This is a genomic window from Vibrio sp. MM46, from assembly GCF_027587135.1.
In the GTDB taxonomy this organism is placed as follows: domain Bacteria; phylum Pseudomonadota; class Gammaproteobacteria; order Enterobacterales; family Vibrionaceae; genus Vibrio; species Vibrio harveyi.
Genome location: NZ_JAPPTO010000014.1, coordinates 115,344 through 173,014, shown reverse-complemented (window position 1 = coordinate 173,014; position 57,671 = coordinate 115,344). Strand labels below are relative to the sequence as shown.

General features: G+C 45.6%; 47 protein-coding genes (2 of these 47 cut by a window edge). 28 read left to right on the top strand and 19 right to left on the bottom strand.

Annotated features, from left to right (window positions below; genetic code table 11):
• On the bottom strand, positions 1–317 hold the 5' end (the start) of the coding sequence (gene queC / locus OH459_RS16960) for a 7-cyano-7-deazaguanine synthase QueC (RefSeq protein ID WP_029789726.1). The gene continues 382 nt to the left of window position 1, outside the view; only the first 317 of its 699 coding nucleotides appear in the window; the start codon lies at positions 315–317; the stop codon falls past the left edge of the window.
• A 14-nt stretch (positions 318–331) separates the two neighbouring features.
• The gene (gene queE, locus OH459_RS16955; protein WP_029789727.1) at positions 332–982 is read right to left on the bottom strand and encodes a 7-carboxy-7-deazaguanine synthase QueE; all 651 of its coding nucleotides are present in this window, start codon (positions 980–982) and stop codon (positions 332–334) included.
• A 164-nt stretch (positions 983–1,146) separates the two neighbouring features.
• Here queE and OH459_RS16950 point away from each other — a divergent pair, with 164 nt between their 5' ends.
• Complete coding sequence (locus tag OH459_RS16950) at positions 1,147–1,956, top strand: Cof-type HAD-IIB family hydrolase (protein ID WP_269987776.1); 810 nt, start codon at positions 1,147–1,149, stop codon at positions 1,954–1,956.
• Positions 1,957–2,009: 53 nt separating this feature from the next.
• On the opposite strand, the gene OH459_RS16945 is transcribed toward OH459_RS16950, so the two are convergent.
• From OH459_RS16945 to OH459_RS16900, 10 genes are all read right to left on the bottom strand, one after another.
• Complete coding sequence (locus OH459_RS16945) at positions 2,010–3,443, bottom strand: bifunctional NUDIX hydrolase/phosphatase PAP2 family protein (protein WP_050937475.1); 1,434 nt, start codon at positions 3,441–3,443, stop codon at positions 2,010–2,012.
• 295 nt (positions 3,444–3,738) lie between these two features.
• Positions 3,739–5,283: a trypsin-like serine protease gene (locus OH459_RS16940; protein ID WP_269987775.1), complete on the bottom strand. Its 1,545-nt coding sequence runs from the start codon at positions 5,281–5,283 to the stop codon at positions 3,739–3,741.
• A 200-nt stretch (positions 5,284–5,483) separates the two neighbouring features.
• A complete protein-coding gene (locus OH459_RS16935; RefSeq protein ID WP_050936495.1) occupies positions 5,484–5,966 on the bottom strand; it encodes a GNAT family N-acetyltransferase in 483 nt (160 codons plus the stop codon).
• A gap of 160 nt (positions 5,967–6,126) precedes the next feature.
• Positions 6,127–8,007, bottom strand: coding sequence for a propionyl-CoA synthetase (locus OH459_RS16930; protein WP_172458628.1), 1,881 nt, complete (start codon positions 8,005–8,007; stop codon positions 6,127–6,129).
• Between the two features lie 240 nt (positions 8,008–8,247).
• Positions 8,248–9,435 (bottom strand): 2-methylaconitate cis-trans isomerase PrpF, encoded by a 1,188-nt coding sequence (gene prpF / locus OH459_RS16925; protein WP_269987774.1) that lies wholly within the window; start codon positions 9,433–9,435, stop codon positions 8,248–8,250.
• A 23-nt stretch (positions 9,436–9,458) separates the two neighbouring features.
• Positions 9,459–12,068: a Fe/S-dependent 2-methylisocitrate dehydratase AcnD gene (acnD, locus tag OH459_RS16920; protein ID WP_269987773.1), complete on the bottom strand. Its 2,610-nt coding sequence runs from the start codon at positions 12,066–12,068 to the stop codon at positions 9,459–9,461.
• Between the two features lie 132 nt (positions 12,069–12,200).
• A complete protein-coding gene (prpC, locus tag OH459_RS16915; RefSeq protein WP_269987772.1) occupies positions 12,201–13,343 on the bottom strand; it encodes a bifunctional 2-methylcitrate synthase/citrate synthase in 1,143 nt (380 codons plus the stop codon).
• Positions 13,344–13,475: 132 nt separating this feature from the next.
• A complete protein-coding gene (gene prpB / locus OH459_RS16910; protein WP_269987771.1) occupies positions 13,476–14,372 on the bottom strand; it encodes a methylisocitrate lyase in 897 nt (298 codons plus the stop codon).
• Positions 14,373–14,384: 12 nt separating this feature from the next.
• Positions 14,385–15,104, bottom strand: a complete 720-nt coding sequence (locus OH459_RS16905; RefSeq protein WP_009696948.1) for a GntR family transcriptional regulator — start codon at positions 15,102–15,104, stop codon at positions 14,385–14,387.
• A gap of 277 nt (positions 15,105–15,381) precedes the next feature.
• Positions 15,382–16,272, bottom strand: a complete 891-nt coding sequence (locus tag OH459_RS16900) for a hypothetical protein (RefSeq protein ID WP_005426534.1) — start codon at positions 16,270–16,272, stop codon at positions 15,382–15,384.
• Positions 16,273–16,406: 134 nt separating this feature from the next.
• Here OH459_RS16900 and OH459_RS16895 point away from each other — a divergent pair, with 134 nt between their 5' ends.
• The 19 genes from OH459_RS16895 to OH459_RS16805 all read left to right on the top strand — a co-directional run bounded on the left by OH459_RS16895 (position 16,407) and on the right by OH459_RS16805 (position 39,908).
• The gene (locus OH459_RS16895) at positions 16,407–18,389 is read left to right on the top strand and encodes a type VI secretion system Vgr family protein (protein ID WP_269987769.1); all 1,983 of its coding nucleotides are present in this window, start codon (positions 16,407–16,409) and stop codon (positions 18,387–18,389) included.
• Positions 18,389–18,997, top strand: coding sequence for a DUF6931 family protein (locus tag OH459_RS16890; RefSeq protein ID WP_212581405.1), 609 nt, complete (start codon positions 18,389–18,391; stop codon positions 18,995–18,997). The genes OH459_RS16895 and OH459_RS16890 overlap by 1 nt, the downstream gene beginning before the upstream one ends.
• A complete protein-coding gene (locus OH459_RS16885; protein ID WP_005426629.1) occupies positions 18,994–19,296 on the top strand; it encodes a PAAR domain-containing protein in 303 nt (100 codons plus the stop codon). Before OH459_RS16890 ends, OH459_RS16885 begins: the two co-directional genes overlap by 4 nt.
• Before the next feature lie 201 nt (positions 19,297–19,497).
• Positions 19,498–20,967, top strand: coding sequence for a type VI secretion system protein TssA (locus tag OH459_RS16880; protein ID WP_269987766.1), 1,470 nt, complete (start codon positions 19,498–19,500; stop codon positions 20,965–20,967).
• A 33-nt stretch (positions 20,968–21,000) separates the two neighbouring features.
• Complete coding sequence (locus tag OH459_RS16875) at positions 21,001–21,522, top strand: type VI secretion system tube protein Hcp (RefSeq protein WP_005426582.1); 522 nt, start codon at positions 21,001–21,003, stop codon at positions 21,520–21,522.
• A 20-nt stretch (positions 21,523–21,542) separates the two neighbouring features.
• Positions 21,543–22,046: a type VI secretion system contractile sheath small subunit gene (gene tssB / locus OH459_RS16870; RefSeq protein ID WP_005443648.1), complete on the top strand. Its 504-nt coding sequence runs from the start codon at positions 21,543–21,545 to the stop codon at positions 22,044–22,046.
• On the top strand, positions 22,046–23,524 hold the full coding sequence (gene tssC, locus OH459_RS16865) for a type VI secretion system contractile sheath large subunit (RefSeq protein WP_269987765.1): 1,479 nt from the start codon (positions 22,046–22,048) through the stop codon (positions 23,522–23,524). Before tssB ends, tssC begins: the two co-directional genes overlap by 1 nt.
• Positions 23,525–23,754: 230 nt before the next feature.
• Complete coding sequence (locus OH459_RS16860) at positions 23,755–25,149, top strand: type VI secretion system contractile sheath domain-containing protein (protein WP_269987764.1); 1,395 nt, start codon at positions 23,755–23,757, stop codon at positions 25,147–25,149.
• Entirely contained in the window at positions 25,149–25,571 is a 423-nt protein-coding gene (tssE, locus tag OH459_RS16855) for a type VI secretion system baseplate subunit TssE (RefSeq protein ID WP_005451929.1), read from the top strand. Before OH459_RS16860 ends, tssE begins: the two co-directional genes overlap by 1 nt.
• The gene (tssF, locus tag OH459_RS16850; RefSeq protein WP_269987762.1) at positions 25,564–27,315 is read left to right on the top strand and encodes a type VI secretion system baseplate subunit TssF; all 1,752 of its coding nucleotides are present in this window, start codon (positions 25,564–25,566) and stop codon (positions 27,313–27,315) included. The genes tssE and tssF overlap by 8 nt, the downstream gene beginning before the upstream one ends.
• Positions 27,316–27,327: 12 nt before the next feature.
• Positions 27,328–28,266, top strand: coding sequence for a type VI secretion system baseplate subunit TssG (locus OH459_RS16845; protein ID WP_269987761.1), 939 nt, complete (start codon positions 27,328–27,330; stop codon positions 28,264–28,266).
• Between the two features lie 57 nt (positions 28,267–28,323).
• The gene (gene tssH / locus OH459_RS16840; protein WP_269987760.1) at positions 28,324–30,930 is read left to right on the top strand and encodes a type VI secretion system ATPase TssH; all 2,607 of its coding nucleotides are present in this window, start codon (positions 28,324–28,326) and stop codon (positions 30,928–30,930) included.
• Positions 30,931–30,942: 12 nt separating this feature from the next.
• On the top strand, positions 30,943–31,746 hold the full coding sequence (locus OH459_RS16835) for an ABC transporter substrate-binding protein (RefSeq protein ID WP_269987782.1): 804 nt from the start codon (positions 30,943–30,945) through the stop codon (positions 31,744–31,746).
• 3 nt (positions 31,747–31,749) lie between these two features.
• Positions 31,750–32,688, top strand: a complete 939-nt coding sequence (locus OH459_RS16830) for a type VI secretion system-associated FHA domain protein (protein WP_269987759.1) — start codon at positions 31,750–31,752, stop codon at positions 32,686–32,688.
• The gene (gene tssJ, locus OH459_RS16825; protein ID WP_005451918.1) at positions 32,688–33,170 is read left to right on the top strand and encodes a type VI secretion system lipoprotein TssJ; all 483 of its coding nucleotides are present in this window, start codon (positions 32,688–32,690) and stop codon (positions 33,168–33,170) included. The genes OH459_RS16830 and tssJ overlap by 1 nt, the downstream gene beginning before the upstream one ends.
• A gap of 26 nt (positions 33,171–33,196) precedes the next feature.
• Positions 33,197–34,528 carry a type VI secretion system baseplate subunit TssK gene (gene tssK, locus OH459_RS16820; RefSeq protein WP_269987757.1) on the top strand — a complete coding sequence of 444 codons (1,332 nt, stop codon included), beginning with the start codon at positions 33,197–33,199 and terminating at the stop codon, positions 34,526–34,528.
• Between the two features lie 6 nt (positions 34,529–34,534).
• On the top strand, positions 34,535–35,788 hold the full coding sequence (gene icmH / locus OH459_RS16815) for a type IVB secretion system protein IcmH/DotU (RefSeq protein ID WP_269987755.1): 1,254 nt from the start codon (positions 34,535–34,537) through the stop codon (positions 35,786–35,788).
• Positions 35,785–39,174 (top strand): type VI secretion system membrane subunit TssM, encoded by a 3,390-nt coding sequence (gene tssM, locus OH459_RS16810; protein WP_269987753.1) that lies wholly within the window; start codon positions 35,785–35,787, stop codon positions 39,172–39,174. The genes icmH and tssM overlap by 4 nt, the downstream gene beginning before the upstream one ends.
• A gap of 2 nt (positions 39,175–39,176) precedes the next feature.
• Positions 39,177–39,908, top strand: a complete 732-nt coding sequence (locus tag OH459_RS16805; RefSeq protein ID WP_269987780.1) for a protein kinase domain-containing protein — start codon at positions 39,177–39,179, stop codon at positions 39,906–39,908.
• Positions 39,909–39,918: 10 nt separating this feature from the next.
• On the opposite strand, the gene OH459_RS16800 is transcribed toward OH459_RS16805, so the two are convergent.
• Complete coding sequence (locus tag OH459_RS16800) at positions 39,919–43,065, bottom strand: HD domain-containing phosphohydrolase (protein WP_269987751.1); 3,147 nt, start codon at positions 43,063–43,065, stop codon at positions 39,919–39,921.
• Between the two features lie 281 nt (positions 43,066–43,346).
• Between OH459_RS16800 and OH459_RS16795 the strand changes: the two genes are divergently transcribed.
• Entirely contained in the window at positions 43,347–43,832 is a 486-nt protein-coding gene (locus OH459_RS16795; protein WP_114320886.1) for a type II secretion system protein, read from the top strand.
• Positions 43,833–43,924: 92 nt separating this feature from the next.
• A complete protein-coding gene (locus tag OH459_RS16790; RefSeq protein WP_005451904.1) occupies positions 43,925–44,374 on the top strand; it encodes a GNAT family N-acetyltransferase in 450 nt (149 codons plus the stop codon).
• A gap of 158 nt (positions 44,375–44,532) precedes the next feature.
• Here the strand turns inward: OH459_RS16790 and OH459_RS16785 are convergent, their stop codons facing one another.
• Entirely contained in the window at positions 44,533–44,931 is a 399-nt protein-coding gene (locus OH459_RS16785; RefSeq protein WP_005451902.1) for a GFA family protein, read from the bottom strand.
• A 284-nt stretch (positions 44,932–45,215) separates the two neighbouring features.
• Here OH459_RS16785 and OH459_RS16780 point away from each other — a divergent pair, with 284 nt between their 5' ends.
• The 4 genes from OH459_RS16780 (at position 45,216) to OH459_RS16765 (ending at position 49,386) form a co-directional block, all read left to right on the top strand.
• On the top strand, positions 45,216–46,190 hold the full coding sequence (locus tag OH459_RS16780) for a tripartite tricarboxylate transporter substrate binding protein (protein WP_061065852.1): 975 nt from the start codon (positions 45,216–45,218) through the stop codon (positions 46,188–46,190).
• Between the two features lie 230 nt (positions 46,191–46,420).
• On the top strand, positions 46,421–46,915 hold the full coding sequence (locus OH459_RS16775; protein WP_005451900.1) for a tripartite tricarboxylate transporter TctB family protein: 495 nt from the start codon (positions 46,421–46,423) through the stop codon (positions 46,913–46,915).
• A gap of 20 nt (positions 46,916–46,935) precedes the next feature.
• Positions 46,936–48,462, top strand: coding sequence for a tripartite tricarboxylate transporter permease (locus OH459_RS16770; RefSeq protein ID WP_269987745.1), 1,527 nt, complete (start codon positions 46,936–46,938; stop codon positions 48,460–48,462).
• Between the two features lie 153 nt (positions 48,463–48,615).
• Positions 48,616–49,386, top strand: coding sequence for a sulfite exporter TauE/SafE family protein (locus OH459_RS16765; protein WP_061065851.1), 771 nt, complete (start codon positions 48,616–48,618; stop codon positions 49,384–49,386).
• Positions 49,387–49,484: 98 nt separating this feature from the next.
• Here OH459_RS16765 and OH459_RS16760 read toward each other — a convergent pair whose 3' ends face one another.
• From OH459_RS16760 to OH459_RS16740, 5 genes are all read right to left on the bottom strand, one after another.
• Positions 49,485–50,456, bottom strand: a complete 972-nt coding sequence (locus OH459_RS16760; protein ID WP_005451897.1) for a TAXI family TRAP transporter solute-binding subunit — start codon at positions 50,454–50,456, stop codon at positions 49,485–49,487.
• A gap of 212 nt (positions 50,457–50,668) precedes the next feature.
• A complete protein-coding gene (locus tag OH459_RS16755) occupies positions 50,669–53,716 on the bottom strand; it encodes an efflux RND transporter permease subunit (RefSeq protein WP_269987742.1) in 3,048 nt (1,015 codons plus the stop codon).
• Positions 53,713–54,483 carry an efflux RND transporter periplasmic adaptor subunit gene (locus OH459_RS16750; protein WP_269987740.1) on the bottom strand — a complete coding sequence of 257 codons (771 nt, stop codon included), beginning with the start codon at positions 54,481–54,483 and terminating at the stop codon, positions 53,713–53,715. Before OH459_RS16750 ends, OH459_RS16755 begins: the two co-directional genes overlap by 4 nt.
• 691 nt (positions 54,484–55,174) lie before the next feature.
• Positions 55,175–55,741 (bottom strand): hypothetical protein, encoded by a 567-nt coding sequence (locus OH459_RS16745; protein ID WP_005451891.1) that lies wholly within the window; start codon positions 55,739–55,741, stop codon positions 55,175–55,177.
• A complete protein-coding gene (locus OH459_RS16740; protein ID WP_009696973.1) occupies positions 55,741–56,376 on the bottom strand; it encodes a LysE family translocator in 636 nt (211 codons plus the stop codon). The genes OH459_RS16745 and OH459_RS16740 overlap by 1 nt, the downstream gene beginning before the upstream one ends.
• A gap of 403 nt (positions 56,377–56,779) precedes the next feature.
• Here OH459_RS16740 and OH459_RS16735 point away from each other — a divergent pair, with 403 nt between their 5' ends.
• Together OH459_RS16735 and OH459_RS16730 are read left to right on the top strand one after the other, a co-directional pair.
• Entirely contained in the window at positions 56,780–57,283 is a 504-nt protein-coding gene (locus tag OH459_RS16735) for a hypothetical protein (RefSeq protein WP_223295806.1), read from the top strand.
• Between the two features lie 88 nt (positions 57,284–57,371).
• Positions 57,372–57,671 carry the 5' portion of a hypothetical protein gene (locus tag OH459_RS16730; protein ID WP_005451888.1) on the top strand. The gene runs 195 nt beyond the window's last position, so only the first 300 of its 495 coding nucleotides appear in the window; its start codon is at positions 57,372–57,374; the stop codon falls past the right edge of the window.

Genomic DNA, 57,671 nt, shown 5'->3' with positions numbered 1-57,671 from the left:
GCTAGCGTTAGGAACAAAATATTACGACCCGGAACGAATGAATTCGGCAAACCGTTCTCTTGAAGTTCATGAGAAACTGGAATGTCATCGCGAGTCAAAGAGCTGATTGCTAGTTCGTTCAGAAGACCTACATCCATGACTTTATGAGCAGCAACACCAAGATCTTTTGCTACTTTTTCCGCAACTTCGATCTCTAACTTATGACGTTGACCATAATCAAATGTGATTGCATGTACTTCATCAAACTCTTTTAACGCTTGAACCAGACATGTTGTAGAGTCCTGTCCACCACTGAAAACAACAACTGCTTTTTTCATCTTTTTCTCCGAGCTTAAGCAATACTTAAGTATTTATGAGTTTGAACTGACAAGCGCCAGTTACGTGCCACGCAAGTATCAATACAAAGCTGTGTTGCTCTTGGCTTTTGGCTAATTGGTTGCAGAGCGATGATGGTTTTTGAGTCTATATCGGCCATCGTAAGCAAGTCATCAAGATGATCGATATCTTTTTGTGTGCCAACAGGATGCTTAATTTCATTTGCGCGCTCCAACGCACTTTTAAGTACAGGCAATTTACCTTTCATCGCGACTTTAGGTGACACGGTCACCCAAGTATTTTCTGAAGTAACGACTTCTGAAGTGCCGCTGGTTTCAATTTGGCACTGGCAACCCATATCTTCAAATGCTGCGGTTAAATCACGCAAATCATAAATGCAGGGTTCACCGCCAGTGATCACAATGTGCTGAGCATTGAAGCCTTGCTTTTTGTATTCTGCTACGATGTCTTGTGCAGATGCGAAACACCATGTTGGGGAGTCCTCTGTTTTCACCAAGATATCGCCAATCTGGCGTTGGTCTTTCTCTTCTGCGTACCAAGTTTGCTTTGTATCGCACCAAGAGCATCCTACCGGACATTCTTGCAAACGCACGAAAACTGCTGGCACACCAGTGAAAACCCCTTCCCCTTGGATGGTTTCAAACATCTCATTTAGCTTATACAACGTAGAACTCACTCAACTCATAATACTTCGAGGCGAAGACCTTAATGGAGAGGCGCACTCAGGTCAATTTAAACCAAAAATAAATTGTTAAAATAGGTCTTTTTGTAGTTTCATACACGAGTTCCCAATTTTTAAGGTAAGTAAAGATGTACAAACTGATCGCCCTAGATATGGACGGTACGTTGCTAAACAGCGACAAAGTAATTTCAGAAGAGAACAAGCAAGCCATCACTAAGGCTCGTGAAGCAGGTGTGACCGTTGTACTTGCATCAGGTCGCCCTCTTGAGGGTATGCAAGACAAATTGGATGAGTTGAACATCAACTCTGATAAAGACTTTGTACTGTATTACAACGGTTCTATGGTGAAGAACATTGGCACCAATGAAATCATCCACCAGCAAATCATCGATGGCAAAGCAGCAAAGAAAATCGCTCGCAAAGCAAAAGAACTTGGGGCGTACGTTCATGCATTCAGTCAAGAGCACGGTTTAATTACTGAAGAAAACAACCCATACACTGATATCGAGGCAAAAATTAATGGTCTTGATGTCACTGAAATGAACTTCGAGTCACTTTCTGATGATCACGCCATCATCAAAGCGATGATGGTTGCAGAGCCAAACAAACTTACCGAAGTGATAGCAGCGCTACCATCAGCTCTAAGAGAAGAATTCACCGTAGTACAAAGCGCACCGTTCTTCTTAGAGTTTTTGAATCCATCAAGTAATAAAGGCATCGGTGTTTCAGCAATCGCAGAATACTTAGGCATCAAAGCTGAAGAAGTGATTTGTATGGGCGATGCCGAGAACGACCATCACATGCTTCAATATGCGGGTCTTGGTATTGCAATGGCGAACGCGATGGAAGAGACAAAAGAAATCGCAGACTACATCGCTGAGAGCAACGATGAACACGGCGTAGCAAAGTCTATTGAGAAATTCGTTTTGAACGCTTAACAAATCTGAAGTAAACGCCAATTAAAAACCTCGCTATTAAGCGAGGTTTTTTATTACTCTGCGTGCTTGTTTTTACACGTTAGTTTTCTCGCTAACACAATAAATGTCAGCATCAATAGAGGATAATGGAAGGTGCTAAACACCAAAGACCAAAATCCGCTAAATGAAACCGTTGTGCTCAAGTAAAGATACAATTGCTCAACCAGCAATAACGCCAGAATCACAAACAACATCTGTTGACGGTCAAAACGTATTTCTGACTCTTTGAAGGTCATCACCAGCGCTGACGCAGTAATCAGAATCGCTAACCAGCTAGTAAATACGGGCAACGGCCAAATGACAGAAATCACTGCGGTAATCGCAGTCATCGTAAACCAAACACTTTTTGAACTCAGTAACTTGTCTACGTCCACATCGGGGTTGCCTTCGAGTCGGAGCACATGCCATGCAACCAAAGAACCCAACAAAGCACCAATCAACATATCTAGGATAAATGCAGTACCAAGGAAGAACTTACAAGCCAGTACGGTCAAAGTCACAAGGGCAACAAGCAACGTGATTCGGTTTAGACCAAAGGTATTTGTTCTTTGGAACATAAACGTCATCACACAAAACCACACCGCTACCGGCAAACTTGGAAAACTAAAGCCAAAGCTTTGAGTTAACTCTGCCATTGGTACATATACATGCGGTCTTGGTAGTGAGAACCCCTGTTGAGCAACGAGAGTCATCAACGAAGTTGCGGTAACAGCAAAGAACAGCCGATATACAAAACGACTATCGAAACGCATCATCACGAATGGAAACAAGAACAACAAAAATGTTGGATTGCTCAAACTCGTAATTAGGTCTGCGATTTCACACGCCGTATTACGACTACTCGATGAAAACGAACCTACCCAACTCTGTAGATCCATCATCCAAGACAACTCCAGTTGACGGAAATTGGGCGCTGACTCAATTAACTGTTCAACATAAACGACAGGTTGTTCAGTCGCTCTAGTGTAGAACTCGCCTACATCTTTCCACTGCTCAGGATAACGGTACAAAGAGGCTGACATGTTACTCGGGCTCACTAGCATCGCAGAAGCGACTTCAACGCCATAATGAGGAGCAAACCAGATAGGTAACTCATTACCATCAATTTTATTGGTCATCGAAAACGCAATTACGTCTGAATCCGATACACAATCAAAGAAAACAGCAGTATCTGTTCTACCTAACTCTTCACCAACAGTAACAACTAAACCGGTTTCTTCCCACGTTTCTCTCTGCGCAGCAAGTTTAGGCGATTCACCTTGAATAATGGTGCCACCAGGAAGGGAAATTTTATTCGTTAATATCTCGTGGATTAATACTAATTTGTTATCTGCGCGAACAACACAAAGCGCCCCTTTCACATCTTCTGGAAGAGGATTCGCGGCAGACAAAGGAGAAACAAACAGTGAAATGGAATACAGGATGAGAAAAAACAACTGTCTCAGCACAAAATACAACCTTTAAAAGAGAGAAGAATCACACCGTCATGATGGCAGGGTTGCCAATATTTTTCGACATAAATTAAGTAACCAGTTGTACATTTGGCGAACATGTCAAAAAAGACTTAATGATACTTTTCAAAATAATTCTGACAGAAATCAGACATAACTCGAAACATTGGCTGCAATTTTGCCAGTTATATTAATTTAACGTCAGGGTAATTTATGTGGATTTTACGCGTTCTCAGAATTGAAACAATAGAAGAGAGTTTATTCTCAGTGAGAAATAAACTCTCTTAAACGATTACAGCTTCAACCATGCATCTGTCCATGCATAGCCTATTCCCGGCTCATAAGCACTTGGAGTTGAGCCACACCATAAACTGTTCGGCCATGGCTTACATTGGTAACTTGCACCACGATTTGTCACCACATCACCCGCTGTGTAATTAGTCCCAGCTTGATAGGCACCACCAGAAGACGGAGGTGTTGGTTTAGTCGGTGGCTCTACCGGAGGTGTTGTTCCTGAACAATCTGACGCCCCTACAGCCTGCCACACTCCCCAAAGACCAGATTCTGAAGGGTTATCACCTTGCGTCCACCATTGGGCTTGCCATATTTGACCAGCCCACGACACGGTTTCTCCAGTGTTGTAAACCGCACTAACTTGCCATTCATTTTCACAACTACCAGATGGCGGTGTTGTTGAACTCACTGCCGATGCTATTACGACTGCTTGATATGAGGTGCTGGTTTTATCAATACCAAAGTTCAGCGTAACGCTCGCGTCACCTGCTTGAGAAGCGCCAAACTCAACGTCAACAACACATGAGCTTCTTGCACTAAGGGTCGATTGTGCACATTGGTCTCTGGTGATCATCGCAGATTTCGTGACACCAGAACTTTGCAGTTCCACACTTTCGACAGTAAACGCAACATTACCGATATTTTGAATACTGAAACTGTGTTGCTTCAGCTCGCCCACTTTAAAAGAACTCAAAGTCTGATTTGCGGTGTAACCAACAGAAACATTATCTGTCGGAGGCATTGTCGTACCTACAACGCCATCAACAAAACTGCGCAACGCCGCAATGTCACTATACACACCGTACTTACCCGGTCGGGCACAACCTATGCCCCAACTTACGATACCAAGTTGAGTCACAACGCCGTTATTATTCACAACGATGGGACCACCACTGTCTCCCTGACAAGAATCAATGCCACCTTGAGGTACTCCCGCACAAAACGAAACAGCCCCAACTGTTGTGTAGTTCCCACCAGCTTGACGGCACATTGCATCAGACACCAGAGGCACATCCACTTCTTGTAGAGCGGCTGGTGAACTGCCCCCCTCCGAAGTTCGGCCTAGTCCAGCGACAGTTAACCAATCACCGACGCCTGCATATTGCGAGACACTGCCTGATGCGATATCCACTTTCGTAACACCTTGAGGCTTTGAAGAGAGTTTTAACAGAGCGATATCATGAGACAAAGTAGAACGATTATAGGAAGGATGTACGTAGATTTGGCTGACATTAGAGCGAACACCATCAGTACCATTATAAATCACACCACCAATTTTGACGGCAATTTGATTAGGAGCATCACCATCAACACAGTGAGCAGCCGTGAGAACATAGCCATCCCCAATATAGCTTGCTCCACAGAAAGAGCGGTTACTATTACGGCTGACGATTTGTGTGTAAAACTTCCAGTCATTTGGGGTTGCGGTAATGCCACCAACAATATCCGGTTGAATTTCGTCGTATTGCGTCTGCGTGACTTGATCTGCACTTGCCAACATTGGCAATAACACCGTTGCAAGTAAGGTTTTTGATAGATTCAATGTTATTTTCCTCTTGTTTTATGAGGCACTATTCATGTGCCACTTACAAAACAAGCAAACAAAAGCAACATCACCAATTTGGATGAGAATGAGTCGCCGCACATTGCGACGAGACTAATAGTAAATACTGACCATTAGACTCAACTTTTGCACCATCAGATTACATAAGTCACTAAGTTACCGTCTTAGCTACGCATTAATTAACGTTCAGATAACGACTTTCTTAACCAATGAATATGATGCCCAAAACCTTGGTTCTCATAGAGAGAAATCGCTGTCTGGTTAAAGTCCCAAACCTCAACAAACATCTGTTTCACTCCATAATCAACAAATGTCGCCTCTATCTTTTCAATCAAAGCTTTCGCGGTACCTTGCTTACGATATTCGGGTAAGACGTATAGCTCATCAACGCTTCCCATCATGACAGGTTTACTAACCGTAGAAATAAGCTCGCAGAAATGCCCAGATACAAAGCCGACGATCTCACCCTCTACTCTAGCGACATACACCAAACATTCAGGATTATCGAGATAGCGAGCAATACTCTTTTCTTGTTCGATTTCTTCTGCGGTTTTAAACAGCTCTGGGGATTGGATATGGTGCTCATCATGCAGCTCGAACATCAAATCATTGAGTTGTTCAAGATCGTCAAAAAGCGCTGGTTTGATTACAAAAGTAGACATAGGAAAAGAAGCCAAAAACAGGAATCCATATAGTGTGTGTTTAAACACGAGATTAGGCAAGCAGGAATGCAAAAGCCTCTTGCCGACAAAGCAAGAGGCTTCGATATTTACGATTGGTCGCAGCTAATCTAAGATCGTGCTTAATTAAAATCGTACTTAACTAGCCACGTTTAAGCACTCGTTCGATTTCGCCTAAACTGGATGGGTCATCAATGGTTGATGGCACCACGTATTGCTCACCATCGGCTATTTGACGAATGGTTCTTCGCAAAATTTTGCCTGAGCGTGTCTTTGGTAAGCGATCGACAACCAGCGCATGTTTAAAGCAAGCCACAGCACCAATCTCGTTGCGCACTTTACCCACCAACTCACCCTCTAGCGTTAGATCATCAATCTTCACACCATCTTTAAGAACCACGAAGCCAAGTGGTAGCTGTCCTTTTAACTCATCATGGATACCGACTACCGCGCATTCCGCAATCGCTGGGTGACCACCAACGATTTCTTCCATCTCGCCAGTAGACAGACGGTGACCTGCGACGTTAATTACGTCATCAATACGCCCCATGATAAACAGGTAGCCATCTTCATCTAGGTAACCGCCATCTCCCGATACGTAGTAACCCGGAAATTGACTTAGATAACCAGTTTCAAAGCGGTCATGGTTGCGCCAGACAGTCGGTAAACAGCTTGGTGGTAATGGGCGCTTCAAAGCTACAAAACCTTGCTGATTTGCACCCACTGGCATACCCATTTCGTTGAGAATCTCGACCTGATAACCAGGTATCGGCTTGGTAGCAGACCCCGCTTTAACTGGCATTATCTCGATACCGGTCGGATTGCCCGCGATCGCCCATCCAGTCTCTGTTTGCCACCAGTGGTCAATGACCGGCTTATCCGCTTTGCTTTCTACCCATTCTAGTGTTGGTGGGTCAAGACGTTCACCTGCCATAAAGATAGAGTCGAGGTTGGACAAGTCGTATTGCTTAATGAACTCGCCTTCTGGGTCTTCTTTCTTAATTGCACGGAAAGCGGTTGGCGCGGAGAAAAGCACGTCTACTTTGTATTCGTCACAAACACGCCAGAATGCACCCGGGTCCGGTGTTCTCACTGGTTTGCCTTCAAATAGAATAGTGGTACAACCATGAATCAGCGGCGCGTACACAATATAGGAGTGACCAACAACCCAGCCCACATCCGATGCTGCCCAGAACACACCATCTTGAGGGATGTTATAAATTGACGTCATCGAATATTTCATCGCCACGGCATGACCACCATTGTCACGCACCACGCCTTTTGGTTTCCCTGTTGTGCCAGAGGTATACAGAATATAAAGAGGATCTGTCGCTAGCACAGGGACACACGCATGAGGCAAAGCTTGCGCGTATTCTTGCTGCCAATCTAAATCACGTTCAAGGTTAAGTTCGGCTTCGCACTGCGGGCGTTGAAGAACAAAGACTTTCTCAGGCTTCCAACGGCTGTCCATAATGGCTTTATCAACCATTGGTTTGTACGGGATCACCTTGTTAATTTCGATGCCACAAGACGCCGTCATGATGACTTTAGGTTCCGCATCTTCAATTCGAACAGCAAGCTCATTCGGGGCAAAACCGCCAAACACCACCGAATGAATCGCGCCCAATCGAGCACACGCTAACATCGCCATTGCTGCTTCTGGGATCATCGGCATGTAGATGACCACACGATCGCCTTTGGTTACGCCTTGGTTGGAAAGCATACCCGCGATTTTTGCTACTTGGTCGCGCAAAGCTTGATAACTGTAAGTTTGTTTTTGACCCGTCACTGGCGAATCATAAATCAGTGCGGTTTTATCCCCCCTTCCATGCTCGCAATGATAATCCAACGCGAGCCATGACGTGTTCATTACGCCATCAGGAAACCAACGTTCAATCCCATGTTCGTCAGCTTGTAAGATGGTATTTGGCGCTTCAAACCAATCGATGTTTTCAGCTTGAGCACGCCAAAAGTTTTCCGGTTCGTTCTGTGCCCAAAGGTATTCTTTTTGATATGCAGACATATTGCTTCCTCCAGTATGTCCTGACATTGCTTTTTAATACCAATCGCATTAATTAGATGTTCAGAAGATTGCGTAGGTAAAACCGCTTAGAACAAGGCAAAGATTGCAGCTAGCTAGTTGTTCTACCTACACCTTCTTTTACTAAGAAATAGGTTTAACGAAGTTATCAGCGGTTTTAACAAGCAAGAATCATCAAATAATTGATGTGGTTGGTATAAGTATCACTACCATGCAATTGTGTTATTCAAAGACATTGGAGGGAACACGCACAAAGCCCTCCATCAGTATTCTCGCGCTGCGGCTCATGATGGCTTTCTCAACCACCCAACCTTGTTCTGTTTGTTTGGCTTTTGCCCCCACCTTAAGCATTCCTGATGGATGCCCAAACGTCACAGATTCTTTCTCTCCGCCACCAGCCGCTAGGTTCACCAAAGTACCCGGGACGCATGCCGCCGAGGCAATAGCGACCGCTGCGGTTCCCATCATGGCGTGGTGAAGTTTGCCCATAGATAAAGCTCGGACGAGAATATCGACCTCACCTGCCTCTACGGCTTTACCACTCGACGATAAATAGGATTTAGGCTGAGAAGCAAACGCAACCTTAGGCGTGTGTTGACGTGTTTGAGCCTCTTCGAGCGAATTAATAAGACCCATTTTTAGCGCGCCATGAGCACGAATGGACTCAAACCTCGCAAGAGCAGATTCATCGTTATTGATGTCATCTTGAAGCTCAGTGCCTTGGTAGCCAAGTGCTTCTGCATCAATGAAGATCGTCGGTATGCCTGCGTTAATAAAGGTGGCGTTGAACGTCCCAACATCTGGTACGACCAAATCGTCTACTAAATTGCCGGTTGGAAACATGCTGCCTTCACCATCAGCAGGGTCGACGAAATCAACTTGGATTTCTGCCGCAGGGAACGTCACGCCATCAAGCTCAAACACCCCTATTTCTTGAACGAAACCATTTACGATTGGCACATGAATCAATATGGTTTTGCCAATATTTACCTGCCATACACGAACGGTAACGATGCCGTTTTGAGGAATTTGATCTTCGTCGATCAACCCTGCATGAATGGCGAAAGGTCCGACTGCAGCAGAAAGATTGCCACAGTTACCACTCCAATCAACAAATGGCTTATCTATCGATACTTGTCCGAATAGGTAATCAACGTCGTGATCGACTCGCTGACTGCGCGACACAATCACAGTTTTACTGGTGCTGGAAGTCGCGCCGCCCATGCCATCAATTTGTTTGGCATACGGGTCAGGGCTACCAATCACACGAAGTAGCAGTTTGTCTCTTGCATCCCCTGCAACTTGCGCTGGCTGTGGCAAATCTTCAAGGTTGAAGAACACCCCTTTGCTCGTACCGCCGCGCATGTAAGTCGCCGGGACTTTGATTTGGCTTTGCATCTTGCTATCCATATCTTGCTCCGTTATTGCGGTATCTATTGCGAGAGGAAATCTTGAGCAAAGCGCTGTAACACGCCACCCGCTTTGTACACGTGAACTTCATCTTCGGTATCGAGTCGACAAGTCACCGGCACATCAACCTTGTCGCCATTAGCACGGGTAATCACCAACGCCAAATCCGCACCAGGGGTGATATCGCCGATAACGTCATAAAGCTCAGTGCCATCCAGTCCGAGTGTCTTTCGGTTCACGCCATCTTTAAATTGCAGAGGAAGTACGCCCATTCCAACTAAGTTGGTACGGTGAATACGCTCAAACCCTTCAGCGACAATAGCTTCTACACCCGCCAAGCGAACGCCTTTCGCCGCCCAATCTCGCGACGATCCTTGACCATAATCCGCACCTGCGACCACGATAAGCGGCTGCTTGCGATTCATGTAAGTCTCAATCGCCTCCCACATGCGTGTCACTTTGCCTTCAGGTTCGACTCTCGCTAACGATCCTTGCACGACTTCGCCATTTTCCTTGACCATTTCGTTGAACAGTTTTGGATTAGCGAAAGTGGCGCGCTGCGCGGTTAAGTGATCGCCTCGGTGAGTCGCGTATGAGTTAAAGTCTTCTTCTGGCACGCCCATCTTCGCGAGGTATTCGCCTGCGGCGCTGCTTGCCAAAATCGCGTTCGATGGTGACAAATGGTCGGTCGTAATGTTATCGCCTAAAACGGCAAGAGGACGCATTGAAGACAGAGTTCGCTCACCAGCCAGTGCTCCCTCCCCCTCTTTTTGCCAGTAGGGAGGTCTTCGGATATACGTACTCATCGGACGCCAATCGTAGAGCGGATTCGGATTGCGAGCCTCATCATTCAGTTTAAACATTTGAATGTAGACTTGATTAAATTGCTCTGGCTTAACGTACTCACCCACCACCGCATCAATTTCTTCATCCGTTGGCCACAAGTCATTGAGATAAACCGGCTTGCCGTCTTTATCTGTACCCAAAGAATCACGTTCGATATCAAAACGAATCGTACCGGCTAACGCGTAAGCAACGACCAAAGGTGGCGATGCTAAAAATGCTTGTTTTGCATAAGGATGAATTCGACCATCAAAGTTTCGGTTCCCAGAAAGTACTGCCGTTGAATACAGATCTCGGTCGATGATTTCTTGTTGGATATTCGGGTCAAGTGCCCCGCTCATACCGTTACAGGTTGTACACGCATAAGCGACGATACCAAACCCAAGCTTCTCCAATTCAGGGAGTAAGCCGGATTCTTCAAGGTATAGTCGAGCAACTTTAGAACCCGGTGCAAATGAAGACTTCACCCAAGGTTTGCGCACCAATCCAAGCGCATTCGCTTTCTTAGCGACCAGACCCGCTGCGACAACGTTTCTTGGGTTACTGGTGTTGGTACAAGAAGTAATCGCTGCGATGATCACCGCGCCATCTGGAAGCTCGCCTTCTTTCTCTTGCCACTCACCAGAAACACCACGCTCAGCAAGCTCTGAGGTAGGTAAACGACGATGAGGATTAGATGGACCTGCCAAATTACGCCCGACTTGGGACAAATCGAACTCAAGTACGCGTTCGTAAACGGCAGTGTCTAAATCATCTGCCCACAGACCGGTTTGCTTGGCGTACTTCTCAACCAAGTCGACCTGTTGATCATCGCGACCTGTCAGTTTGAGGTAATTAATAGTCTGCTCATCAATGTAGAACATCCCAGCGGTTGCGCCGTATTCTGGCGTCATGTTTGAGATGGTTGCGCGGTCGCCAATGGTTAGGTCTCGCGCCCCTTCACCAAAGAATTCGAGATAAGATGAAACCACGCGTTCATTTCGCAGAAACTCGGTAATCGCTAGTACGATATCCGTGGCGGTAATACCCGGTTGACGCTTACCAGTAAGCTTCACGCCAACAATGTCTGGTAGACGCATCATCGACGGGCGACCAAGCATAACCGTCTCCGCCTCTAAACCGCCGACACCAATCGCAATAACGCCAAGTGAATCAACGTGAGGTGTATGACTGTCTGTGCCGACACAGGTATCGGGATAGGCAATTCCTTGCTTGGCTTGCACCACTGGGGACATCTTCTCCAAGTTGATTTGGTGCATGATGCCGTTACCCGCAGGAATAACACTGACGTTCTCAAACGCCGTCTTACACCACTCGATAAAGTGGAATCGGTCTTCGTTTCTGCGCTCTTCTATCGCGCGGTTTTTCTCAAACGCCTCTGGGTCAAAGCCTGCGTGTTCAACTGCCAGTGAATGGTCAACGATCAACTGCGTTTCAACCACAGGGTTTACTTTCGCTGGGTCACCGCCTTGTTCGGCAATCGCATCACGCAAACCAGCGAGGTCGACTAATGCAGTTTGTCCAAGGATGTCATGACAAACCACACGTGCCGGATACCAAGGAAAATCGAGGTCACGTTTGCGTTCAATCAACTGTTTTAGGCTATCAGTGAGCGAATTTGGGTCACAGCGACGAACCAACTGCTCGGCTAAAACGCGTGAGGTGTATGGGAGCTTTTCATAGGCTCCAGGAGAAATATCGTTAACTGCTTCTCGGGTATCAAAATAATCGAGTTGGGTTCCCGGGAGCGGCTTACGATATTGAGTATTTATATTTGTGGTGATGCTCATGGGCTTGCTTCCGCTTTAGTGTACATCTTGTGCCTGAACGCACCGCGATACTGTTTTTGAAATGGATTCGCGGTGAAAGAGACGCCCCTTGTGAATGCCATCAAGACAACACTCACAAAGAGGCGTCACACGCTAGCGTTGTTCGATTGGCACCCAGTCTTGATGATCCGGTCCGGTATAATCCGCACTTGGGCGAATAATTCGGTTGTTCGCGCGTTGTTCATACACGTGCGCCGCCCAACCTGTCAGTCGGCTCATCACAAAGATTGGTGTAAACAATTTGGTTGGAATATCCATGAAGTGGTAAGCCGAAGCATGGAAGAAATCGGCATTACAAAATAGACCTTTCTCGCGCTTCATGACGGATTCCACACGCTCAGAGACCGCATAAAGATGCGTGTCACCCACCTCTTTTGATAACGCTTCTGACCAACGCTTGATCAGTGCGTTACGAGGGTCACTTTCGCGATAAATCGCATGACCAAAGCCCATGATTTTGTCTTTGTTCTCTAGCATCTGCAGAATATTGGCTTCTGCTTCATCTGGCGTTTGCCAATCTTGAATCATCTCCATCGCTGCTTCGTTTGCACCGCCATGAAGTGGGCCACGCAGCGTGCCGATAGCAGCCGTGATGCAAGAATGAAGATCAGAAAGCGTAGAAGCACATACGCGCGCTGCAAATGTTGAGGCATTAAACTCATGCTCTGCGTAGAGTATCAGAGAACAATGCATCACCTTTTTGTGTGTTTCGCTTGGTGCTTTATCAGTAAGCAGTTTTAGGAAGTAGCCGCCAATGCAGTCTTCACTGTTATCGTGCGTTTTGATGCGCACGCCATCGTGGCTGAAGCGATACCAGTAACAGATTATGGCAGGGAAAAGCGCCAGCATTCGCTCAGTAGCATGGAGCTGTTGCTCAAAGTCCATTTCTTGCTCTAAGTTACCCAACATAGAGCAACCTGTGCGCATAACATCCATCGGGTGAGCATCAGCAGGGATCAGCTCTAACGCTTGCTTAAGCTCCGCTGGTAAGCCACGCAAGCTCAATAGATGTGTCTTGTAAGCGTCTAGCTCTTGTTGATTAGGTAAGTGACCGCGTAACAGCAAATGCGCGACTTCTTCAAATTGAGCATGATTTGCCAAGTCCGTAATATCGTAACCACGATACGTTAGACCCGTCCCCGATTTACCGACAGTGCATAAAGCTGTGCTTCCAGCGCTTTGACCGCGTAGACCTGCGCCACCTATCTCAGCTTTCTTTTCTACAGAATGAGGCATTGTTGAACTCCTTTTCTGTCTGACTTGGCTCTCTTAATGGGCTCTTTTGAATCAGACAATTTTCACGTTATTGGATTAGAGATTCGGTTTATCTATCTTTTTCTTGGGCTTCCGTTTGTTTCTTAGTTGACCTTATTTACCCTCCGAGAACAGCTTGTCTAACTTATTCTCGTAGTCGTGGTAATTAAGGTGCTCATACAGCTCTTTTCGTGTCTGCATTGAATCAAGTAACGCTTCTTGGTTGCCAACTTCTAGTAAGTGTTTGTAAACCATCTCAGCCGCTTTGTTCATCGCACGGAATGCGCTCAATGGGTACAAAACCATGTCCACTTTGGATTGGGCTAACTCTTCACAGCCGTATAGCGGCGTTTGTCCAAACTCAGTAATGTTGGCAAGAATTGGAACGTGCTTCCCTGTCGCGTCTTCAAGCGCTGCGGAGAACTGTTGATATTGGTCTAGCTGATTCATCGCTTCTGGGAAGATCATGTCTGCGCCCGCTTCCACACATGCAATCGCACGTTCAATTGCACTGTCCATGCCTTCAACCGCTAACGCATCAGTGCGAGCCATAATGACAAAGCTCTCATCATTACGTACATCCACCGCTGCTTTCACTCGATCGACCATTTCTTGTTGGCTAACAATCGCTTTGTTTGGGCGATGACCACAACGCTTCTGCGCCACTTGGTCTTCCATGTGCACTGCCGCCGCACCGGTTTTTTCCATCGCCTTGATAGTACGTGCGATGTTAAAAGCACCACCAAAGCCCGTATCGATATCAACCAATAAAGGCAAATCACACGCGTTGGTGATGCGGTCTACGTCCACCAAAACGTCGTTCAATGTCGTAATGCCAAGATCTGGCAAGCCGTAAGACGCGTTAGCGATGCCGCCACCCGACAAATAGATAGCTTGGTGACCCAAGTTTTTCGCCATCATGGCGCAGTATGGGTTAATGGTGCCGACGATCTGCAGCGGGTTGTTTTGCTCAATGGCGAGTCTGAACTTCGCCCCCGGAGATAAGCTCATGACAATTTCCTTCTAGTCTTGTTCTCTATCTTTACTTTCAGAATGTAGAATCTGTAATTCGATTAGTTTTCGGCTGCCTGAGATGTGCCTTCTCATCAGCATTTCTGCCAGTTCTTCATCACGGTTGCGAATCGCTTGCAGAATGAATTTGTGTTCGTTGAGTGCTTCGTTAGGACGAGATTGCGCTCGTGGTGATTGGTAACGATACATGCGCAACAAATGATACAGCTCGTCGCAAAGCAGAGAGATAAGCTTGCTGTTTCGGCTCGCTTGAATGATTCGATAGTGGAAGTCGAAGTCACCATGCTGGTGGAAGTAAGAAGATCCTTCGACTTCATCAATATGTTTGGAATGTGTCGACAATAGCATTTCCAAACTCAGTAATTCTTCTTGAGTGATATAGCGAGCCGCGAGCCTTGCCGCCATGCCCTCTAATGCTTCGCGGACGGAATACAATTCGATGAGTTTTTCTGGAGAGAAAGTGATCACACGAGCGCCAACATGCGGAATGCGCTCAATCAAACCAAGTCCTTCAAGGCGCATCATGGCTTCACGTAAAGGACCTCTACTCACTTGATATTTCTTGGCTAATTCAGGCTCTGAGATTTTACTGCCCGGTTCAATTTCACCACTCACAATCGCTTCCACTAACGATTCGGTCAGCGATTCAGATTTAGTGTGCTCTTTTTCAGAGACAATCACTTTATGACGAGTTTTCAATTCTGTATTCATATTCAAGGCACTCGTATTTAGAAATCAAAGTTTCAACAATTTGTTAACTTGAATATAAAATAGACGATCAGATTGTCGACAATCAAGCAAATTGTCGACAATTTAGACTAAGGTATAGTGCTATTGAGTGATTTATGAATGGATAAATAGGCAATTTAATGAGAACAATTCGAGATTGTCGACAATAAAAGTTAAATAAATTCAGTAAGTAAACAAAATTAGGGAGCACAACAGCTCCCTATTTGGGTTCAATTTGGTAGCTAGCGGTAAGTTTTGTCTAGTTGACCAGTTTGTAGGTTAAGTCTTTTTCATCCAACAACCCGGATTCAACGAGGTTTCTCTCCAACATCATGTCTTGCAGTTGTTTCAGCGAATTGATGTTACCGTAACTGCGGCGGATCTGGTCAAATGCTTCTTCCAGTTGCGGTAGGTTTTGTGCATTCATCTGGTCAGTAGTCGCTTCAGAAGCCGCTAAGAACCACTCTACATCCTTGGTGATCTCTTGCACTTGAATCAGGCTTTCACGCAATTTCGCTTGGTAATGCTCGACCTCTTTGATGGCAGAAAAGAACTCCGTCCATGCTTGCATGTTGTCGATAGCGGACGTGGAAGACATGGTGGTTTTGTTGAGCTTCACACGGGATTCATTGATCGCCTCTTTAAGCTTGAATAAACGCAAACTGAGCTCATCAGAACGCTTTGGTAACAACTTCACCTCGTACTTCACTAGCTTACGAATCGCATGAATGTGTTCATCACGCTTACGAGCAGAAAGCGCCAAGAACTCGTGATCGACTTTTCCTACCGAGTTAGTTTTAAGTTGCTTTCGAGCAGATTCAATTTTTTTGTTAAGAAGAGATTTAACCCCTTTCTTTGAGCCCTCTTCCCACGCTTTGCGAGAAGCGGCTTTTAACGCTGCCCCACCTGCGACTTCCAACAGGGCTGCCCCCTCTTTCGAGCCGGGAAATGGAATCATCCCGATACCAGTCCTTACCCCTTTTTGTGCAATATCCATCGCGACCATTTTCTTGTCACGTTTCACCCAGTTCTTTGCAGATTGGTATTTATTACCGAATTTTCTCGCCCAACTTTTGTGATATGACTTACTGTCCTTTTCTACATTTTGCAAAAATTCTTTCGCCATCTTTTTTGCATTTTGACTCGCCATAAAGAACTCCTTTTCTTTTAATAAATCGAATAGCGAATAAGATCTAATACTGCTATTTTTTGAGTAATTTGATTAATAATAGTATTTATATTTCAAATTTTTATTATTGAAAAGTTCAAGCATAAGGATATGCAATGGCTGATAAATACAGCAGTTCGGCTAGTTTAATGTCTGCAAAAGACTCAAGTAATCAAGAACATATCATAAGCAATGCAACAGTAAAGCAAGCCTTATCAGAGCCCTTTGAAATCAAAGCGATGCTGGTATCCAGTGGCTTTGACATGCAAGATCAGTTGGGGCAATTTCTTACAATAAACCGTTATTTCAACGAATCTGGCAGTAATACACTTAATCGTTCCTACAACGGAATTGTGACACTGATCCAACATTTAGGAATGGATTCAAATTTACAAAACCACCAATACGAAATAACGCTTAAACCGTGGTTTTGGTTATTAAAACACACACATTCCTTCCGGGTTTATCAAAATCAATCCACACAAGAAATCGTCAGTGATATTTTCGACAACGCTGGTTTCAAAGGAAACTATAAAATATCCAGCATGCCTTCAACCAAGCGTGAATATTGTTTGCAATATAACGAATCAGATTTTGATTTCGTTTCTCGCCTGCTCGCTGAGGAAGGTGTTCATTATTATTTCGAGCATACGAGTGGTTCACACACTATGATTTTGCAAGATGCTCAAACCCCATTTGATAAAGCCAGCACAGCAAAGTTCGACATGAAAGAAACACCGACTGGCTCACTCCCTCTGATTGAAGATTGGTGCCCGACCGTTGCCTTTCATGGCGCGAGCGTAGAGCTTTCAAGCTACGATTATTCGCAGACAAAACTCATCTCCAGCGGCAGTAAAACCTCCAGTAATACCATTGCCAACAACACTAAACTCGCCAACACGCATTACCCAACTTTGGGTATCAGCGGTGATATGACAGATCTCTCTAGCAATCTTGCCAAACGTCGAATCGAGTATGTTGAGCAGGATTACCAAAGTGTCATTGCCAGCGCAAAACATGATCTCTTCGAGCTCGGTACTTACTTCTCGCTCTCAAGCCATCTAGACAAAGAGCAACTTGGTGACTTTTCGGTCGTCAGTATGGAAGTGGAATACACCGAAAATGCAGAGAGCAGCACCAGACTGAAAGTGCTCCCAAAAGATACCCCTCACTACCCTCAACCTCGCTCAAAACAAGTAGTGCAGGGCTTACAGAGCGCAGTCGTTGCAGGCTCAACCGCGGGTGATATTAATCAGGATGAACAAGGTCGTGTGCGTATTCAGTTCCAATGGGATACAGACGCAAGCGGTGACAAAACCAGTTGCTATGTTCGTGTTGCACAGATGCTTGCGGGAAGTGGTTACGGTGCTCAATTTGTGCCGCGTGCCGGACAAGAAGTGCTGGTCTCTTTCATTGATGGCGATCCAGATAGACCAATCATCACAGGCAGCGTTTACAACAGCAAAAATGCCCCACCATACGCAGAAGCCAATACAACAAAGTCTGGCATCAAAACCCAGCTTTCCGGTGAAAGCAATGAGCTCTACTTCGATGACAAAAAAGACAGTGAATTGCTTTACCTTCACGCAGCCAAAGACCTGACACAAGAAGTTGAAAACAACCAAACCGAAACCATCAAGGGTGAATTAAGCCAAACAGTCACCAAAGCGGTATCCGTGTCGACAGAAGACAACTACTCGCTGAGCGTTACCAAAGCACTGAGCGAAAAAGCCAAGTCGATTTCGATTGAAGCTGACGATTCTATCGAGCTCAAAGTTGGCTCAAGCAAAATAACCCTGTCCTCATCATCCATTGCCATTGAAGCAACCAATATCGACGTCAAAGCCAGCAGCGCTCTGAATTTGGAAGGGACCAACGTCACCAGCAAAGCCACTTCAGCCAACAAAGTTTCTGGCACCACGACCGCGCTTGAAGCTACCAGTTCAAACAGCATTTCTGGCTTGAGTATTTCCATCAAAGCAGACACCACGCTCTCTGCAGAGGGCTCTTTGAGTGCCGAGTTTAAATCGGGGCTCAAAGCGACATTTGATGGCGGCGTAATGGGTGAAGTGAAAGGCGCAATTGTAAAGGTTAACTAATGAAATATAAGAAGATTCCATACCAAACGGCTGGGCAAATACTACCGAGATTTAAAGCCAGCGACGAAGCAAAGGCACTACTCGACGAGGAAACCAGCATCAGAGATGCAATTCAATCACTCACAGACAAAGAGCTCTACAACGATCTCGTGCAGTTTTTGACGCACGCTCTACCCGTACGTGAGGCAATTTGGTGGGGAGCGTTGTGTTTAAATCAACGCAATGAGGAATGGTCACCACTTCAAAAACAGAGTGTCGAAACTTGCATGGCTTGGGTGCGTTCACCCTCCGAAGAATTGCGCCGCAAAGCCGAACACCTATCTCACCGACTAGAACTAAACTGCGGGCCATCTTGGCTTGCTCAAGCAGTGTTCTGGAATGGTTCTGGCAGCATCGTTGCACCAGATATTCCACCCGTTATGCCTGATCCTTTTCTGTATGCCAAAGCGACTGCAGGTGCAATTAATCACGCAGCCGCTTTGCCTCAATGGGACAAGACGAAACCTTACTATCAAACCGCAATCACAATGGCTTTGGATATCGCTGCAGGCGGTCAAGGCGCGTCAAATAGCCAATCACAAACCGCTGAGCAAGGAGAACTACGATGACATTACCTGCTGCTCGTATCACCGACATGCATGTATGCCCAATGCAGACACCAGCAACCCCACCAATTCCTCATGTGGGTGGTCCGGTCACCGGTCCCGGGGCACCTACTGTGTTGATCGGTAGCTTACCGGCCGCGACAGTAAGTGACGTTTGCGTGTGCGTTGGAACCCCAGATTCTATCGCGATGGGAAGCACGACCGTGCTATTAAGCAATAAGCCTGCAGCCCGAATGGGAGACACCACTTCTCATGGTGGCAGTATTGTTGCGGGTATGCCCACAGTACTTATAGGGGGATAAAACCTCTTTATAAATCAGGATATTATATTGATAGAAGCATTCATCCGACCAATTTTTTGGATCGACATCTTAGTTTTTATTAAATAGTTAATTTTTATCGGCTATTTAGGAAAATCCTCACTAGACTGAAGTTTACAAACTATGAAACCAGAGGAACGGAATTATCTCTGGCTTAATAAAACAATAATTCATGGATTGAATATGGTTGACATTGATAGTCTTTTGGCACCGATCACAGATGGATCGCCGAGCGGCGTCTATCTAAAACTCGATAGAAGTGCCTATCGAGCACTGAGAAACAGTTACAATGCGGCGCAATCGTCATTTCGCCAGTTGGTGGAAACGCCCGAAGCATCCAGTGATGAATCCTTACTTGAGAGTAATGATGAAAATTGGACGCAACTGCGTACCGCGACATTTCACGCTCTCACCCAGTCAAGCAAAGACTTGGAGTTACTAGGTTGGTATATCACCAGTCAGTTGTTCACCGACGCACCCTATCGAAACCTTGCCGACACAACGCAAGTTCTTCTAAGCACCGTGGAGCAGTTTTGGGACTCTCTCAATCCATTCCTTCCTGAAGACAAACTAAAAAGCGCTGAGGAGTCTGGCATAGCGAGAGAACGTGCTGAGTTCCGTATGAAGCCTTTGCTACAGCTTGTTGGCGAAACTCATGATACAACTGCCGTGTATATGCCTTTGCAGTTAATCGGCTTGATTGATGACATCACTTTTGCCGATTACCTACGTGCAGAGCGCAACGGTTTGCTTGGCGAAATCAAAACTAAAGCGCAAAACCTATTCAATGCTGACACGCAAGACACCTTAATGGATTTGGCACAAACGTATCAGAATCTTGATGCTATAGAACAAGCCATCGCGAAGCATTGCCAACCAATTAACGCTACGCCAGTAAGTTTCAAATTCATCAAAGAAAACATCGCTGAACTGATAAATGCGATTCGTTACCTCACCGAAGATAATTTTTCCAAGTGGCCGTTAGACGAAAAATTTAGGCTGTTAAAAGATGAACAACAAACCGCTGAGTTAGAACTGCCAAGCGTAAGCGCTGCTGAGCCGACTGATAACATATTGAAATCAGTTGCTCAAACAACGGGTCAAGCGAGTAAAGAAACGAGCCAAACGTCTTCTACTCAGCAAATCGATTCTGTGCCCCCCACTTCAACCACACAGACTCAACCCCTTATCCAAGCGCCTTCCGTTAGCATCGATGTTCAAGTACACAATCGCGACCACGCCTTTCATGAACTTAGAAAGCTCGCCGACTACTTCAAACAAACCGAGCCACACAGCCCTGTTCCGTTCTTGCTAGAGCGCGCAATTCGTTGGGGTTATCTGAGCTTACCAGAACTACTCCAAGAAATGACTGGTGGCAACAACCAAGTGCTCGACCATATCAATCAACTCACCGGAATGGACAACTTAGAACAAACCATTCTGAAGAAAATTCCTGAACCACAATCAGTGCCAGAGTCGGTTCCGACCGTACCACCTGCGACTGAGGTTCAAACTGCCTCTAATGAGGAGTCTCAAAGTGCAACGTCAATTGAAGCAACAACGTCAGAGCAAAGCGACACTCCAAATACAACCAACCAACCAGAAGTAAAAACTACTCAATCGTCGAGCGGTATTACCGATTTCGAGTGGTGAAGCAAAAAATGCTAAAAAGCAAAGGAGAACCCAATGGCTTCTATTTACATGAGAATTGATGGCACCACACCAAAAGGTGCTGCAACGGTAGAAAAGATCGGTGGCAAGGATGGATTTTTTGCTATTGATACAGTGAACTGGAGTGCCGTTCGTGGCGTTGGCATCGACGTCGGTAACGCGAACAACGCAGACCAAGGCATGGTCGCGCTAGGTGAAGTGAACATCTCTCGTGGCTGTGATGGCGCGACACCGTACTTAACGACTTTCCTTTACGCACCAGGTGGCGAAGGCAAAACCATCGAGATCGTGATGACTAAGCCAAACCGTGAAGGTTCTGGTGCAGATCCATACCTAATCCTGACACTAAGTGCTGCGCGTATGTCGAGCTACAACATGGGCGCGTCGGATGGTCACCTACCAAATGAATCATTCAGCCTCACTTACACCGAAATTTCGAAAGCATACTACATCGAAGGCGAAGGCGGCAAAATCGAGAAAGGTCCTGAAGTGGGCTTTGATGCGACGACAGCGAAAGTTACTTCGACAGCTTCTTAATGGAATAAGGAGATACCATTATGGCACTGAACTCCCAACACAAGCGAGTGAGCAAAAACCGTGTAAGTATTACTTACGATGTCGAGACGAATGGCGCAGTAGAAACCAAAGAACTCCCTTTTGTGGTGGGAGTCGTCGGTGATTACTCCGGTCACAAGCAAGACAAAGAAGACGTGGAAGATCGCACCTTCTATAACGTCGACAAAGACAACTTCGATACTGTTATGAAGCGTGTTGGTCCTGAGTTATCACTCAAAGTGGACAACGTTTTGGTTGATGACGACAGCCAAATCGAAGCGAGTCTGAAATTCTCATCAATGAAAGATTTCGAGCCTGAAGCCATCGTTGAGCAAGTTGAACCGCTCAAGAAGCTTGTTGAGACTCGTAACCAACTCAAAGTACTGCTTTCAAAAGCGGACCGTTCTCGTGATCTAGAGAAGCTACTCAAGGAAGTGCTGCAAAGTGCAGACACTATCAACGCCCTTTCCGATGAGCTAGGCATCCAGAAAGAAGGAGCAGAATAATGACGACGGAAGTTGAAAACCAACCACAAGCAGAAGCGGCTGAAGCTTCGTTGAGCTTTCTGGATCGTGCAATCGAAGCGACCACACAAACGCCAGCGGACACAACAAAAGAACTGTTCTCAGTGTTAGCAGAGCAAGCGCTAAGCGGCACAGTTACATGGGACAAGAACGTCACCAAAACGATTGAAAACGCCATCGTAGAGATCGACAAAAAGCTTTCTAAACAGCTATCGAAAGTCATGCAAGAAAATGATTTCCAAAAGCTAGAAGGTTCATGGCGTGGTCTGCAAAAACTGGTTAAAGAGAGCGACCTAGGACGCTCACTGAAAATCAAAATGGTCGACTACACCAAAGACGAGCTGCTTGATCAATTTGAAGATGCACCAGCCATCGACCGTAGCCCACTGTTTAACGCGGTATACCAAGGCGAATACGGCACAGCAGGTGGTGAACCATACGGCACCTTCATCGGTGACTTCGAGTTCAGCGCAAAAGATGAAGACGTCGCCCTACTTCGTTACATGGGTGAAGTAGCCGCTGCGTGTCACGCTCCGTTCGTAGCCGCAGCAAACGCTGAAATGTTTGAATTCAATGACTTCACTACCTTTGAAGAAGGCAAACCTGTCGCAGCTGGTTTTGATTCTCCCGCTTATGCTGCATGGAACTCGTTCCGTGAAAGTGACGACGCACGTTACGTAACTCTAACATTACCTCGTACACTGGCTCGCCTTCCTTACGGTGAGAAAGGTCTTGGCACCAAACTGTTTAGCTACGAAGAGTTAAACACTGACCAAGATGGCAACCCGAACCCATCAAGCAATGATGAGTTGGTTTGGTCGAATGCCGCTTACGAGTTGGGTCTGAAAATGACGCAAGCGTTCACTGCGTACGGTTGGTGTACAGCGATTCGCGGTCTGGATAACGGTGGTAAAGTGGAAAACCTACCAAACCTAACGTACAAGACCGAAGCTGGCGACTTGGTTCAACAATGCCCAACAGAAGTGAACCTAACCGACGAACGCGAGAAAGAGTTAAGTGATCTAGGCTTCTTGCCACTGGTTCACTACAAGAACTCAAACTATGGCGTGTTCATCGGCGGTCAAACAACTCAGCAACCGAAGACGTACACAGATCCAGATGCAACAGCAAACGCTGCAATTTCCGCGCGTCTTCCTTACATCATGGCAAGTGGTCGCATCGCTCACTACTTGAAAGTCATGGGTCGCGACAAGCTAGGTTCAAACCTAGAAGCGCCAGACATTCAACGTGAACTTCAACTGTGGATCGATCAATACACCAACGCAGGTGCAATTGGTAACGATCAACGAGCCAAAACGCCATTGGCAGAGTCTCGCATTGAAGTGGTTGAACAACCGGGTAAACCGGGCGCATATTCAGCCGTTGCTCACCTAAGACCTTGGCTACAACTTGAAGAACTGACTACGTCGGTTCGCATGGTAGCGAAGATCCCAGGTTAATACCGATCACAATAAGTAAGTGGTCAGAGTTAGAGCAGGAATAACGCTTGAGAACAAGGCTAAAATTTCGGTAAGTAGTTATTCTACAATCAAAATTTTAAACGAAGTTATCGAGCGTTATAACCAGCTAGAATGACCAGTTATTTACTACGATCGGTATACGCATGATAAAGCTTGGTCGAAGTAGGATGCTTCGACCAAGCCAATTCGATTTAGGTCACAAGGATAGTATGAGTAAGATTTATCACTCAGGTTGGCAGACCCAATTTACACAGCTAGACGATAAAGACAGCGACTTTTTACAAGAGGCGCTCTCTTTACTGTCTCAAGTGTCTCGCTCCGCGCTAGACAATTCAGATGCGCTTATTACACATGTTTCACGCTTGATTGCAGAGATTGACAATAAGCTCTCGAAACAAATGGATAAGCTATTGCATCATCCAGAATTTGAGTCACTGCAAACCAATTGGCTAGGACTTCAAGGTTTAGCCACCCTGCCCGTTAATTACCAACGTACTCAACTCAAGCTACTCAATATGAGTTGGGAAGAAGTGTCTTCCGACGTCAATCAAGCCTACAGCACCAAAACATCTGAGCTGTACAACAAGATCGGCAACCAAGAGTTAAACACCTTGGGCGGACATCCATTCGGTTGCTTGTTATTCACACAACCTATCGCGGCAGATATGGATTTCGAATCTGACTACGATGACTTGTTCACCGTCGAGCTATTGAGCCGCTTAGGTGAAGCGACGTTATGTCCAATGCTATTTGCTCCTAATCGCGATTTCTTTGTCGAATCCGGCGCAGACTGGCTTTCTGACATCAACCGAATCGAGAAGATCCTCGCCAGCCCTGATTACCAATCGTGGCAGTCCTTACGCAGTAAGTCCTCTGCGCGTTTTGTCGGTTTAGTGATGCCAGAAATGTGCATGCGTACACGTTATCAAAACGCCAAAGTGGGATTCATCTACAACGAGAAGCAAAACGGGCTTTGGGGCAATGCGGGCTTTGCGTTTGTATCCACCATTATGCGAGAGCATCAACGGGTGAGTTGGTTTGGCTTCTTGAAATCTCGTTGGAACGACAACAACCAAGGTGCCGTGGTCAATCAAAGCCAAAGCGATAGCCATTTTCTGATTCAACCACAAACCAAAGTGACCTTGTTTGGGCAACTGTCGACCTTCTACAGTCGAAGTGGTTTTATCCCTCTTACTAAGAGCCCTTTGAGCGATAAGTTTTACTTCAATGGTAACAATTCGATTTGGCACAACAGCGAGTCTGATAACGAGAAAGTCCTCACTCAAATCCAAACCTCGTTGATGTCTTGCCGTATTGCACATTATCTCAAAGTACAAGTACGCGAAATGATCGGTAGCTTCAAAACAGCTGCTGAGTGTGAGTTGTTCCTCTCCCAATGGGTTGAAAAATTCTCTAGTAACGTTGCGTACGCCAATGAAGAAACCCTATCAAAATACCCATTGAGCTTCGCAAAGATCAGCGTGTGCGACTCTGACCATCATCCGGGCAATTTCGTCTGTACATTGCGTATCGTCCCGCAGTATCAATACGACCATTTCAGTGGCGAAGTGGTGCTGACGACAGAATTGGATGAGGTGGCGTAATGAGTTTTTGGCGTACCTTTGTGCAAACTGCCCCTACGACTCGTCGAGATGATATCGAGGACATCAAGTATCACCTGACTCGCCTGTTTGATTCGGAAGCGTCACTGATGAGCATTGATGATCGGTTAACCGAAGTGCAGCGCTCTAACTATCGTTTTGGCATCGAGGATGTGCACCTGTTGAGTGCTAGTCTCGACCACCAGCAATTAGCCCTCAAACTAGAAAACTACATTCGACATTTCGAGCCACGCCTTAGCCAAGTCATGGTTGAACTGGTTGAGCGAAAAGCGGGAGAAAACACCATCGCTTTCAATATCGTCGCCAAAGCCAAAACGGCACAGGGCGAAAAAGAGCTGATTTTTGATTCCAAGATTTCATTAAGCGACATGACCACCGATATGAAGGAGGATTTGTATGAGTGATCCTCTACTGCGTTATTACGAGCAAGAGCTGACTTTTGTCCGTCGAGCCCTCGGTCAATTTGGTTCTGAACATCCAGAACACGCACAACGCCTCAATATTCATCAGGGACAAATCGAAGATCCGAGTTTAGCCCGCTTATTGGATGGCGTGGCACTACTGAATGCCAACGTCGAAAAGCGTCTATCTGAGCAAATCCCTGAAGTTGTCGAAGGACTACTTGGTGTACTTTACCCAAGTTACGTTCAAACTGTGCCAAGTGTGGCGTATCTAGAAATGAGCACAGACGCCCCTTCCACTGACAGCACGACGCTTCCCAAAGGCACACGCTTTTCTTCCGAGTCACAAGGCAAAACATGTTTGTTCACCACAACGGATGAACTCAAAACGACACCATTTACACTGATTGACACCAAGGCAAGCAGCGCGCCTTTTGACTTCAATCGCCCAAAAGGTAGTGAACAAACTACCGCCGTTATTCAACTCACTCTGTCTACTGGCGATGATGATGTGCACTTCAGTCAATTCGCGTTAGAAGATCTCGACTTCTTCGTTCAAGGTTTCGAGAACAATGCGGATTCCTTAGTTGAACTGCTGCTTAGTGAAGCGCGTGCAATATCGATTTCCGACATAAATGGCGAGAATCACGCTGTCTTGGCTGCCAATCAGCTCAAGAGCCGAATCAGCGATAAACAGTTTCAATTTCTGCCACAAAAAGGCAATCAATTTTCTGGCTACCATTTGATGAACGAATTTTTCTTCTTCAAAGAGAAACGTCAGTTCTTCCGTCTTAAAGGCTTTGGTGAAGCCTGTCAGCAACATGATTGCTCCACTGTGGTATTAAACCTGTTCATGCACTCTTTGCCGATGGAGTTTATCCGTCTTTTCGATAACCAAGTGTTTAAGCTCAATGTCGTGCCTGCGGTGAACTTATTCGAACAAACAGGCGAACCAACCAGCTATGACCAACGCAGCCTGACCATTCCCGTTAATGCCGATGCCCATACCGATAATGAAATTCAAGTGGTCGACATTTTGGATGTGTTTGAGATTACGTCGAGCGGTCAAAAACTGCTGACGCCACTGTTTAAAGACAGTTACCAAAGCGACCCGCATTGTGATTACTGGCAAAGCCGAAAAGATTCCACAGGTGAACTGCGATTGGCGATCAGCCTAAATGCCAACCAAGAGCTCGAATTCAACAAACTCTATGGTACTCACCTCCTTTGTACCAACGGCAAACAAGCATGCACCATCAACGGTGAGATGACATGTTTGGAACCGATCGATTTGCCCGGTGATTTTCATTCGCTCTACCCGCCCTCAGCTCCGATAGAACGTGAATCTGACGCCAATATGCACTGGCAATTTATCGGGCTTCTGAACAGTAATTTCTCGTCTTTGCTGCACTCTGAAGATCCGACTCAGCAGCTTAAGCAAATGCTGCAATTGTGTAGCCGCAATCAGTTAGTAAGCGATGAAATTCAGATGATTCAGTCAGTAAAAGTGCGCTCACAAGTTTCATCAATGCGAATTCTTGGTAAGAACGTCTTCTCTCCGGGCACAGAGATTGAAATCACTCTCGATACGTCTGGCAACTATCTAACTTTCACCGATGTGTTGAATCGCTTCTTCCAACAGTTCTGTAGTTTTGATCGCTACATTCAGCTCACAATTCGTCTTTATGGCAAAGATGGCATTGCGAGGCGTTATCCAAAAATCCACGGGAGCCAGCGCTCGATGTAGCGTGGAAGATAGATGATGTCGATGTCACTGATTAACGATTTGAAAGCGAACCCACATGAGTATGACTTTGCTCAAGCAATGCGATTGCTGATGCAAATGGCAAAACAGTCTGGGCACAAGCTGAAGTTAGAGCTTAAAGCGGAAGCCATGCCTCATGGTGATGCCGACGATATTCAATACTTCTCGTTCAGTGACCACAGCGCCAAGGTTCGCATTGCTCAGCAAGCACTATCTGGCGCACAAGGGGTTATCCCAAACTACATCTATGAAGAATTGTTGTTTGCACTGCATAACGATGATCACGCACTGAAAGACTTTTTAGACGTATTCAATCAGCGCCATTTTGAACTTGCCGCTCAGCTAGAACTCGCTCCTCACCTCTTGGTGCAGAAAGAGCTGGCAAAAGAAAAAACCGATCTACTCAAACAACTGGCGAACCTAAAACACGAACACGGCACGCTGTTCCAGTATTCGCTGTTGTTCGCTCAAGGACATCGTAACTTAGAAACGTTAGAGCAGATCCTTAACGACTACTTCCCTTACCAAATCGATGTGTCGACTAAGAGCCATGAACGTCGCCAGTTACCCGCTAGTTCTCTTACCCGTTTAGGACAGAAAGACGACTATAACAGCGGAATCGGACAGGGCTTCCTCATTGGCAAAACGTGCATGACTTACAACCAACATTTGGTGGTGAGTATCCAGCCTGCCAACCGCAAAGAACTGCATCAAATTCATCGAGATACTCAGTTGGCGAGCCACATGCGCCAGCTCATTCAACATTATTTACGAGACGCCACGCCGATTTCTATTTATCTCAACGTTAAGCGTGCGTATCTCGAAAAACCAAGGCTGTCTGCTCAACCAGATCAAGCCGCGAAGTTGGGTGAAGTGGATTGCCTCGCCCCAGAACGTAAACCTACAGAGCGGATTCGGATTCTTCTGAAATAGCTAGGTAGACACCGCGACGACAAAGAAGGTTATCGCGCAAAAGACAAGGATAAGGTTATGACACAAGTAACGCTGACAAATTTAGTCGCCAAGTTATCGCCAGAATTAAAGCGCGCATTGGAAGCCTCTGCGGGTGCAGCTATGAACCAAGGCGTTGCCGCCATTGAGCCAGAACATTGGTTGCTCACGCTATTGAATCAGCAAGACACACATTTAAAAACTCTGATTGAGAGTCAGAAGATCAACCAAGATCAACTTGCCAGTGAGCTAGCAAATCGCATCGAACGCCTACCAAAAGTGCAAGACAGCCAACCAACGCTTAGCCATGCACTGACTGAACTACTCAAAGATGCTTGGATGATTGCCTCCGTTAACTATGGACATGGTGAAATCATCAGTCTGCATCTCGTTCAAGCACTGTTGCAGCAGAACATCATGGGCGTATCGAGCAACAATCTCGAATCTCTACAAAACGTGTCGACCGAGTCCCTACAAGGTTTAATCAACAAAACGCCGGTGAAGCGCGCAACGCAACAAAGCACAGGTGAAGCAAGTTCAGCCGCAAACACAGCAAGCGCGAACGACGCACTAAGCAAGTACACCATCAACCTGACTCAACAAGCGATTGAAGGCAATATCGACCCGATTTCTGGGCGTAATTCTGAAGTAAGAAAAGCCATCGACATTCTTTGTCGTAAGCGCCAGAACAACCCTATTTTTGTTGGTGAGCCGGGTGTGGGTAAAACTGCTGTCGTTGAAGGCTTAGCGCTGAGAATCGCAGCAGATGAAGTACCAAGTGCGCTGCAAGGCGTTCAACTCCATTCACTTGATTTAGGTTTGTTACAAGCAGGTGCCAGCGTAAAAGGCGAATTTGAAAACCGTCTTAAAGACGTTATCAATGAAGTGAAAAACAGCGATGTGCCAATCATTGTATTTATTGATGAAGCACATACGCTGATCGGCGCTGGTGGCGCAGCAGGACAAAATGATGCTGCCAACCTATTGAAACCCGCTCTTGCGCGTGGTGAGTTCAAAACCATTGCCGCAACAACATGGGCAGAGTACAAAAAGTACTTTGAGAAAGATCCTGCTTTGACTCGCCGTTTCCAAGTCGTGACTGTAGAAGAGCCAAATGCAGAAGATGCCAAACAAATGCTGCGTGGCATTGCGGCTTCATTGCAAAAGCACCACGGCGCGTTTATCACTGAATCCGCGATCGATGCCGCAGTCAACCTATCCATTCGCTACTTACCTTCTCGCCAATTGCCAGATAAAGCGATCAGCTTGCTCGACACGGCTAGTGCGCGTATTGCATTAACTCAAGGTGCAAAACCAGAAGTGATTGAAGCGTTGGAGCAAACCATTCGTTATCAACAAAACGAGCAGTCTGCTTTGGAGAAAGAGTTTGATTTGTTCGGCACAGGCGCAGAAGAGATTGCCGAATTGAAGCAAGAAATCACCACCAATCAATCTCAATTAGCGGACTACCAAACTCGTTGGGAGCAAGAGATTACCTTGGTTGATGAGATTAAAGCGCTTCAACAAAGCATCACAGAAAGCGAAACACCAGCCGAAGCTCAGCAAAGCCAGTTGAATGCCCTTCTAGACCAATTGCACGAGCTTCAAGGCGAAGAGCCGTTAGTTAATGCAATGGTAGATGATTCGACCATCGCTCAAGTCATTTCCGGTTGGACAGGCATTCCAATCGGCAACATGATGAGTGACGAAATAGCTCGCCTATTGTCACTAGAATCTGAGCTGGATAAACGCGTTATCGGTCAAAACGTGGCGAAGCAAGAGCTGGCAAAAGCAATTCGAATCTCGCGCGCTGGCTTAACTGATAATCGCAAACCAATCGGTGTGTTCTTGATGTGTGGTCCAAGTGGTGTCGGTAAAACGGAAACCGCCATGGCGCTCGCTGAGCAGCTTTACGGAGGCAGCAACGATCTCACGGTTATCAACATGACCGAGTTTAAAGAAGAACACAAAATCTCAATGTTACTTGGCTCGCCTGCCGGCTATGTTGGCTTTGGTGAAGGTGGCGTGTTAACCGAGGCGATTCGCCGCAATCCTTATTCTGTCTTGCTTTTGGATGAGATGGAAAAAGCGCATCCGGGCGTTCATGACCTCTTCTATCAAATCTTCGATAAAGGACACATCAAAGACAGCGAAGGTCGCACGGTGGATTTCAAAAACACCTTAATCATCATGACTTCTAACGCCGCAGACCAAGCGATTTGCGATGCGTGTGATGAAAATGCCGAACGCATCAGCAACGATGAGCTGCTTGAAGCGATTCGTCCCGATCTACAACGCTACTTCAAACCTGCGTTCTTAGGGCGTACTACCATCGTGCCTTATTACCCACTCAACGATGATGAGTTAGCGAAGATCACCGAAATCGCGCTAAACCGCATTCGTAAAAAACTGGCAGAACAGTATCAAGCGAGCTTTACGTGGGATGCAGGTTTTGTGGATTTGGTTGTCAGCAAAAACACCGACCCTACGACAGGTGGTCGCGCGGTTGAGCAAATCATTAACCGCTCTTTGATGCCGAAGTTGGCAGAAGAATGCATCGCGCGTCTGAGCGAACAACAACCGATTAGCCAAGTGACGGTGACCGCTGCGTCCACGCCACAGGGCTTTGAACTGGATATTCAGTAGTAACGAATCATGATGTTTAGAAGCGTACATTCACCCCATCTCGTCACCACCTCGATTCTTGTTCAAGAGGCGGCGGTCAGCTGTGGGGTGAGTCTTTTCCGCAAAATAACTAAGCTGTTTTCGTCGCTGTTTATTTTGCTTGGCGCCCTATTCTCGTTCGAAGCATGGGCGCAAGTTTGGATTGGTCCCGACCGATTACTGCTTGCAACCCACAAATGGGCACCGTACCAAACTCACCAGAATCAAAACATGGATGGGTTTGCGCTCAACCGCGTCAAATGCGCGCTTGGCGAAATGGGACAACCTTACCAACTGACCATGACAGAATGGTCTGACGCACAGCTTCACGTGCACAGTGGTCAACAGCACGGTTTTTTCGTCTCGCCGAAAACCAGAGAACATGACAGCTATGCAACGTTGTCTGCTCCTATTACGGAGCAAAAATTGCGTTGGTATTTTGGTCCGGGCGTAGAGCCTAAGCTTGATGATTTGTCAAAGTTGAACCTTAAGTTCTCGGCAGAATTTGGCTCAAGCACATGGTTTTGGCTGAAACGTAATGGATACAACGTCGTTAAGCAGCCACGAGATGCTAAGGTTTTACTAAGGCTTTTAAAACAAAGAGAAATTGACGTCGCACTGGAAGATGAACGGGTGTTCCACACTGAAATAAGCCAAGCCTCTCTTCCAAGCGATTACTTCTATTCTCAAGTATTCGAAACCAAGCCAATGGGCGTGTATTTCTCTAACCGCTTTTTGGACAAATATTCTGGTTTCTTAACCGCTTTCAACACAGCGTTGGCTAAATGCGAGGGATAACAAGTGGCGATCAGCATACATTTGATTTCTGTACCCTCTGAAGAGGTGGTGACTTCAAGAGTCATCTATCTGCCCGAGTCTGGCGGGCAGTTTGGGCGTTCTGCTTCTTGTGAAGTGGCATTGCCCGATCAATCAAAACGCATCTCGCGTATCCACGGACAAATTCGTCTCACTGAAACAGGTTATTTGGTGAAGAGTACCGGTAAGAACCCGGCTCGCCTCAACGATAAAGCCATGGTGAGAGACAAAGATTACCCACTCAACGATGGCGACATTTTAAAGATCGAAAGCTATTCGATGTTGGTATCAACACTCACGTCGAGCAAAGCGCCCGTCGAAGAGCAACCCGATGACCTCTTTGCGACTAAGTTCGACCTGCAACTGGAAGACAATGTCGATTTTCTCGATGAAGGTGACATCGTCGAATCAGTGAAATCGGAAGTCCATTACTCCCACCAGAATGTAATGAGCGATGACCCCTTCTCCTCCGACCCGTTTGAAGACATCGACGATGACGAACTGGCGGATCACTTTGAAGTGGATGAAGTGTCGAAACAGCAGCAAGCAATGGAGCGTTCTACGGAGATTGAGTACCTTCCGGGAGACCACCTTCCAACATCAGAGCTGGAAGCCTCCATCGAAAAGCTGATTACGATTACCGAGAAGAATCAGCAATACCTTCGCAACCCACCGCTTGCACATGATGCTTTGTTTGATGCCTTGGATAAAACACTCGATCAGTTCCTCAATGAGTTCGCGCCAAACCAACTAGAGAATCAATTTAGTGAATTTGTGTCTGGCGGACTGTTCAGCAGCAAAGACAAGAAGTATTGGAAAATCTACCGCAAGCACTTCCAACATCGGCAGGACAACGGTGATTTTCGTCGTCAATTTAAAGCGATGTTTATGGAAAACATGCAAAAGCAAAGCGAGGAAAGCTGATGAAGATTTGGCTAAGTTTACTCGCTTTCGCTTTGGTGGGATGTTCATCCGACCCAACACCGGTTGTGACGCAATATCAATTGGCGGTGAGCGCCGAGAAGACGATTAACCCAAGTGTTAACAACAGTACTAATCCCGTAGTAGTACGCTTGTATCAACTGACCGATGCACAGCAGTTTAAGCAATTGCCGTTTATCGATTTGTACAACGATGACGTGAGCCTATTAGGCGCAAACTTGGTGTCGAAACAAGTTCTGCCCGTGGTGATGCCAGACAGCAATAGCAAACAAACCTTAGACATCAACAAGACCACTCAATACATCGGCGTATTGGTGGAATTTGCCGAATATGATGCAAGCACGGCGACGGTAGTGACAACCACGCCTCAGGAAGAAGAACAATATATCCAGTTAAAGATCAGCGGTAACAAGGCAGCATTGCAAACCGTGACACCAGATTCGCCTTGGTGGGATGTCTTTTAACTCGATTCAGTAGATAGGGAAATCACGTGGACGCATATAAAAAAGTCGTTTGGCAAGAAGGTATGTTCATTGCCCCACAACACTTTCAACAACAAGACAGATACACACAAAACTACGTCAGACAAAACGTCGAAACACTTGCTGGTTATGCCCCTTACTATGGTGTGACCGATTTGGTGATCAATCATGATCTTCTTAAAATAGGTAAGCTTTCCGTCTCTTCAAGCGCGGGGTTGTTCCCAGATGGCACTCATTTCGAACTGAAACGCGAAGTCGCCAGAGATGTGCCGCACGGTACGATTGAGAAAATGGCTTACTTAGCGCTGCCTGTCTCTCTGCAAGGCAATAATGATTACGCCAATGATGAATCGGAACAAAGCCGCTATCTTACACGCACCATCAATGTGTTTGATACTTCAACCTCTGAAAATGCCAGTGTTGAAGTGGACGTCGCGCAGCTCAATATAGCGATTAAACTCGAAGGCGAAGACACATCAGGCTTTACCCTCATTCCTTTCGCCAAGGTATTGGAATGCAGTGAAACGGGCGAAGTGATGCTAGACCGCTCCTTTATTCCTGCGTGTTTGCACTATGGGGCATCACAGCTATTGGTTGAACGTTTGAAAGAGATTCATGCCCTCACCTCCAACCGTGCCACCAGCTTGCTCAAACGTATTCAAGCCGGACAAGGGCAAAAGAGCCCGCAGTCGATGATGCAGGATTACCTGTGGCTGCAAACACTCAACACTTGGCTTCCGTGGTTTGATTTATCTTTGTCGAATCCAAAGTTTCAGACCCATCTGCTTTATTTGGAGCTACGCAAGTTTGAAGCGCAAGTCATGGCATCCACACCCGCAATTCCAGACCCTTGCCAACCGTTGGATTTCCATCGTCTGTACGATTGCTTTAATCCGCTTTTTTCGAATCTGCGCAATATGCTCACGCTGGTTCAACAAGACTCAGTGATTGAGTTTGCGTTCGACACTTCGTTGTTTGAACGACGCCGCTTGCTTCGCACGTTGGTAAAAGATGGTCACAACCTGTCCGATCGCCGATTCGTACTCAGTGTCCGTTCCAACGTCAGCAGCACCGAGCTTAACGAGTTGTTCCCTGCAGCAGCCAAACTCAGCAGCAATAACAAGATTGTCGAGATCGTGCGTAATGCCCTTTCTGGCGTGCAGTTAACGCCGCTTCCTGTTGCGCCGAGTGAACTAAAACCGATGCAAGGTACAGCATATTTTGAAGTGGATACGTCAGACCGCAATTGGTTAGAAATGATTGAAAATCGCGATGCACTGGCGCTGCACGTCGATACACGTGTTGGCGACCTAGAAGTGATGCTGTACGCACTGAGGTAGTAAGTTATGAACTATTTGGATGAAGATACCTTAGTTTGGGACAGCAGCGAAAACGACTTCGTGAGTAAAGACACCGACATGCCAGACGTAAAGTGGCATTCGGTCAACGCTGCACAAGCCAACATAGGGTTCTTGCATCATTTCGACAAAGCCGAGAATCAGCTGATCAACATCAGTTCTGAGTTATTGGCTGTCACGCTCAAGATCAACACCTTGCCGGAGCCCGAAGACATCACCACGCTCAGACATCAACTGGTGGCTTCTATTAATGAGATCAAAACCAAAGGCGCAGAGCTGACCTACCCAGTCGCCGTGATCGACAAGCTCTGTTTCCTGTATGCCGTGGTTTTGGATGAGTTGATTGTCTACACCGATTGGGGTGAAAAACGCGGATGGGAGAACAAAACCTTACTCAGTGAACTGTTTGGTATGCGCAACGGTGGTGAGCTTTTCTTTACTGTGGCAGAGAAAGCAGCGCGCCAACCGCACAAGCTGATCGACTTATTAGAAGTGGTTTATCTGTTTCTCAATATCGGGTTTAAAGGTCAGTACCGCGAAACGGGCAGCGAACAGCTAAAGAGTTTTACCTACCGCTTAGAGCAGATTTTAAGTCAGTACCGACAAGCCGGTGGAATCTATTGTCATACTAAGGTTTTGGTGCCTAAAACACGTAAACCAACGCGCAAGAAACGTTACCTTGTCACCACGTTATTTTTCCTAACTATCATTGGTTTGAGCGTTGCTCTGACCTATTTCTGGTACAACAAAACCAAACCACAGCGGGCACGTGATTTTGTTCAGCTTGGTGAGTACAGCCAGCGCTATATTGAATCTGGTCGTGCGGAAGACATCGTGTATGTCAGCACTGACGACGATTTAAAAGGCAATAAAGTCGCGGTAAATACCACTCAACCACCTCGTCCAGTTCCGAGCCAACCAAAAGCCGTGACGCCACAAGCGAAAACTTCGGCGCCAGGGACGAAGAGCGCTCCAGTCACGAGCCCTACAGCAAACACTGATTGGCTAGTGCAACTTGCGACCTTCTCTAACCTTAAAAACGCCGAGAAATTTATCGCCCAACTGCCGACATCCAACTATCAACCTGTCGCGGATAACATCAACTCCTACGTTCGCGTCATCGTTCGATGTGACAACTCAGAACAAGCTAAAACCATCAATAATTGGTATCGAGAGAATGCCAACGTCAACGGCTTAGTGGTGCATAACAAAAATAAACAAAGCGAGGTTGAGTCACAATGACGCAAGACAACCCAAACACACCAACAAGAAAAAAGGCAATCATTTGGAGCCTTGTTACCCTCCTGCTTCTGGCAATCTTAGGTGGCTTACTGACTTGGTTTGTCGAGTATCCTGATTTCTTATGGACAGGTGTCATCACGACGACCATTGTGGCACTGCTCTCTGCTGGGCTTTGCTTTTGGTTAATCAATCGCAAGGTGAAAAAGAGTCTTGAGCAAGACCAAGAACGCGCACTCATTATCAAACGCTCCAAGTTACTCGCTTTCCACTTCAAGAAAATGCTCGGCGTACAAAAACGTAAAAAGCGCTTAACTAGCCGTTACGATCAGCCGATTTACCTGTTACTCAGTGATAACCCAAGCAAAGACAAAAGTATCATCACGCAGATGGGTTACGAAGCTTATAAGGTGGATGACTTTGGTAACGACATTGAGTTTCCGATTCTATTTTGGCTCAGTGAACACTCAGTTCTAATTTCCGTCAGCATGGGCGAAGATCAACAACCGCTTTACTTAAAAACACTGTGCCAGTGCTTAAATAAGTGGCGTCCGAGACAAGCGATTAACGGCTTGTTGCTCACCACAGAAATTGAACAGTTAGTTGGCAATAGTGAAACCCTTTCACAAAAAGCCGACCAATTGAAATCTCAAATCAAAGCATTCAATCGTTCATTTGGTTTGAACCTACCTGTCTACAATGTCCTAACCAACATGGGGCAAGTGAGCGATTTCTGTCAGTTCTTTTCTGCGTTTGATGAAGCGAGAAGCAATGAAGTGTTCGGCGCCACCAGCCCAGTACAAAAACATGGTGGCATTGACGCCGATTGGTTCAATGACGAATACGACCACCTCATCGGTCAGTTGATTTCGAACATGAGCAACGCGTTGGGAGCGCAGCTTAACCAAGATTTCCGTAATGCCATTTGTGGTGCTCCTTACCAATTTGGTTTGCTTAAACAGAATTTGTGGCACTTCTTACAGCGTTTACATCGAGGTGACCAATACACAGATGGGCTCAACTTCCGCGGCTTCTACTTTACCCACAGTGGCAGTGATTTCGCACAGCATGATTTACTGGCGAACGTGGTCAATCAATCCCTCGGCAATGAGCAATATCAGCAACACCAACAAATGCCCGTTCAACAAACCTTGTTTGCTCAGCATTTGATGTCTCATGTCGTGTTAAATGAAAACGCTTTAGTCGGGGTTAACCGCCATAAAGAGAATTGGTTGTGGTTCAGCCAAACCGCCTACACCCTAATTTGGCTCGGTTTATTGATTGGTACACTGACGATTCTCAAGCTCGACTTCGATTATCAAACCAATCGTGAAGCCAAAGCCGATGGCATGTTAGAGCGTTACAAAGAAGCGATCGCAGCACAGCCATACAGCAAAGAAGATCTGGTGGGCAATATTCCAAACCTGTACACCATGCATCGCATTTACGCGCTATATCAGGAGCCTGAACCTTGGTATACATTGCCATTCCTACCGAATGCGACCATCAAACCAGAAGTTGAGGCGGCTTACACCAAAGAGCTGCAACAAGTGCTGATCCCTTCTATGGCGCACACCATTGAGAGCGACTTGTATGTGTATGTGAACTTGGAAGATCAAGCCAGAACGCTCGAATTGTTGAATGACTATCGACTGTTGTTTGATAAAAATCGTACCAACATTGAAGAGCTCAAAAGCTATTTCCTAGCAAACTTAGAACACCAAGGCGAAGCGGACAAAACCAACGTTGCTCAGCTCAAAGTGCTGCTCGACGATGTGTTTAACCAGCACTTGGTGGCGACAACTGCCAATCAAGAGCTTGAAGGGTTGGCGAAGCAAGTCATCAATCAATCCAACATCGAGACGCTACTCTACCAACACATTTTGAACGATCATGCGTACGAGAAGCGCATCGATGTGCGTAAAGAACTTGGCTCCAACTTTAACCAAATATACCAATTCAAACCTGGTTACGTGGGTTATTTCGTGCCTTACCTGTACACCCCGACTGGCTTTAACGAGCTGGATCTTTCGGTGGAATCCCCTCTTCTTATTGAAGCGTTATCCGCTTATGAAGGCATCGCAGGACAAGCCCCAAGTGCACTAGAAATGCACCGAATCAGCCACGACTTGAAGCGCATGTATCAGAACGATTACATCAATTACTGGCGCGATTTTATTAACAGCATCGAGGTGAAAACGATTTCCGGTTCTGAGCAGTTAAATGCCAGCTTGAACGTGCTCAACAATGCCTCAAACAACCCAATGTCTAAGCTGTTTACCACCATCAGCAACTACACTTCGGTTCTTCTACCAGAGCCAAAAGATGCGAAGAAGAAAACCGATGAGGAGATTGCCGATGCTGCGCAAGACAATGAGAAAAAGGAATCCGCTCGACAAATCACACTGACGTTTAATGATTTCCACAAACAAGTGACACCAGACGATCAGGGTAAGAAACCAATAGATTCCGTTCTTGAAGGTTTCGCTAACACGGCCAAATGGCTCGATCAGTTCTACAAATCCAACACACCAGACAAAGTGGCTTACGAAACGTTATCTGCAGGTTTAAAAGCGCAAAATCCGGTCGCACAGTTGGCGTCATTGACCGATTCCCAGCCAACGTTATCCGGTGAAGTGATTGACTACGTGACAGTGCAAACTAATGAGTTGGTGATGAACTTAGCTCACCAATACCTTAATAGTATGTGGAACAGCGAAGTTTACCAGCCTTATGAAAACACCATCGCGGCTTTCTATCCGTTTAAGAAAAGTGCGAACAGCGACGCAAGCACGGCGGATGTTGCTGCCTTCTTCAAGACAGATGGCACGTTGGACACCTTCTATCAAACCATGTTGAAAGGCTTTTCGACAGAGCAACGAGCGCCGTTTATGTCCGGCTTACTGCCAAATACTGGCTTTGCGTTAGATCCTGCGATTTGGCTGATGTTTGATAAAGCCAAAGACATTCGCTCTGCCCTGTTTTTAGCTGACCCGAAAAACGTTGCAATTCAATTCCAGATGAAACCAACAGAAATGAGCTCGGCACTGACTGAGTTTTCTATTCGTGCTGAGAAACCGATTTTCACCTATCAACACGGTCCGATGCTGTGGACACAACAAAGCTGGAAAGGTGATTCTGTCGCGCAAGATGCACTAACGGTGCGTCTACAAAAACAAGCAACGCCGATTGCCAATGAGCAGTTTAAAGGCAGTTGGGCATGGTTCCGCTTGATTGAGCCGCGCGTCACTTCAACCTCTTCGCAAAGCACTCAGCTTGAGTTTGATTACAATGGCGACAAGGTTCGCTTAACGATTAAAACTCAAGGTCAGAACAATCCGTTCGTACCGAATTTCTTTGCTGGCTTTGTGTTACCTGCGAGCATTTAGTGATGAACACGTTCGCCAATCAAACCCTATTTAGAGCCTGTGGCGTTACTTATGTAGCGCCTTTGAGCGAAAACGTGTTTCAGTGCGAGCACAAACTGTATGGCACTGTGGTCATCAAGGTAGCACGCAGCTTGGCTGAGAAACGGGCTTTGATGGCGGAAGCGGACTTTCTATCCAAATACGCGTCGGATTACTGGGCAAACTTTCATGGTTATGGCTCGCAAAACCACGCCGACTGGTTAATGAGTCAATATCTGGAAGGCAAAGCACTTAACGCGATAGAACCTGATTTATTACCTCAAGATTTAATAACCAAGCTTGAATTCGCTTTGCTCAATCTACACAAAACGGGTTATCTGCATGGCGATATCAAGCCACATAACGTCATCGTGACGCCAAATAACCAAGTTCGGCTTATAGACTTTGGCAGTGTGATTCGAGTTGATGCTAAATACCGAGAGCATTCACATACAACCGTTAGCCGAGCCTATAGTGCGACCCGCCCTTGTCTGCGTATCGGTCAGGCAAGTAAGAACGATGATTTCTATGCCTTGGCAATGACCTTGCTCAGCTGCCACGATCAACATCCCTTTGCTGGTCTCTCGTTACAAGAAGCGGCAGAGCTGCTACCTACCCCAAGCAACATTGATTTACCAACGCGCTACCAAGTTCTGATACAAAAAGAGTGGCAACGAATGCGCCACTCTGGAAGCTGTAGGAATTCAACGCTCTAAGCTCTCTGGCTTACGCGTCTGATGATTTCGACTTCAGATACTTCTCAATATCCACCTCATCAACCTGTTCGACTGGCATAAACTTGTTGGCATAATCACGGTAAACCCCGCTTTCTAAGAACAACAAGAACAAGTCCATATCCAAATGCTCGTCCAGTGCCATCTTATACATGATGTCGACCGCAACGCTCACTGGCTTGGCTTTCTTGTAAGGTCGATCACCTGCGGTTAACGCTTCAAAAATATCCGCAATCACTAAGATGCGTTCTGGGGTAGATAAATCTTCTGCACTCAACCGACGCGGATAGCCTGTGCCTTTCAGAGTCTCATGGTGGGTCGAAGCGTAACGCGGCACGTTACTTAACTCCGGTGGGAATGGCAGTGCCCCCAGCATTTTGATCCCACTGATCATGTGCTCGTTAATTTTGAAGCGGTCTTCTGGTGTTAACGTACCGCGAGAAATGGTCAGGTTGTACACTTCACCCAAGTTATATTGATGCTCTGGCACTTGCACCTTAATGCCATGCTCCGGTGCAAATTCCATTGGGCGAACGCGCTCGATAATATGGTCAGGCTTATCCGCTAAAAGGTTTTCGACCACTGGCAGCGTCACGTCAGATTTTGGCTTAATCATTTCTTCAAACGGAGAAAGACCAAGATGATCATCATAGTGACGCAACCAAGTTTGTTGGGCGATCTGTTTAATGCGCTCAATCTTATCGTCACTCATGAACTCACCACCCACATTGGCGTTGGCAACAAATCGGAAGTCCTCATCCAACTGCGCAACTCGCTGGTCGAACTTGGCTCGCGCCTCTTCTTTTGACAGTTCACCAGTAGATATCGACTTCCACATTTCCACTTCAGCGTCTCGCCTTAGTACTTCGAAACGAGTGCGAATTTCATTGATGCGGTTATAGTTGGCTTCTAACTTAGTGCCTTTATCAACGATGTGTTCTGGCGTTGTGATCTTACCGCAGTCATGTAACCAAGCCGCGATACGGAATTCACGTCGTTCATCGTCATTGTTGAACTTAAAGTCTTTGAACTTACCGGTGTCGCACTTCTCTACAGCCTCTGCCAACATCAAGCCAATTTCCGGAACACGATTACAGTGCCCCGCAGTATAAGGAGACTTGTCATCGATCGCTTGCGCGATAAGGCGAATAAAGGCTTCAACAAACTCTTCTTGCTGTTGCTCGTGATGCTGAATCTCTTGCGTCATTTCGGTAACTGAGTCAGACAAGTCAGAAACTTCTTTGATACGCGTTTCTACCGGAGCTAATTGGTCAAATTCACGATTTTTGATTTTGATGGTTTCTTTTCGAAGCGCCAGAATCGGATGCACAATAGGTGAGCCAACCTTCCATGCTAAAGGAAATAAGATAACCATCACGATAGAGGTAAACGCAATAGCCTTGGATAATCGACTGGTGACAGCATCAGTAACGACTTGCTCGGAAACTAACACCGCAAAGTAGTCACTTGTTCCACGAGTAGATTGCAACTTAGTGATATAGAGAAATCGATGCTCTCCCTCAATGGTCACTTTGTTCATCGTGTCGTGTTTGTCTTTTTGGGTTGCTAGCTCATAGACTTCCGGATAAGGCGCAAAACTGCCTCGCCATTGATGGGGTTTAAACCACTTCTCTTCCAACGCGGATTGTTGTTCTGGTGTAATACTGTCGATTGCCTGATTGACAACTTGCATCAATCCACTGTTTTCATCTTGCATGAACACAGAAAATTCCAGAGGTGATTCCGTCAATTTTGTCACATGGATATTGGTAATTTTCACTAGTCGCTTCATCTCGACCATGGTTAGGTAACTGTCTACAAGGTATTCAATATCCCCCATGTGCAGCGCTCGTTTTGCTAAATCGAGATTAGGTTGTTCAACAATATTGAGTGTCGGATAACGTTCGAGTAACCACTCCTTCATTCCAAAGCCAGCGACGACGCCCACTTTTTGGTTCGTGAGTTCAGTTAGAGAAACGGGCATCGGAATATCGATTTTGGCTGCGATAGCCAGTTGTCCGTAAAATATCGGATGGCTCTTGAGACCAAATTCAGAGGGAGCACCAAGCACGGGCTGAAGTATATCTATTTCGCCATTGCGATACTTCTTCACCAATTCTGCAGAACTGAAGCCATTTACGAACTCCACTGCCATGCCCGTTTTCTCAGCGATGAGTTTTAAAACATCGATAGCATAGCCACCAGGCTCACCACTCTCGGTATAATCGTATGGTCCCCAATCATTCTGGTTGGACACAACAAACTCTTTATCATTCAATAATGCTTGCTGTTCTTTTGTTAAAGTTAACGGTGGCGATGTCGGAATTTCAACCTCTTGAAATACGTTGATGCTTGAAGCGATCACTTCACCTCGATTGTTAAAAATGAACGACTCTACGCCATCATCTTTTTTCATTCCGAGTTCAGTCGCTGTGATTTTCTCACTCAGAGACGAGAGCACGGTATCGACACCGATCACGGCGCCTTTATTACTGCGAACAGAATAGGATTGACCGGTGATTTTTAAATGCTGAAATAAGTAGGGATCGGTCTTGTAGACACTGTTTTTTGAGGCATTGTCGAACCAAGGTCTCCGAGATGGATAGAAGTTACTAGTTTGTTTTGTAGTACGAACCAGCTCAAGCGACTCTGAATAATATAAGGAATATCTTGTTCGCTCTTCGCCTTCTCCCACAATTTTGATAACCGCCCAACGTTCATCAGGTGCCGCTCCTATTTTTCCTCTAACAATTGAAGAAGATTCCAAGTTAACTACTTGAAAGAAGAACTCTTCCTGATTCGCAAAGTAAATACTGTAAAAGACAGGATTATCAATCAAGGTTTGGGTAAATACGTGCTGAATTTCATCTTCACTAAATTGTGTATCACTGTAATCAGCTACACTCCGCAGTATCCCCGCACTACTTGTTGCACTCGCATCAATTTGATGGATATGGTTACTGACGTCTTTAGCCGTCATGGTTAAGCGCGTCAAAATATGTTCCTCTGACATCTGCTTACCAAAGTAGTATTGCATACCAACCCCGAGTAACGCAGTCACTGCAGTAGCAAATATGAAGAGACTTCCGACGGTGAACTTAATCGAAAACTTACGAGGAGAACCTGATTTAGTTTTCACGCGATAACGCCCTCCAATGGCATTGACGACAAGAAAATTCGCTACCTATGTTGGCAACTTGAGGCATATTAATATCAAGTCTAGTACATATTTTTCATAGACTTGCACAAGGAGCGACCAAAAGGTTATTAATCGGCAAGTACCACTATCGCAACCACAGTCTCAGTTCTTTCATAGGTTTCGACTGTTGAAATAATCGGTCATCTCAAATTTATCCTAAGCACCTAGCTCGCTAACATTACGCTTCTTTTGTATGCCCCCTCTATCTGTAAGAAATATCTATGAAGCAAAAAGGATTCTCCTTAACCGAAGTTACTGTAGCGCTTATTCTCTTAGCCATAATAAGTTTGTTTTCAGCACCACAAATCATGCAGAAGCAACGTCAAGATCGACTCAACAGCTTGGAATCTTTTATCGACAAATTTCATGACATCAACCAGGAGATGATGACACACGCTAAGAGTCAAGGTGTCGCAGAAATGCCGTTAGCAAAACTGTCAGAACTGAACATTTATGTCAGATTGGGAACGCTAGCGTTGGATGATTTCAATGTAGAGAAAGCGATGGGCGTGCAAGGGTTGAACCTTGCCAATATCGGACCGACCGAGAAACCGTCATTACTTATTTACTTAGGCAAGGAAAAGTCACCTGAACAGATAAAAGAGTCAGGTTGTTTCCTCAGTATCAGCCGCCCATCTCACGGCGCTACGAGTCTAGCTGCAACTACGAATAAGTTAACCATCACAAAGTTTTACGACTATTGCTAGAGCTCCATTTTAGAGAGATTAGATTACTACGAAATCTTATTCTTCAATCGGCGTATGCTAGCTAATGTCTTATATACCCTTAAGGTTTTATTATGATCGTCGTGAAAAAAGCAGGTGTCTCTGATGTCAAAAAGGTCTCTCCTCTTTACCTAAAATATCTTGAGTTTTATCAAGTCGATGTTTCAGGTAAAGACCCAGAGTCTTTTATCAAAGCTCGTATTGAGAATGAAGAATCAGTCGTGTACTACGCAACGGATGAAAGTGGGCGGACGCTCGGTTTTGCGCAGCTTTATCCACTCTTCTGTTCGCTAGAAATGCGTAAGATTTGGCTTCTGTACGATTTGTATGTGGATTCATCACAGAGAAAACGAGGGATTGGTGAACGCTTATTGGAACAAGCGGACCAACTGGCAAAAGAGACCGACTCTGCCTTTGTTATGTTAAGCACTGGTATTGATAATAAAACCGCACAATCCGTGTATGAGAAACACGGTTACGTACGAGATGTCGAGTTTTATAACTATGTTCACATGCTTAAGTAATCAAACGAGCACATGAGCAAAGAGCGAAAAGCCGAGTTAATACTCGGCTTTTAATGATCAACTTACACCACTTTGTACTTGCTGATAGACAATCAAAAATAAACCTGCAAATACCGCTACTGTCAGTAAAACCTTTAACCAGAGAAACTTCATTTTATCTACTCTTCTGGCGCGTATTGGTCAAAAACTTCTTGAGCTGTCATTTTCTTGCTGTGTGGTTGCAGATCATAGTATGCGGGCTTCTCATCAGTGAAGATCTCTAAGCTTAATTTGAAATCTGGCTCATTAAATAATCCCGCAGAAAGAATATATTCATCTGTTGCCAACAAGTGGTAATAGATATTCGTGCCGCATTCACCACAAAAACCTCGTACTGCCCATTGGGATGATTGATAGCGTTTAGGCTCAGCACCGTTAAATGTCACACCGGGACCACAATGCACCGCATGCAGAGGCCCACTTGACCACTTTCGACACATATCGCAATGACAAAAGCTCACTTCATTGTGTTGAGGTGCGGTCACTTCAATAGCGCCACATAAACATGTTCCTTTCATCTCTATTCCTCCCTATTCAACCTCCATCATTATGGCGGTTTTAGACACTCCATTGATGTGACCAACCTAGTCTTTCACCACATTCTTTGATGAGTATATTTGCGTGAACTTTATGAACAAAACGTCGTTTATGCTCAATATTCTCTTTATCTACGCATTAGAGACATCACGTTAACACCTTATTAACCTTTAACTCATCACTAGCGAGTCACCCTACCTTGCTAGGAGAACAAATAATAAGACTCTTCAAAACAAGAGAGTCACCAACATAAGGAACGTGAAACATGTTAAAGGTACTCAAACCAACGCTCGCCGCATCCATCATTGCAGCCTCATTTTCTTTCCACGCTTTTGCTGCTGATGTTGAAAAAATCCACTTTCTAATCCCTGGTGGTGCTGGTGGTGGCTGGGATATGACGGCTCGTGGTACAGGTGATGTACTGGTTAAATCCGACATCGTTGAAAATGTCTCTTTCCAAAACCTCTCTGGTGGCGGTGGTGGTAAAGCCATTGCACACCTCATCGAAACCGCTGAGCGCCAACCTGATACGTTGATGGTGAACTCAACCCCAATCGTTGTTCGTTCACTGACGGGTATCTTCCCGCAATCTTTTCGAGATCTCACGCCAGTAGCTGCGACGATTGCTGATTACGGCGCTATCGTGACTTCCGCGGATTCGAAGTACAACACATGGGAAGATGTGGTCAAAGATTTCGAATCTAACCCACGTAAAGTAAAAATCGCCGGCGGTTCTGCTCGTGGCTCGATGGATCACCTTGTCGTCGCAGCTGCATTTAAAGGCGAAGGTTTTGACGCGCGTAAAGTTCGCTACATCGCGTATGACGCTGGCGGCAAAGCAATGGCAGCGCTTCTGTCTGGCGAAACACAATTGCTTTCAACCGGTCTTGGCGAAGTATTAGAGATGTCGAAATCTGGTCAGGTAAAAGTACTGGCGATTACGGCACCAAAACGTCTAGACGCCGCACCAAACATCCCTACCCTGAAAGAATATGGCAATGAGACTGTGTTCGCGAACTGGCGTGGTTTCTTTGCCGCTCCTGGCACGAGCCAAGCCAAACTCGATGAATGGAACGCAGCTCTGACCAAGATGTACAAAACGGACGAATGGCAAGTTGTTCGTGACCGCAATGGTTGGATTGACAACTACAAAGCGGATAAAGATTTCTTCGCGTTCCTAGAAGAGCAAGAGCAGCAAATGGGCGACCTAATGCGCGAATTAGGTTTCCTTAAAAAGTAATAACTCCCATCCGAGTTTGTGGGGTTAGCTATCCCTAGTCCCGTTGTATTTGCACTCTAATTTCACCGTATATGGGCATTGTCGATATTCGACAAGTAAAAACTCCTTTGTTTATTGATTGGTAAACACTAAGTAACTCGACTAGCAGCGATGCGCTTAATTGTTAATGACTTAGTCCTTCTTCATTAACGCCCATATACGGTCTTTTCCTGTTGTTCTAGGAGTTGGATATGTCTCATTCAACCAATATTTTTACCAAAGAGAATTTGCTGTGCCGCGATCGTGTTGGCGCGATGATCTTTTTGTTGTTTTGCCTATGCTATGGCTACCAAACTACGCAAATCCCTCTCTTTCCCGGGGATGAATACGAACCCTTCACGGCTCGCACTTTACCGACCATTCTGACCTACGTCGGGATTGGTTTAGCGCTAATGCTATTGGTCACTGGTCAGCCCGATAAACAAAGCGGCGCTGTGATGTCATTCAACTGGAAATTGCTTATCGCCTTTTTAGTTTTGATGGCGCTTTATGGTCTGGGTTTGACTTACATCGGCTTTGTATTAGCGACAGGATTCTTCCTGCTTGCGGGCTTTTACCTTCTTGGCGAACGACGTAAATCGGTGTTGTTTGGAGCCTCATTCCCGTTCGTTATCGCGTTTTACTTGTTGCTCACTCAAGGTCTGGATATCTACCTTGAGCCTGGTCTGATTTTCACCATCTGGTAGTCAAAAGAAAGGACTGAATTATGTTAGATGGAATTCTACAAGGTTTATCCACCGCCGTGATGCCAATGAACATCATGATGGTGATTGTTGGCTGTTTTGTTGGTACGTTTATCGGCATGCTACCGGGGCTTGGTCCTATTTCTGCCATCGCTCTGATGATTCCTATCACCTATGGTTTGGATCCATCTTCGGGTCTGATTCTGATGGCAGGTGTTTACTATGGTGCGGTATTTGGTGGTTCAACTTCCTCTATTCTTATCAACGCACCGGGTTGTTCTTCAACCGTAGTTACCGCGTTTGATGGCTACCCAATGGCGCAGAAAGGACAAGCAGGTAAAGCACTTGCACTGGCGGCTTACTCTTCTTTCACTGGTGGCACGCTTTCAGCAATAATGCTGCTTGTGGCGGCACCAGCATTGGCTAACGTCTCGTTAAGCTTCCAATCTTCTGACTACTTTGCGCTAATGCTTCTTGGCTTATCCGCAGTGGCTGCGTTCGCTGGCAAAGGACAAGTAATAAAAGCATGGATGATGACCATTCTAGGCTTGATGTTGTCTACAGTCGGCATTGATAAAGGCGTCGGTGTCGAACGCTTCACCTTTGGTCTAACGGATTTGATGGATGGCTTTAGCTTCCTATTGTTGGCGATGGCGACCTTTGCGCTTGGTGAAACTTTGATGGGTATTTTGAAGCCTTCTGAAGATACGCGTGATGAGGAACAAGATAAGCTGAGCAACATTGGCTCGATGAAAGTCACCAAGGAAGAAATCAAAGAAGTAGCGCCTGTTTCTATTCGCTCTTCAATCCTTGGCTTCTTTACAGGTGTTCTTCCGGGCGCAGGTGCAACCATCGCCGCCTTCTTAAGTTACGGCATGGAACGTAACCTTGCTCCAAAGGATAAAAAAGAACAATTTGGTAAAGGCAGCATTCGAGGTTTGGTTGCTCCGGAGTCAGCGAACAACGCAGCATCTAGTGGTTCTTTCGTTCCTCTTTTGACCCTTGGTATTCCGGGCTCTGGTACAACCGCAATCATGCTAGGAGCGTTAATCGCTTATGGTATTCAGCCGGGCCCTCGTCTGTTTGTTGAGCACCCAGATGTGTTCTGGTCAGTGATCATCTCTATGTACTTCGGCAACATTGTGTTGGTGATTCTTAACCTACCGCTGATCCCATACATCTCGAAGCTGTTGGCAGTACCAAGAACCGTGTTGTTGCCGATGATTCTGTTCTTCTCCATTACGGGTGTGTATCTGGTTTCTTTCAACACCATGGACGTGTTTGTGATGTTACTTGTGGCAATGGCTGCCATCGCACTAAGATTGGCAAACTTCCCTCTCGCACCGCTCTTGCTTGGCTTTATCCTTGGTGGATTAATGGAAGAGAACCTGCGCCGAGCATTGATGATTTCCGACGGAGAACTGAGCTTCCTATGGGAACGCCCAATCACACTGACATTCACAGTGTTTGCGGTATTGGTACTTGGCAGTCCACTGCTTGTAAAACTCTTTCAAAAGCTTAAAGCGCAACCAGTGAAAGTTGAGCAATAAGCATTCTATCTCTCCCTCAAGATAGACCTTTGAAACCAAGCCACCCTCTGCGGTGGCTTTTTTCTTGGACTAATCGCTACTTTATTTCTTTGGATGAGTTGCGTAGTGTTAACCGTTCAGAAACAAAAATTATAAGAACAAAAAAGGATTTTTATGCTGCTGGAATTTGCTCTCTTGTTTGCCGCAGGCGTCGTGGGTGGGATCATGAACTCCGTCGCCGGTGGTGGTAGCTTCATAACCTTCCCTGCATTGATGGCTGTTGGCGTGCCTCCTATCATGGCGAACGCGACGAATACTTATGCTTCTTGCGCAGGTTACATCAGTGGTGCAATCGGCTTTCGCGAAGAAATCATGAAGAACAAGCAAGAACTGGCTTTCACTATCTCTTTCAGTTTGATTGGTGGCGCTGTCGGTGCTTACCTTCTGCTAAATACGCCAGAATCTGTTTTTCTTGAAGCGATTCCGTGGCTACTGTTGTTCGCAACCGTACTGTTTTTAACTGGCTCACGCATGACTGCGTTGATTAAGTCTATGACCAAAGAGACCAAACACGCCGGCATTCTGGGTGTGATTGCATTAAGTCTTCTTTTGATTAGCGTCTCTGCTTATGGCGGCTTCTTCAATGCCGGACTAGGCGTGATCGTATTAAGTTATTTAGTGGTTGCAGGGCACCAAGACATCAACTTAATGAACGGGCTTAAGCTGCTGGTTTCGACCTGTGTTTCTCTGATTGCCATCGTGATCTTTGTTGCTAACGGTTCGATCGATTGGACCAAAGGCAGCGTTGTAATGGTTGGCACATTGGTTGGCGGCTACTTGGCAGCGCGTGTATCTCGCCGGTTGAATCCTAGTCATGTAAAAGGCTTCGTTGCCCTCTCTTCTATCGCGATTACCATTTACTTTTTCGTAGATGTCTATGCCTAACTCAATACCACGATATAACCAAAGCCAAGCGCTCATTGCTCACAAACCAAAACGCCATCGCAAACTACGATGGCGTTTTTATTAGTTCTAAGTGGAAATTACTTAATCAAACCCACTTCTTTGTAGTACTTCTCAGCACCTGGATGAAGCGGCGCAGATAGACCATCTTTCACCATTTCTTCTTTCTTCAAGTTGGCGAATGCTGGGTGTAGACGGCGGAAATCATCAAAGTTTTCGAATACCGCTTTCACTACGTTGTAAACTACTTCGTCTGGCACGGCCGTTGAAGAAACAAACGTCGCACCTACACCAAAGGTTTGTACATCACTTTCTGAACCGCGGTACATGCCACCCGGTACGTTTGCGATACGGTAGAAGCTGTTATCAGAAACCAACTTCTCAACTTGTGGACCGGCTACCGTTACGATGTTGCTGTCACACGAGGTCGTTGCTTCTTTAATCGCACCACTTGGGTGACCGACTGTGTAAACCATCGCGTCGATCTTGTTATCACACAGTGCTTTTGACTGTTCTGATGCTTTTAGCTCAGATACCAGCTTGAAATCATCATTCGTCCAACCGTACTCTTTCATTAGCACTTCCATGGTACCGCGCTGACCAGAACCTGGGTTACCAATGTTCACTCGTTTGCCTTTTAGGTCATCAAACGTGTTGATGTTAGCGTCTTTACGAGCCACAACGGTGAACGGTTCTGGGTGTACAGAGAACACCGCACGAAGCTCTTTGAATGGTCCTTTATCTTCAAACTTGCTCGTACCGTTATAAGCATGGTATTGCCAGTCCGACTGCGCGATACCTAAATCCAACTCACCTGCGCGAATGGTATTGATGTTGTAGATAGAACCACCGGTACTTTCTACTGAACAACGGATGCCATGATCAGCACGTGATTTGTTGACCAAACGACAAATTGCACCACCCGTCGGGTAGTACACGCCAGTTACACCGCCCGTACCAATGGTTACGAACGTATCTTTAGCAGAAACTGAAAAACTTGTACTTAGTGCAGCCAGAGAAGCCGCGACAGCAATTTGCTTGAGCTTTAACATTGAACGTCCTTATTTTTTCCTTTGTTTATGGCTTGGTAAGTATAGCAATCGTTAACAAACTGATAACGTTTAAGATCACATCCTGAGAATTATCACCACGCAGCAAAAGGCATTGATCGGTAAGAAATTATGAACCGTGTTCGACTTTAGTTTTAGCCCAACCAAAAAGCCCGCAGAATTTAACTGCGGGCTGTCCGGAATTTCAATAGTACTTAGTCGGTCGCTAGGGTTCTCTCCTCGCTGCTGTCATTGACTGCGGATGCACTTTCATTTCCTTTCCTGTGTGTCCATAGGTAAATGGATGGGATCACGGTAAGCGTGACGATCATCGAGATCACGCAGCCCCAACCAACCACCAGCGCCATCGGTGACATGTAGTTATCGTAACCACCCAAGCCGTACGCAAGCGGGATAAGACCTGCAACGGTTGTGATTGTGGTTAAGGTGATTGGTCTCACTCGGCTTTGCGTTCCACGAATTACAAACTCCAGCAAGTTGGTATCGTTACATTCCGCTTCGTGTTCTTTGAAGTGCCAAATCAGCACCAAGCAGTTGTTCACCATAATACCAATCAAGGCAATCATCCCGATGATGGAGAAAAAGCTCAGCACCTGATTATGTAAGAACAGAATAAACAGCGCACCAGCGATGCCAAAAGGAATCACCGTCAACACAATTAAGGTTTCGCGCATTCGGTCAAAAAGAAGAATCAGAAGCAACGCAATGCCAATAAACGCCACACTAATCGCGATGACAAAGCCTTGCTGCGCTTCTTGTGTTTCTAAGATCTGCCCTGTCGCAATAATAGAGGCACCGCCGTATTCTTTATTGGCAAAGGCTTCTTGAACCGCAGCAAAAACGGCAACCGGATCAGTCACGGTCGAATCGACACCTGACGAGACACGAATCACTCGCTCTCCATTAAAGTGTTTGATTTGTGCTTCTGCATCGGCATTTCTCCATCGAACCAGCTCACTTAATGGCACCAGCTTGTTATTGCTGGCGCGAACCAAAATGTTATCCAGTTCTTTTAAGGATTTGTCGTCTTCTTCTAAAGCGACTCGGAAGTACACTTCTTCTTCACCATTAAAGATCCGCGTCACGCGTTGACCGTCAATCGCAAACTTAATGATATCCCCGACTTTGGTGGCACTGATGCCGTAGTACTTGAGCCAGTGATGTTGCAGCTCAGCTTGAATCTGTGGTGCTGGTGCATTTAAATCACGTCGTACTCGGCTCGTCCCTTCCAATGATTCAATGTACGCCGTCAAATCATTAGCAAGCTTTTCTCGCCCTTCATCCGTACCGCCAACGACACGCAAGTCCACTGGACGTCCTACCGGAGGACCGCCGCCATCAATATCGAACTCAATTTGAGCCAACCCTGTAATTTGCGTTGCTTTCTCTTCCCACTCTTCGACGATTTGCTCTGCGGTTCTTGTTCGGCTGTTTGGTGGTGTTAATGAAATCACCCAATAGCTATTTGGTGAGCTCACTTCGCCGTACCAATAATTCACCTCTTCAGTGCTTTTGATCAGCGCTTCGAGTTGTTGTGTTTCTTTCCAGACGTCATCCAAATCTAACTCTGGATTCGATTCAGCACTGATTTCTATCAAATACGCGCCGTCTGTTGGGAAGAACAAGAAGCTCAAACTCTTATATGAAATCGCTCCTAAAGTCAGAATCACTACGGTAATACATGGCAGCGCTACTTTGCTGTTTCGAATGACAAGTTCAATTAAACGATTCAGTGCGCTTAAATCTAAAAATGGCTTTTTCTTTACCTGACTCTTCTTACTCAAAATGCCTTTTAAATGGGCAGGAATAAAGAACAGCGCGTCGATAAACGAAAAGCACAACGCAATAATGACCGTAAGCGGAATTACATAAACCAATTTACCGCTGTTTCCCGGTAAGAAGAGCAAAGGTATGAAGGCAATCATGGTCGATAAAATGCTTGCTAGGACCGCTGGGAATACACTCTTCACACCTTGCGAGACCGCCTTATCAACCGGATAACCTTCTTCAACTAGTGCCACGATTTTATCGCTCACCACCACGGCATCATCGACAATAATTCCGACAATCAAAATTAAGGCGGACATAGTGAACACATCCAGAATCTGCCCGAAAGGAGGCAGCAAAGCCAGCGTGCCGAAGATACATACGGGAATAGAAACCGCGACCCAAAATGCAATGCGTCTATCAAGGAAAAGCGCCAACGTAATCAACACCAAGCCAAGCCCAACCAAGCCGTTGTCTTGCACGATGCGCGCTTTCTCTTGGATGTCTTCGGACAAGTCAGAACCGATGGCGATAGTGTATTTGTCACCGAGCATTTTTTGCTGATTTGCAATCAAAGCTTTCACCGCGTTAGAGGTGCTAATAACGTCCGCGCTTTCATTGGTTCTTAAGTCAAAAAGAATACTCTTATTACCGTTGATTGAGCCATAAACCTCGCCTTTTTCAAACCCATCCTCAATGAGACCTGCAACGTCTTTAAGTTGAATATTCGGGCTGAATGAGATGAACATTTCACGCAGCTCTTCAATGCTATCCAGCTCGGCAGAGGTCATCAGTTCTGGGTTGTTCTTTAACGTTTCCAGACGACCACCGCTGATCAGCGTATTACGCTCTGCAATCAATGCCGCCACTTGATCCAACGTTAAGCCATAACGTCTCAAAGAAATCGGTTCGAGTTGGATTAAGAACTCTGGCGCACGCAAATCGACGGTGTAAACTTCACCAATCCCCTCAACACGCCGCAAAGCCAACTCTAGGTCTTTGGCTTTATCTCGCAGTGCTTTATAACCAACATCACCAGAAATACCAACCACCATGAAATCCAAGCTGTACGATTTTTTGATCGACAGCGTTGGCGCTTCGGTCACACCAGCGGGTAAATCCGTTACCCTTGCCAGTGCATCTCGAATGTCTTGGTAAACGGCATTCGGATCAGAGACATTGCTGTCCAGCACCACACTGATGTTTGAGACGCCAGTTTCCGACGTGGAGGTGAACTCTTTCAAGCCCGAAATGGACAGCAGTTCTTTCTCAATTTTACTGGTGATGTTGCTTTCAATATCTTTCGCACTGGCACCAGGATAAACCGTGACGATATCGCCTTTTCCTAAGTCAAATCGAGGCTTCTCAGCAAGGGGAAGATTGTAGGCAGTAAGGGCACCAATGCTGATGATCAAAATGGTCAGGATTTTAGACGCAAACTTTCGATGAGAGAGCAAATCTAAGAAGAAATTCACATTGCCTCCTGATCATTGAAATACACGTACGATTCCATGCCCGGATTAAGCTTGCCGTTGGCGTTATCTACCGTCACTTCAACAAGGAAGCCCGGCTCACTGTTTTGGAAAGCAGGAGAAAGTAAAGTGATGGTGCCGTCCAACGTCTGCTCAACAGAAGGCACTTCGACCTTAACCTTCTCGCCTTTACTGAACTTGTTGAAATCAATCTCTAACAGGTGAAAACGTACTTTCAATCGTTCCATATCTGCAATGATAAAGAGCGCATCACCCACCGAAATAAACTGCCCTAGCTCAACAGAGCGATTGATGACCACCCCATCAAAAGGTGCATCCGGAGAGGCTTTATCCAGCGTTCGAGCCGCGATTTTGTAGTGTGTATTACTTACGTTGAATTGAGCTCGACCAATGTTGGTTATACGAATTTGGTTGTCCACGTCACTTGCCGAGACGCCATTACTGGTCAGCAAGGATTGATAACGCTTTAATTGCTTTTCTTGAATATCTAACTCGGCACGACTCACCTCTAACTCGTTACGTGCTAAGTCCAAACTCAATGCATAATCTTCTGAGGACAGAGACAATAGCTCCTGCCCTTGAGTCACAGAGTCACCGTTATCGTAACGATAAGAATCCACCACGCCGACAACTTCACTTTTTACCACAACACTTTTTTCAGGAATCAGTTGACCAACAACGTAGTCGTTCGCTGCATGAGCAGCGCTTGATAAAAGAAATAAAGGAATTAGTACGGATCTTTTTTTCATTTAGTTATCTCATTTCCGATGAACCAAATGACTTGTGTAACCGTTCCTCCGACAAGTCACCACTGACAGGAACACACAAGCCTTTAGTGTTTACTAAGGCATTAACCAGAAGCACAGCAAACGATTAACACTCTTATTTATTGATGCTTGATATATAAATTATCAGTGGAGGTGTGGAAAAAAAGTGAGTCCTGACTGAAGCGTTTAACTACTTAAATCGAGGGAGTCCTTTCTGATTTGTTAGTACTTCGTTCAATCAAAACCGTTGCAGGTCTGTCGAGAGAAACTAACCATGATTTGATATATACCCAAGTAACCTCGAGATGCTTGGTTCAGCGAGAATGACTTGGTTTGAAGGCGAGGCAACAATTTGAAGATCTAGTGGTTCTAAATCGAAAATTGTTAACGAAGCATGCGAACCAAGGCAACTCGCCCTTCGGGAGCGTGTCACTGAAGCAATTTCATCGTCAAACAACTTGGAAATAGCTTGCTATTCCGCTTCGTTGTTTTCCTTGAACTTGAATCAGTGACGACGCTCTGAATCTAGCATCTTGAAGTCACTTGGGTATACCTCTATAACCTCGCGATGCTTGGCTATAAAAAAAGAGACAAGCCGCTCGACTTGTCTCTTTCTCATTTCATCATATTGTATTTATACCCAGGTCACTCCTAGATACTTAGGTATAGCGCATCAATCTCTGAGCCATTGATGATCTTCACCACCATCTTTCTTATTGAAAAATGCAGAGTGCTGCTGTTTGAACTGATCTGCTTTTATCTCTGAAATCGGCCACAATGTAAAATCTTCACGAATAAAGCTATCGTCAATACCAAACTCAAGCGTTCTTAGCTTATTGCCGATAAATCGATAGATGTACGTTTCACCGGTCTTCTCGCACACCATTGGTACATGCGACATCGGCTGACCATTGACTGAAACTGACACCCATTTACTACTCTTTGGCTCACAAGACGCTTGATTTACTACATCAATTTCGAACTTGTTGTCTAAGGTCGTACCGACAAAGACGACGGTGGAATCTTGCAAATAGACGCGCCTTAATAAAAGCTGTTTAGTATCTTGAGTACGTGTGGTTTGAATACCATTAGAAAATGGTTCGAAGTAAGACCAATGCCAGTTCCATTGCATGCCTTTTTCAACAAAGTGAAGTTGAGGTATGGTTTTCCAAGCCACAATACCAGCAAGCGCCGCAATAAAAGCGATCAGGATAATTAGAATTCGAACAAGTGAGTGCATTAGACTGGTTTTTCTACAAGTAATTTAACACCAAGTGCAACCAGTACCGCTCCAGTTGCCCCTTCCATCCATTTCATAAAACTTGCATTTTTTAACAAGCTTTTCGCGGAATTTAATGCACCAGCCAGACCACATTGCCAAACCATCGCAATCATAAAGTGAATAGACGCCATGAGCATAGATTGCATTAATGGAGAACCTTCTGGGTTAACAAACTGAGGTAAAAACGCCAAATAGAACACTGCCGTTTTTGGATTAAGCACATTAGATAAGAAGCCTTCACGGAAAGAGCGTTTACCGCTATACGCTTGGTGGGTCTGTTCAGAGACAGCAATGCCGCCATTCGATTTCATTAACGCTCTCAAACTACTTAATCCAAGCCAGATTAAATAAGCAGCACCCACCATTTTCACCATTTGAAATAGTTCAGCGGATTGAGCTAAAACAGCAGAGATGCCTACAGCAGAGAAAAATGCATGAACAAACAGACCGAAACAAATACCTAAACTTGTCGTACAACCATCTTTAAGACCTGCACGACTGGTGTTACGAATCACCAAAGCTGTGTCCAATCCCGGTGTAAGCGTCAAAATAGTGATGGCAATGAGGAATGCCTCAAAATTCAAAATATCCATATTCTTGTAGTGAGTGATTGTGCATTACCCATCAATACCGTCAATCCACGCAATTCGCAAGCAACTTTTGTGATCAACATCGTTGAAAATCACATAACGTACAAAGCCATACGCATAAAAGCACTTAATAAGCATACACACAAATGATTTTAAGATGCAGGGCTCAAAACGTTGTCATTGATTCGAGGTCAAGGAAAACAACGTAGCGTCTACAAACCAAGTCATTCTCGCTAAACAAAGCATCTCGAGGTTACTTGAGCATAAGGTCTTTCTTATATAAAGAGAGTTACTACTATTTCTACAACTTTTATAAAAACGATCAACCTCCTTTACTACTCTTCTATTTCCATCAGGAATTATAGTTTATTTCAACAACACAAAATAAACGAAAGTTGGTGTGCAAATGGGATATATGCTTCTTTTTCATTGCTGCCTGATGATCGCAATTTGGTTATTTATATTTGCGCCACTATTTAGTAACGCAAATACCTTAACGATGAATCTTGTTGGCAAATTAGAAGACCGATGTGAGATAAATTTCACGTCAGGTCAGAAAATCGACTTGTCAGACAGCAATATAAAAACACTACCATTGGACATATATTGCAACCAACCACTCGGCGTAAGCGTATATTCAAAAAATGGCGGACTAAAATTGGATAAAAGAGATGATATTCCACCATTCGAGTATTTATTTGAAATCAACATTAACAAAGCAAATATTCATGAAGAAGTAAAAAGCATTGATTTGCTCTCTGAAAAACGCTTTGACAGTTCAGGTGTTATTCCTTTCTCGGCACTAGGAGAAATAAGAATAACACTAGAAGACCGCTTGCTATACGCAGGCTATTACGAAGACGTGATTGAAATTGATGTATTCCCCTCAATTAACAGCGTCATCAACTAGGAGTTCTGTATTCGATACAGAGAAAGGCTAGCTCGGTGGGATTTGGGCTAAACATGTATGTTATCTCTCAAGTTAAAGGAATCTTTTTATGAAAAAACTTACGATTTGTGCAGCGGCTGTTACAGCAATTTTCGGTTCGCAAGTTCACGCAGGTCCGGGTGATGTTCAATTAGTGGGTTATGTTTCTCCAGTATGTGAAGTATCAGGGCTTGCTACTCAATTGCTCGACTTTGGTGATGTAACACAAGAACAAACTGTTTCTATCGATCTGGATATGAAATGTAACGATGTCGATGGTGCAACCGTTTCTTTGACCAGTTCTGAAGGTGGTCTTGAATCGGATGATGACGAAGATTTCGCGCTAACTTATACCGCAACTTTTGCGCCT

Bases quoted from the DNA above. Each gene is read 5' to 3' on its own strand.
- queE (WP_029789727.1), bottom strand. From the start codon at position 982: ATGTTTGAAACCATCCAAGGGGAAGGGGTTTTCACTGGTGTGCCAGCA.
- OH459_RS16950 (WP_269987776.1), top strand. From the start codon at position 1,147: ATGTACAAACTGATCGCCCTAGATATGGACGGTACGTTGCTAAACAGC.
- OH459_RS16935 (WP_050936495.1), bottom strand. From the start codon at position 5,966: ATGTCTACTTTTGTAATCAAACCAGCGCTTTTTGACGATCTTGAACAA.
- OH459_RS16930 (WP_172458628.1), bottom strand. From the start codon at position 8,007: ATGTCTGCATATCAAAAAGAATACCTTTGGGCACAGAACGAACCGGAA.
- prpF (WP_269987774.1), bottom strand. From the start codon at position 9,435: ATGGATAGCAAGATGCAAAGCCAAATCAAAGTCCCGGCGACTTACATG.
- acnD (WP_269987773.1), bottom strand. From the start codon at position 12,068: ATGAGCATCACCACAAATATAAATACTCAATATCGTAAGCCGCTCCCG.
- prpC (WP_269987772.1), bottom strand. From the start codon at position 13,343: ATGCCTCATTCTGTAGAAAAGAAAGCTGAGATAGGTGGCGCAGGTCTA.
- prpB (WP_269987771.1), bottom strand. From the start codon at position 14,372: ATGAGCTTATCTCCGGGGGCGAAGTTCAGACTCGCCATTGAGCAAAAC.
- OH459_RS16905 (WP_009696948.1), bottom strand. From the start codon at position 15,104: ATGAATACAGAATTGAAAACTCGTCATAAAGTGATTGTCTCTGAAAAA.
- OH459_RS16900 (WP_005426534.1), bottom strand. From the start codon at position 16,272: ATGGCGAGTCAAAATGCAAAAAAGATGGCGAAAGAATTTTTGCAAAAT.
- OH459_RS16895 (WP_269987769.1), top strand. From the start codon at position 16,407: ATGGCTGATAAATACAGCAGTTCGGCTAGTTTAATGTCTGCAAAAGAC.
- OH459_RS16890 (WP_212581405.1), top strand. From the start codon at position 18,389: ATGAAATATAAGAAGATTCCATACCAAACGGCTGGGCAAATACTACCG.
- OH459_RS16885 (WP_005426629.1), top strand. From the start codon at position 18,994: ATGACATTACCTGCTGCTCGTATCACCGACATGCATGTATGCCCAATG.
- OH459_RS16880 (WP_269987766.1), top strand. From the start codon at position 19,498: ATGGTTGACATTGATAGTCTTTTGGCACCGATCACAGATGGATCGCCG.
- OH459_RS16875 (WP_005426582.1), top strand. From the start codon at position 21,001: ATGGCTTCTATTTACATGAGAATTGATGGCACCACACCAAAAGGTGCT.
- tssB (WP_005443648.1), top strand. From the start codon at position 21,543: ATGGCACTGAACTCCCAACACAAGCGAGTGAGCAAAAACCGTGTAAGT.
- tssC (WP_269987765.1), top strand. From the start codon at position 22,046: ATGACGACGGAAGTTGAAAACCAACCACAAGCAGAAGCGGCTGAAGCT.
- OH459_RS16860 (WP_269987764.1), top strand. From the start codon at position 23,755: ATGAGTAAGATTTATCACTCAGGTTGGCAGACCCAATTTACACAGCTA.
- tssE (WP_005451929.1), top strand. From the start codon at position 25,149: ATGAGTTTTTGGCGTACCTTTGTGCAAACTGCCCCTACGACTCGTCGA.
- tssF (WP_269987762.1), top strand. From the start codon at position 25,564: ATGAGTGATCCTCTACTGCGTTATTACGAGCAAGAGCTGACTTTTGTC.
- OH459_RS16845 (WP_269987761.1), top strand. From the start codon at position 27,328: ATGATGTCGATGTCACTGATTAACGATTTGAAAGCGAACCCACATGAG.
- tssH (WP_269987760.1), top strand. From the start codon at position 28,324: ATGACACAAGTAACGCTGACAAATTTAGTCGCCAAGTTATCGCCAGAA.
- OH459_RS16835 (WP_269987782.1), top strand. From the start codon at position 30,943: ATGTTTAGAAGCGTACATTCACCCCATCTCGTCACCACCTCGATTCTT.
- tssJ (WP_005451918.1), top strand. From the start codon at position 32,688: ATGAAGATTTGGCTAAGTTTACTCGCTTTCGCTTTGGTGGGATGTTCA.
- icmH (WP_269987755.1), top strand. From the start codon at position 34,535: ATGAACTATTTGGATGAAGATACCTTAGTTTGGGACAGCAGCGAAAAC.
- tssM (WP_269987753.1), top strand. From the start codon at position 35,785: ATGACGCAAGACAACCCAAACACACCAACAAGAAAAAAGGCAATCATT.
- OH459_RS16805 (WP_269987780.1), top strand. From the start codon at position 39,177: ATGAACACGTTCGCCAATCAAACCCTATTTAGAGCCTGTGGCGTTACT.
- OH459_RS16795 (WP_114320886.1), top strand. From the start codon at position 43,347: ATGAAGCAAAAAGGATTCTCCTTAACCGAAGTTACTGTAGCGCTTATT.
- OH459_RS16790 (WP_005451904.1), top strand. From the start codon at position 43,925: ATGATCGTCGTGAAAAAAGCAGGTGTCTCTGATGTCAAAAAGGTCTCT.
- OH459_RS16785 (WP_005451902.1), bottom strand. From the start codon at position 44,931: ATGAAAGGAACATGTTTATGTGGCGCTATTGAAGTGACCGCACCTCAA.
- OH459_RS16780 (WP_061065852.1), top strand. From the start codon at position 45,216: ATGTTAAAGGTACTCAAACCAACGCTCGCCGCATCCATCATTGCAGCC.
- OH459_RS16775 (WP_005451900.1), top strand. From the start codon at position 46,421: ATGTCTCATTCAACCAATATTTTTACCAAAGAGAATTTGCTGTGCCGC.
- OH459_RS16770 (WP_269987745.1), top strand. From the start codon at position 46,936: ATGTTAGATGGAATTCTACAAGGTTTATCCACCGCCGTGATGCCAATG.
- OH459_RS16765 (WP_061065851.1), top strand. From the start codon at position 48,616: ATGCTGCTGGAATTTGCTCTCTTGTTTGCCGCAGGCGTCGTGGGTGGG.
- OH459_RS16760 (WP_005451897.1), bottom strand. From the start codon at position 50,456: ATGTTAAAGCTCAAGCAAATTGCTGTCGCGGCTTCTCTGGCTGCACTA.
- OH459_RS16750 (WP_269987740.1), bottom strand. From the start codon at position 54,483: ATGAAAAAAAGATCCGTACTAATTCCTTTATTTCTTTTATCAAGCGCT.
- OH459_RS16745 (WP_005451891.1), bottom strand. From the start codon at position 55,741: ATGCACTCACTTGTTCGAATTCTAATTATCCTGATCGCTTTTATTGCG.
- OH459_RS16740 (WP_009696973.1), bottom strand. From the start codon at position 56,376: ATGGATATTTTGAATTTTGAGGCATTCCTCATTGCCATCACTATTTTG.
- OH459_RS16735 (WP_223295806.1), top strand. From the start codon at position 56,780: ATGGGATATATGCTTCTTTTTCATTGCTGCCTGATGATCGCAATTTGG.